Here is a 57,671-nt window from a genome sequence, read left to right as displayed (position 1 = left end):
AGGGGAGCAACAGCTTTGGATTGATAAGGCTTGGTTTAATCAACATTTTAGTGGCACCTTCGAAATACTATGGCAAGCCCCTAATTTACCTATGATGGATATCAGTCAAAAATCGAGCCCTGGACAATTACAATGGTTGGAAAATGCTTTAGCCCATGTTAGCAACCGTAATGCGCGTAGAGTCAATCAATTCGATGTGCCATTAGAAAATGATCTTAAAGCTTTCCAAAGCCAGCATGGATTAAAAGCCGATGGTATTGCTGGGAACCAAACATTAGTGAGATTAAATTTGTATTTAAGCCAGCAAGGCCCGCGTTTAACAGATAATGGGGCAAGTCGTTAATGTCTATATTACTTGATGCCGTTATCCGCAATAAACAACAGCAACAATCGCAGCTTCCCGATGCCGTAATGACGCCAAGGGCCAACTATTCACCGTCACGCAAAGCGATGTCACCCACAGGCAGAATTTCTCTATTGGTGCTTGCAGTTGCCGCAGGAGTTGGGGCAGCTTGGGGGCTAAACGCTTGGGATCAGGCCCAGCTGACTAAAGCTGAATTAACTCCGACAGAGCTTATACCCGCTGAGCTTACCCCAAGTCGTGCTGTGGTAGTGGCAAGTCCATTGTCATCGGCGGTTAACAATGAACCTTTGGCAGAGTCTAAAACTCAATTACAAACTGAATCAAACGCTGAGAGTGTTCGTTTTGCTGGGAAAGTAGCACTTCCTCGGGCGCAGACTTTACCTGAGCTAGCCGCCGTATCACCATTTCAACCTGGGGCAGTAGTATCAAATACACCTCAGATAGATTATACCCTCAATACCACTACTCCTGCTGTTGGTGTAAGTGATGCCAGTTACGCAGACTATATGTCGACTTCAGCTCAAGTTGATGCTGCAAATCGTGAAACGATGGCAGTGGACACTCAAACGTCATCTATTGGTGCATCACAAACCATGATGTTAGGCGCCAATGCCAATGGTGCAGGTTTAGCGAGCCTTGAGGCTCTACGGCAACAAGTGAGTGCGGCGGCAGAAGATGTGGGCTTAGAAACGAATAAAAGCCGTGATGAGGATAAGTTAGTCGCGACGTTTCAAACTGCATTAAAAAAGGTGGAATATACTCATGCTGCAAAAACACCTGTTACAGAGGCTAAATTAGACCCTATTCCTAAAACTGCCGTGGATGATATTCCAAAATATGGTCAGTTACCTGCGGGGTTACAGTTGCAAGTTCCTGAATTCAATATAGTTGCTCATGTTTATTCTACTGACTCAAGTCAGCGGTGGTTAAATGTCGATGGCGCTGAGTTACAAGAAGGAGATTTGATCGCGGGGAAATTAAAGATTATCGCCATCCGTCCACGGGATATCGTGTTAGATATTCAAGGAACTCAGTTTAAAGTTCCTGCGATTTAGACCTCTACAATTAAGTTAAATGATGCGACAAATAACACCGACAAACTTTTTTTATCAATTTTAACAATGTGTTAGAAGTGGCAAATAATAAAGACAAAAAAGGCGCCTTGGGCGCCTTTTTTGTTATATACCGTAATTAGTTTAATCAAACAGTCTATAGGCTAGAAACAGGGTTATTGCGTAACCGACGCTGTAGCAAAGGAAAAGTGCAGGAACGTATTTTAAATAACTTACAAAAGTCAGTTCTTTCACTTTACTCATAGCCACAATACCGGATGCGGAACCAATGATAAGTAGTGAACCGCCAACGCCAACACTATAAGTTAAACCAAGCCATTCAGGCGTATTCAATACGGGATTGGCTTTTAATAGTGCAGCGGTGAGTGGCACGTTATCAATTAAGGCTGAGCCGATACCGGTGAAGAAGTTAGAAATGTTTGGATTAAACATCGTATAAGCTTCAGTCAACATATCTAAGGTACCGATTTCTTTAAGCATACCGACGAGCAATAAAATACCTAGGAAGAATAATAGGGTGTCATATTCTACTTGGCGAATGTACTCAAGAATTTTGAGTTCTTCTTTATTACTGTGGGTTGTATGGCCAATCAAAAACATAATTGATAGACCCGTTAAGAAGGTTAATACGGGCGGAATACCAAACAATATGTTTAATAACATGGTCATTATAATGGTGCAGAAAAACACGATCGCAATCAGCACGTCAACTGTTTGGTAGGTGTGTTTGATTGGCGTAGTGCTGACCACACCTTCGGCTTTAAGAGAGAACAGGGTAGCGAGTAGAATCACGCTTACCGCCGATGGAATAAATAACATCAGCAGTTCAGACATATGCACATGACCACCGAGGAAGATCATCAGTGTGGTAATATCCCCAGTAATGAGTGCTACACCGCCTGAGTTCACCGCAAAGATGATCAATACCGCCATTCTTCGGCGCATCTGCTTATCAAGTTTAAAGGTAGTTAATAAGCCTAAAGACACTAAGGTTGCAGTGACGTTATCACAAAATGCTGACAGCACCAGTGCAAATAAGGCCACTTGGATCATTAGCATGCGTACCGACACTTTTTGCGGGAACAGCTTTTGAACCATAATTTGGATCATGCCCTTCGCGTTTAAGTACGCAACGAAGGTCATGGTCGACATTAGAAATAACCAAAGCGTGGCAATTTCGAGTAGGTTCTCATTGAGTTGGCGGGCAACTATTTTCTCATTAGTAGGATCTCCTGCAGCCATAAACAGCGCTACCCAAGAGATACAGCCAAAGAATAAGGTGGTTTTTGCTTTATTAAGATGGGTAACTTCTTCGAAAACAATACTGAGCAATGCCAGCACGGCAAGTATGATGAGAAAGGTATTTAACATAACTACAATTCCAACTGCTGTTTTAATGTCGTAGGACGACTTGAGTCAACCTAAAGATTGGGCTTATCAAGGCTAAATTAAGCTAGCCGTATTAGCGCGAGCGGATCAGAACATAATAGAATACATAACGCAACCGTTAGCTATAACCCAATTTGCGTTAACTTTGTGATATTGATCCCATGCGATTTGGCACTAATCTGGTTTTATGTCTCGTAAGTTGCGGTTTATATAGTTTTTTTAGCTTAATTGAGAAGTTTAATCGCTGTGTTAAAAGTGGGTTCTACGATTAAAGTCTAAGCAATCTGTTTGCAGAACCTTCAATTAATTTTTGTTCAGGTAGAGATTGTTGAATAGCGATATCGCTATAGGCTTGTTGTTAGGCTAAACACTTTTACTTAAACAAATTTTAAATAATCTGAGCTCGGCATAGTAGCTGTGGCCTCAATTAATCTTATGTTCTTATCCAAAAAATTAACACTACAAAGGGCGTTTTTGCTATTGATTAATAGCAGGTTTGCGTACTTCAATAGCGAGCCATTAGTCGCAAGGCTAATGTCGATAAAGAGAAGCATAACCTGTAGAAATGTAGAGCTTATTCTCAGTGCAGATTAAATAAACTCGTTCGGCGTATAAATATACAAACTAGTATTTAACCTGAGCTAGGGATAAGCAGAGCCGCTGAATAGGCATCTTTTCGGGCCTCTCTGCGTTGCTCTGCCTAACTATAGCTCGCTATGGTGTACGACAGAGCGCCTTGATATGCGTAAAAAACTGCGCATTCAGTCAGAAAATAGATTTTTCTTTTCAAACTAATCATTTATAACATTGATTTATTTTGTTAAATTTAGATTTTTTCGACACTCGTTATCCCGAGTTCAGGTTATTTAGATACGTTAGTGATGCAGCGATTTAGCATAAAAAAAAGGGGACGCGCTGGCGTCCCCTAATATGTCTAAATCTAAACCTAGCTTGCTTTCATGCTCGCTAATACGCGGTCAGCTGCTTCTAAGGTTAAGCGCATTTCTTTATCGCCGTGGGCCATTGATAGGAAACCAGCTTCATAGGCACTAGGGGCTAAGTAAACGCCTTCATCTAACATGCCGTGGTAGAAAATACGGAACTGCTCGATGTTGCATTGCGTCACTTGATCGAAACGGGTAATTTCAGCTTGGTCAGTAAAGAAGAAACCAAACATGCCACCAACATAGTTGATTGCCATTGGAATACCGTGCTTATCTGCCGCCGCTTTAAACCCCTCGGCGATACGTTTAGTTTTAGCGCTTAAGGCTTCGTACAGACCTTCTTCACACAGGGCATCCATTTGTGCTAGACCCGCTGACATTGCAATTGGGTTACCTGATAACGTGCCCGCTTGGTAAACTGGACCTGTCGGCGCGATAAATTGCATTACATCTTTACGGCCACCAAATGCACCCACTGGCATACCGCCACCAATGACTTTACCTAGCGTAGTTAAGTCAGGCGTTACGCCGTAATAACCCTGTGCACCACTTTTTGATACGCGAAAGCCGGTCATCACTTCATCGATAATCAGTAAAGCACCAAACTCATCACAAATATCCCGTAGACCTTGCAAGAAGCCAGGGATAGGTGGAATGCAGTTCATGTTGCCAGCAACAGGCTCGATGATGATGCAAGAAATATCCGTAGGATATTGTTCAAACAGCGTTCTAACGGAATCTAAATCGTTATACACCGCAGTTAAGGTGTGCTTAGCGAAATCTTCAGGGATACCTGGTGAGCTAGGTTGGCCTAAGGTTAGTGCGCCAGAACCCGCTTTAACTAACAGGCAATCTGCGTGGCCATGGTAACAGCCTTCAAATTTTAAAATTTTGTCACGGTTGGTAAAACCGCGTGCTAAACGGATAGCACTCATGGTCGCTTCTGTGCCTGAACTCACCATGCGCACTTGCTCGATAGACGGCACCATAGAGATGACTTTCTCGGCCATTTGCACTTCAAGCTCTGTTGGCGCGCCAAAAGACAAACCATTTTCAACCGCAGCTAATACCGCAGCACGGATTTTTGGGTGGTTATGGCCGAGGATCATCGGTCCCCAAGAACCGACGTAATCAATATAAGCTTTACCATCTGCATCATAAATATAAGCGCCATTGGCTTTTTCAATAAATAGGGGGGAACCACCTACACCATTAAAAGCACGAACCGGGGAGTTAACACCACCGGGGATGGTTTTTTTAGCTTGTTCAAATAGGGTTTCTGAACGGGTCATTCTATATCCTTAAAGTCAGTCGCCAGATTTAACATCGGCGTTTTATAAGTACTAATTAACTGAACATGGGTGTTGTTCAAGTTGTGAACCAACACCAGATGTGAGCGCAAGCTGCGCCATACAAATTAAAAGTCCGTTATTTACCAATCTAAAAGTGGCTAAATTAAGCAGACTATCTAACTCATTTATCTGTGTTCTATAGCCTTTATCGCGGATGTTAGACCACAGAGTTTGCAATGTTTTGTATCAATATTTAGGTTTAAGCGCTCTTATACCATGATATTTATTCGGCTTCCCCTTTATTGGGGCTCGCTCTTCTTGAATTTGTGCTGGGTAGAGTATATCAGGCTGATCTAAATTTTCGTTAAATCGTTCCGTTATTGTGATCTCATACTCAGCATTTGCAATGACCATTGATCACATAACCAAGCATTGGCAACGCTTAAAGGAGGTCAATGTCAATTGCCATCTTGGTATTTATAGCTTAACGGTATTTTGTATGAAGTACTTTGTACTGTATTGGGAGATTGCTTGCTTTAGGTATGAACGTCTAATGTGAAAATGGGGTGCTGATGTACAAATCCTACTTATGAGTATAGCGAGTGATAAGTTTGAGATGAATTAACCATATAAGTGGTTAATTCATCCGGTCTATCTAATGTTTAACCTCTGTTAAGGTTAAACACGTTCAGTGACGATTTCCCGCGAGAACACTTTTTCACAGTATCTGCACTTTAGGAATACATCTTCTTTTTTGGCAATAATAGTAAAACTACTGTCTACAGGCTCATTATGAGTAATGCAGTTGCTATTAGGGCACTTAAAAATCGAATTGATTTTCTCTGGAAGTGACAAGGTGAGTTTTTTAACCACTTCATAATTTTCTATTTGGTTTACTGTTGCATTAGGTGCATATAAAGCCAATTGGTTAGCCTGATCCGTATTGATAAATACGTTTTCAATCTTAATCAAATCCTTCGCGCCTAAAGCTGAAGAGGGCAGGTTGAGGCCTATCGTTACGCGTTGATTCGTTTTGTGCATTTTGAACAGTTTAAGCACCTTTATCCCCATATTTGCGGGAATATGGTCGATAACAGAACCATTTTTTATTGCTTCAACCAGTTGGGTTTCTTTAGGCATAGCGATTATCTCCTGCTTATAGTTGTTCGTTTAGTACAAGTGCCAGTAGCGCCTCACGCGCGTAAACTCCATTTTCAGCTTGCTGAAAGTAGTAAGCGTGTTTGGTTTTATCGACATCAACGGTAATTTCATCTATACGCGGTAATGGGTGTAATACCTTTAGGTTATCTGACGCGTCAGCTAGCATTGAGGCTGTTAGGACGTAAGCGGCTTTAATATGCACGTACTCTGATTCGTCCAAACGCTCTTTCTGAACGCGAGTCATATACAGTATATCTAGCTTAGGGATCACTTCTTCCATAGTGGCATGCAGACTATAATTGATACCGGCTTGGTTTAATTCTTCGCAAATGTAATCTGGCATAGCCAAAATTTCGGGTGCGATGAAGAAGAAGTTAATGTTGTTAAACTTCGATAATGCTTGGGCCAGAGAATGTACAGTACGGCCATACTTTAGATCGCCAACGAATGCGATATTCAGATTATCTAGGCGCCCTTGAGTTTCAAAGATTGAAAATAGGTCTAATAGGGTTTGTGTTGGATGTTGATTTGCCCCGTCGCCACCGTTAAGTACTGGTACGCCATGAGAGAATTCAGAAGCTAAACGTGCTGCACCCTCTTGCGGGTGGCGTATAACAAAAGCATCGACATAAGAAGATATCACCTGAACAGAGTCAGCCAAAGTTTCGCCTTTGTTAGCTAATGAGGTGTTACCGCCATTATCAAAACCAATCACAGTGCCGCCAAGGCGTTGTATTGCGGTTTCAAAAGAGAGACGGGTACGTGTTGATGGTTCAAAAAAACAACACGCCACAACCTTATTTTTTAATAATTCTGGATTTGGCTCTGCTTTCAGTTTTCCAGCAGTTTCAACGATAAGTTCAAGTTCACTTCGGGTTAATTCCGGAATGGATATGATGTGTTTTTGAAATAACGAATTTGCCATGGCTTATCTTCCCAATATATAGATAACGGATACAAATGGTTTTAAATTTTTGCGATTGCACTTACAGCGCAAGTTACATTGCGAATGTATTTTACAAATTAAGCTTTAAAACGCTTTTGTCTGACGTAAAAAACAGACAAAAAAAAGCCCCCTTAAACAAGGAGGCTGTTTTAAAATTGAAAAACAGAAAATAAAACCGATGCAGCTTCTCGGCGATAATGAATCAAGTTGTACTTAGCTGGCCAGTTCATTGCTAAACTCTGTTTCGAAAAATTCCGAAGGATTATACGCCCATTTCTTGTGTTCGCAAGCATTTGCATTACCCCGTCATTTTGTTGGTTAAACACTTGAAAAAGAGATACCTTCCTGAGCGATTTACCTCAGTAGCTGAGTCATCAGTTCATTTTCATTATTGGCATGATTAATAATGAAGGCTTCTGCTGATACGCATTTATGTATACCGTTATCGACTAGATGCTATCGGCTAAGTGCTACATAGCGATATTGCACAGGCAAGGTTTGGCACTTTTTTATCTTGCTGAGATGTTTTTATCATCTTCGTCGTAGAATTTAAGGCTTGTTAAATCAATGGCGACATCAGCTGTAGAGCCATGCTTCAGTGTGATATTCGGCTTTTGCGGTCTTAGCGTGTTCAGTTCACAAGGTAAGTGATTTTTTAATATTATCAGTTGTTTATTTTAATTTTACGGTTAAAGTCTTACTGGTTTATCTAAGCACACTAACGGTAAATGCTGCGAGAGATTTAGCAAAAAAACCTTTACTAATAGTATGACGTGACTCTCATCACACTTCATTTTGTTACTTGCAAGCGTTAGCAGTCAGCCTAAGGGTGAGGTTGATCACGTTAAAGAACCTTTAACGTAGCACGAGTTAGCTAACCGTTTTCAATTTGTTATTGCTTGGTTATTTTATTGTTTATTTTTATGTTTGTATCATTAAGTCTAATCTTGCCTATTTAGTTTTCTAATTTATTGACTCGCCTTAATTTTGTTAACCTTTGGGTGTTCGCTATTAACTCCAATTAAATAATTAAATCACAATAGGACTGCTATATGGACATAAGTGATGTTTGGCGTAAAGGTGATTGGGCGGCCTTCTTTGGCCTGTTTACCAATAATTTAACCAATTTACTGACGATGATGGGCTTGTTACTTTTTGTCGTAGGTTTACCAAAAGAATTTGTTATGGGGCAGGTCGTCCCGGCGTTTGGCTTAGCCGTGATGTGTGCCAGTATTTTTTATGCTTGGTTTGCCTATAAATTGAAAAAGGAAACCGGCCGCGATGATGTGACGGCCTTACCATCTGGTCCGAGTGCCCCGTCTATTTTTACCGTTACCTTCCTCGTGATTATGCCTGTTTATCACTCGACGCAAGATGCGGCGTTTGCAATTCAAATCGCATTAGTTTGGTGTTTTGTTGAGGCGATGATCCTATTAGTCGGCTCATTCTTCGGTGATACCATCCGTCGTATCGTACCTCGCACAGTGCTGTTGTCTTGTTTGGCGGGCTTAGGCCTTACACTGTTGGCGCTCAACCCGATGTTGCAAGCATTCTCAACGCCTGTTGTGTCGTTTGTAGTGCTGGGTATTATCTTTATCAACTGGTTCGGTAAAAAACCGCTGTTTCCTAAAATCCCCACCGGCTTGTTATTGATTATTGTTGGTACCGCGCTGGCTTGGTTATTTGGTTTGCAATCACCCGATGCGATTATTGCCTCACTATCGGATGCGGGTTTCAACCCTCCACAATTCCATATCGACAGCTTTATCCAAGGTGTGCCACACGCCTTACCTTATTTGGCATCCGCTGTGCCACTAGGTTTGGCCAATTATGTATTTGACCTTGAAAATATTGAAAGTGCCGATGCCGCGGGTGACTCTTACCCGACACGTAAAATCATGATGGTTAACGGCTGTGCATCAATGCTCGGTGCGTTTATGGGTAACCCTTTTCCTGTCACTGTGTATGTGGGTCATGCTGCTTATAAAGAGATGGGTGCGAGTATAGGTTACACCTTGTTTAATGGTGTGATTATGTTCTTCGTGTGTCTATTTGGTTTAGGTGCACTGTTACTGAGCCTTATCCCTGGTGCTGCTATTGCACCAATATTAGTCTACATCGGTATTGTGACGGCTAACCAAGTCGTACGTGAAACGCCTAAATTGGAAGTACCTGCAATCTTCGTTTGTTTATTCCCATGGATTGGCTACTGGGCACTATCTTTATTCAAAAATACTTTGGCAACTGCCGGTACGAATGCCCAAGAGGTAGGGATAGAAGCGTTAGCGGCAAAAGGAATTTATTACCAAGGCATGGTGGGCTTAGGTAATGGTGCGCCGCTTGCGAGTTTGCTGTGGGGCTGTATGGTGGTTTTTGCTATCAATAATACCCCCCTTCGCGCCGTGGTTGCTGCCTTAGTTGCTGCAGGTTTAGCACTGGTGGGGTTCATCCATGCCAATGGCGTTGGCTTTGCTCAACCGGAATCTATGATGTTTGTTTACTCCTATTTGATGATGGCGACTCTGTTTGGGGTGAAACATTTTTACAACCTTAAAGAGAGTGTAAGCGAGCCTGTTAGCCAACCACTGCCTATTATCCCAGCAACTAAAGCCACTGAAGCCGCTTGAGGAGTGAATATGAATGCTAATGCCCCTATGTCGTTGCATAAGTTGGTCATCAATAATCGGGTTGACGATGTTATGACTTATTTAGCGGAGCAGGTCGAAGTCGATAGCCGAGATCAAAATGGCTGTACTGCATTGATGATTGCTGTGCAGCAAAATAATCTGACGCTAGCCAAGGTGCTCATAGAGCATGGTGCTGATGTTAATGCTCGTGATGTGAACCAACTGACGCCTTACCTGTGCGCTGGTGCTAACGGATTTCACGCACTTTTATCACTGACTTTAGCCAATGGCGCCGACGTCACCAGTGTTAACCGTTTTGGGGGGACGCCATTGTTGCCCTCAAGCGAAAAAGGCTTTTTACGTACTGTACTGGTCAGTTTAGATGCTGGCATTCCAGTCAATCACGCGAATAAATTAGGGTGGTCGGCATTATTAGAAGCGGTGATCTTAGGTGATGGTGGGTATTTATATGCCGACGTTATAGAGGGGTTACTCGACGCTGGCGCTGACATTCACCTTCAAGATCGCGATGGATTAAGTGCGCTCGATCATGCCAACGCTTTGGGTCAACAAAGTATTGTCGCCTTGATGACGCAACGTGAGCAAGTTAAGCAAGGCTATAGTGCTGCATTACGCTTGGTTAAACAGCATATTCGTCAGTTTGACTATCAAGCGGCGTTGGCAGTGTTAACCACCAATAGGGATGGCTTTACCAATCCAGTAGATTACTTCTATTACTGTGGTTATGTGCTAACGGAGTTAGCGCGTTTTGATGAGGCAATAACCGCTTACCGTGAAGGTTTGGCACTGAGTGACAATAAAGCGCAGTTTTATCTTTATATCGCCAATAGTTATCGGCTTGCCAAACAAACGCAGCAGGCACTCGTTGAATTTGATTACGGCATTGCAGTTCAGCCTGAGTCACCGTTTGTGCGCTACCACAAGTCTAATTATTTACGAGAGCTTGGCATGCATGAGGATGCAGTCGATGCTATGACCCTATTATTGGCGCAGCAGCCGCATCGTTATGATTACTCATTTCATCAGGCTAATAGCTTGCGTTCATTAGGCCGACACGATGAGGCGATTGCCGCTATAGAAAATGCGATTAAGTATGATGCTCGCAATGGACTTTATTATCAGCATAAAGCCAAGTCATTAGAAATAATGGGGCTGCTTGAACAAGCAATAGCCGTCATTAATCAAGCCACTGAAGCCTGCGATGACGTTGATGAATTGGTTGATATTAAAAATACTCTGTCAAATAAATAAATTTTAACTGAGTATCCTTGTTAAATACTTTAATTAATTTGTGGGTTTAAGTCAGTACCTACTTGAAGGTTGATGCTCTTAGTTTTTATTTTATCTTATTTAAATGGAATACATATTTACACATAGGTGTAGTGGTTATTTTATTAACTATTACATGAGTAATTACACATATTTTTGTTGAAATATAGTAGAGGCTAATATGGTCGTAAAATTAACTTTAAAAAAGAATACCTATTTCGATTCGGTTTCATTAATGGCATTAACGACCAAAGTTAATGAAATTAATGATGTTGAACAGGCCTTTGTTGCAATGGCAACCGAGATGAATAAAGGGGTGTTAGCTAACATAGGTTTATTATTACCTGAAGTGCAAAATGCCAACAGTGGTGATCTGTTTATTGTGGTAAAAGCCGTTAGCGAGGAGGTGTGTGATGCTGCACTTGCCAAGGTAGAAGTGCTCTTAAAAGGCGATGACAAAGCGGCAACAGGTTTAGGCGCAAGTAAGAAAAAATATGTCACCTTAAAGAGTGCCTTAAACGACGCACCCGATGCCAATCTGGCGGTGATCTCTGTGCCTGGTGAGTTTGCTAAGCGTGAAGCGCTAACCGCGCTGACTAATGGTTTACACGTATTGATGTTTAGCGACAATGTTTCGGTGGCCGACGAGGTGGAGCTTAAAACCTTTGCTCACGAAAAAGGCTTGCTAATGATGGGGCCAGATTGCGGCACCGCCATTATTAATCATGTTGGTCTGTGTTTCGCCAACAAAGTCCGTCCAGGTAATATTGGTATTGTCGGCGCATCAGGCACGGGCAGCCAAGAAGTTGCTGCACGTATTCATGACTTTGGCGGTGGTATATCGCAACTATTAGGTACAGGCGGACGTGACTTAAGCGCAGAAGTCGGTGGTATCATGATGCTAGATGGACTGCGTGCATTAGAGGCCGACCCTGCCACTGAGGTGATCTTAATCGTCTCTAAACCTGCGGCGAAAAGCGTTGAAGCCAAGGTACTCGCACTGGTTCAGAGCTTTAGCAAGCCGGTGGTAGTCTGTCTGTTAGGTGGTGAAGAAGCACCGGTTATTGCAGCCGGGGCTCACTTTGCTAAAACCACTAAAGAAGCCGCGTTACAAGCGGTTATTTTAGCGGGTGTTGATGAAAGTAGTATTAATAAGCGTGCTTTGAACTTAGCGTTAATTGAAGAGATTAAAGTCAAGTTATCACCTGAACAAAAGTACATTCGTGGTTTGTTCTGCGGTGGCACCTTATGTGAAGAAACCATGATGCTGGTGCGTGATACACATAGCCAGGTGTATAGCAATATCGCCAAAAAACCAGAGCAGCGTTTAGCGGACATTAATGTTAGCCAGCAGCACACCTTTATCGATTTTGGTGACGATGATTTTACTAATGGGCGCCCACATCCGATGATCGACCCTTCATCGCGTATTGAACGTCTGCTTAAAGAAGCTGATGACCCTGAAGTTGGGGTGATCATTCTCGATTTTGTTATCGGTTATGGCTCACATGAAGATCCTGTTGGCGTGACTTTGCCAGCCATTATTAACGCGAAGCAAAAAGCGGCGGCGCGGGGTCAGCACTTAGAGATTCTAGGTTACGTACTGGGTACTGATCTGGACACGCCAAAGTTGAGCGAGCAAGTTGATAAATTGGCTTCGGCAGGGGTGACCATTTCCAGCAGCAGTCAAAATACCGGGCTATTGGCAAGCGGCTTTGTGAGCAAGGGAGAATAATCATGAGCAAGATGACAGCACTATTTTCAAACTTAAATGTAATTAATGTGGGCCTTGAGTTCTTTAAAGACGATATCAGCAAGCAGCAAGCGCCGGTGACCCATGTGAACTGGCAACCCATTGCTGGTGGTAATACAAAGGTGATTGCGGCGCTTGATAAACTGGCACAGCCAGAAATAGCGCAAAAAATTGAGGCAGCCAACGAAGAAGCGGTTAATCGCATTATTAAATCACACCCAGTGTTGGTGGGTTATGAAAGAGCGATTGATGTCGTTCCTGGTATGACTAAGACCACCATTTTACATGCTGGCCCACCAATATGCTGGGATGATATGAATGGCCCAATGCGCGGCGCGGTAACTGGCGCACTGATTTTTGAAGGTTTGGCGGCTAATCTTGATGAGGCATTTAAATTAGCAGCATCAGGTGAAATCACTTTTTCGCCATGTCATGAGCACGATTGCGTCGGCTCTATGGCGGGGGTCACATCGGCTTCTATGTATATGCACGTGGTCAAAAACATGACCTATGGTAACGTTGCGTATACCAACCTTAGTGAGCAGATGGCGAAAATTTTACGTATGGGCGCCAACGATGAAAGCGTGGTTGAGCGCTTAATCTGGATGCGCGACGTATTAGGGCCAATGCTAAAAGCCGCTATGGATAAAGCTGAGCCTATCGATTTACGCTTAATGCTAGCTCAAGCCCTGCATATGGGAGATGAATGTCATAACCGTAATAACGCGGGTACCGCTTTATTATCACAGGCATTAACACCTTTGATTTTAGAAACTGAATTCACCATCAAAGAAAAACGTGAGGTGTTTGATTTTATTGCATCAAGCGATTACTTTTCGGGTCCAACTTGGATGGCAATGTGTAAGTGTGCCCTCGATGCTGGTCATGGGGTCGAGCACAGTACGGTAGTGACCACAATGGCGCGTAACGGCGTTGAATTTGGTATTCGTGTCAGCGGTATGAAAGGCTTTACTTGGTTTACAGGTCCTGCTCAAAAGGTTATCGGCCCACTATTTGCTGGCTTTAAGCCTGAAGATTCGGGCTTAGACATAGGTGACAGTGCTATTACCGAAACCTATGGAATTGGTGGATTTGCGATGGCGACGGCGCCAGCAATCGTTGCACTGGTTGGCGGCACGGTAAATGAGGCGATTGATTACTCTATCCAGATGGATGAAATTACAACTGCCAAAAATCCGAATGTCACTATTCCGTTATTAAATTTTAAAGGTATTTCATCGGGTATTGATATTCGTAAAGTCATTGAAACAGGTATATTACCTATTATTAATACCGCTATTGCTCATAAAGAACCCGGCGTTGGTATGATAGGTTGTGGTATTACGAATCCACCAGTGGAATGCTTTGAAAAAGCCATTATTGCCTTTGCTAATAAATTTTAATCAATACGGTTAACTCTTGTGCGCATAAAAGTCGGCTCTATTTAAATCTGTTATTAATGATAAGAAATGAGTCGGCTTTTATTATTAGTTTTATCCGTTTTATTTATTACCTTTATTGCAACTGTGTGTTTATTTTTTTCTGCCACATGATTGTGGATTAAATATATATTGAGGTTTCCCATGAAAATAGTATTAGCCCTTGGTGGCAATGCGTTATTAGAGCGTGGTCAACCGCTCACTGCGACCAATCTTCGTAATAATATTAAAAAGGCTGCGGCATCAATTGCGGCTATCGCTAGAGAGCATGATGTGGTAATTGTTCATGGTAATGGTCCACAAGTGGGATTATTGATGGAGCAAAATTACGAGTACCAAAAAATTAATAGTGCGGTCACCGCCTACCCATTGGATGTATTGGGTGCCGAAACTTGCGGCATGATTGGTTATATGTTGCAGCAGGAATTATTTAACAGTGACAATAAGTTAAGTATTACCACTATTTTGACCCAAACCTGCGTAGATATTGACGATGTAGCATTTAACGACCCCACTAAGTTTGTGGGTCCCATTTATAGCGAAGAAGAGATAGATAAGATTAATATTGCTAATCCTTCGGCAATTTTTAAGAAAGATGGCGACTATTACCGCCGGGTTGTGTCTTCACCTATGCCACAAGATATTGTCGAATCTAAGCAAATCAGTAACCTACTTGAAAATGGTAATACTGTGATTGCCTGTGGTGGTGGAGGTATTCCGGTATTTAAAGCTAATAATGGTAATCTCGTTGGCGTTGAATGTGTGGTTGATAAAGACTTAACGGCGGAGTTACTTGCCGAGCAAATTAAGGCGGATTTGTTTATTATTCTAACCGACGGCGCGGTTTACCTTAATTACGGTAAAGAAAACCAGCAGGCAATTAAACATATTACGCCTGAAGAGTTAGATAAATACCATTTCCCAGCGGGTTCTATGGGCCCTAAAATTGATGCCGTGTGTAAATTTGTTTCTAAGGGGCTGGGTGATGCTGCCATTGGTGCTTTAGATGAATTATCTGCGGTTATTGCTGGACACTCTGGTACGCGCATCACACTGGGCGAAACTGTCGAGTATTATTGATTTTATCAACGGCCTAGCCAGTCACTTGCACGCTTTGTTATCTTAGTGCTGGTTTATGTTTTAAAAGCCTCAAATAGAGGCTTTTTTTATTTTGGCCTACAACCTGCAATCTACCACTTCAGTTCATCCCATTGTATTCGGATGGTTGCCACTCATTAGGGTCTTACGGTTTAGAACTGACCAGAATAGGCATGATTAAGCAAGTACATAAGCACGATAGAGCATCACTCTACATCAGCCCCCGTTGTGTGTTTTCAGCTTATTGGTGCATCCCCGAAGAAGATTAATCCCAAGTAGATGCCGCATAGGGTGTCGTGGCCAGAAGAGTGACCATAGGCAATTACCGAATCAAGGGCTACATCGAGCGCCAAGGGGTTAAAGGGCTGATTTAAAAAGGCATACAGCTCAGTAATCTCTTGGTTATAACGATGGTGCGTGGCGTGCAATAACATGGCTTGACTAACATCTGTAGTTTGCGCCGCACTAGCTTGTACCGCTTGTGCTAGCAGATAAAAATAAGGGTGCTGACTAAAGTCTAGCCAGGAGAGCAAGCCGACCAGTAGGTCGTCCATTGAGGGGGTTAGCCCAGCACCAAAGCCGATAATAGATTTAAGCTCAATTGCACGGTCTTGTTGGGCTACAGCAGCGATAAACTTTTGTAGGTGCGGCGTAATATATTTAATCATCATCTCTGGTTGATACATCAGATTAGTCGCGATATTGAGCCGCGGTTGCTGACACAGTAATGGATAAATCCCCAGCGACTTTTGATTGCACTGCAAAAAAGAAGCGATATGCAGCTGAAGGCTTGATTGTTGGCTGAGCGCGATGGGCAAAGCCGCAGACAAGCTAGGGTTAAAATGTGCTATCTGCTCACTCACAATGGTTGCGCCTGCGCCTAAGTTGATATGCAGTATCAGATTATCGATATGGGCGCTGGCCGCTGATGCCGGCGACAAGTTAGAGTCTTTGTTATTAATGACGCACAGCTCAACCTTTGCACCGACAATGAGCGGCTTAAGGCTTACCCCTTGCGGCAATAAAATTGCGCTTGGGTTCATCTTTTTTGGTTGGGTGAGTAGCGAAATCAAACCAAAGGGACTTTGTAGATTGCAGGCGGCGTTAAATACTGAATGCACGGTTGTGCTTATTGAGCCGTGGTGCATGAGTTGATCATAAATCGGTTGAGCTAGGGTTATCTTTGTCATCATCAGGCTTAATAGGTTTTATGGTGCTTTAAGTTAAAGGTGTTGATGATCTCATCGGCTATTTTAGTCACGATCATGTCATGCGTATTATTAACATATAAGGCTAAATAAAAGTCGTTGGGTGGAGCATAGGTTTGTAGCTCATTGATAATGCTATGCTCTGCCGTTTTACAGGTTTCCGGTAACAAGGTGATCCCAAAACCGATAGATGAAGCGGTAATAATGGCCGACAAGTTACTGCTGCAATAGTTAATTTTGCTGCAGTAACCTAATTGATCCATAGAGTTAAGAATATGCTCCCGATACAGAGCTCCAGTGGGGAACAGCACTAATGGGATCATCTTGTTATTAAAGGTGGGGTGCGCCGCGCTGTCGAGCCATAAGAGAGGCTCTCTGCGATAGGCGTAAGCATTACCGAGTATGGGCTGCTTAACCAAAATAAGGTCATACTGGCCAGCTTGATAGGCCTGATACAGGCTGTTGCTTAGGCCTGAGGTAAATTCAATTAAGATATTGTAGTTATGTTGAAACTGCACAATGGCTTTAGTGACATCGACCGACAGATCGTCAGGCACTCCTATCTTGATAATGCTTTGCTCTGACTTCTCATGAAAGTTATCGACCATAGAGGTGTTCAAGTCGATAATTTTATGGGCATAACGTAATACAAATTCCCCTTGCTCCGTTAATGTCACCTTTTGCGGTGTACGTATTAATAGCGTGCTGCCGAGCATAGATTCAAGGCGGTTAATTTGTTGGCTAATGGCCGATTGAGAGTTATGTATTCTTTCTGCTGCGCGGGTAAAACTGCCGGTTTCACACACGGCGATATAGGTTAAAAATAACTGCGGTGGAATAAACTTCATGATGGGTCACCTACGTTTAGCTTGTTATTATATTTTTCGTAAAATAAGTTGCGCCATTGTGAATGGGGTAGTGGGCTTTGCTGTTTCACGCCAGACAATTTCTAGTTTTAGCCCTGTGGCTGCCTAGTTTCGTGATTTAGTTTTTAATCTTAGTGATCACGACTTTGATATTATTTGCCTCTTCTTCATGGGGGATGCGTTTAAACATCATCCTAGCATTCAGTCTTTCTTCAATAGGGCAGACATTCAACTGACAAATAGTAAGACCTTTAACTTAGTAAGGGAAATAGTATTTGCGCCAACTCAATATCAACTGTATAGGGTCCATGTTATTGGTGATGTTCAATTAGCGTTTACTCAGTATTAGGTGTTACTGATTGTTTATGCTGGTGGGAAGAATAAGCGGCTATAGATTATATTTGCCCTGAACTGATTTCTTTTTGGAGTGCTGCCCAGCTGATCACGCCAACGATGTTATCGGGCGTGTCTTGGTAGATAAATACCTCACCACTACGTTTGGGTGACAAGATGATATAAGCCTCATTGAGTGTTGTTGTATCACTCAGGCCTTCTATAGGATGGCGTGTTAGCGCGGGGCTATGATTATCGGGTGGCATCTCAAGACTGACCATTTCTAATATTGTCTCAGTATTACGCACTAGTACGTTTCGACCTTCAGCCCGCTTAAGTACTTCGAGCAATAACTCATCGTTGTCATTAACGATAACAAAGCGTCTATCCATCAAGGTTCTGACGCCTTTTTTCTGCAGCGCTAAATTAACCGGCGCGACTTTATAATTAAGTCCCATGATCTCTAACTGTTCAAAGAAAATAGATTTTGTTTTAAATCCTTGATAGGCAATTAAAAAAGCCGGAATAGTGACAAACATTGAAGGTAAAATGATACTGGCGTCATTGGTCATTTCTAACAAGGCGACTAAGGCTGCCAGTGGCGCAGCAAGACATACTCCCATCATGGCAGTCATGCCGATAACCGTATAAAGCCCAACGTAGGGCGCAATAGATGGGAACAATAGGGCGCTGACTAAGGCAAGGATAGCCCCGAGTAAAGCACCTATACCGTAGAGAGGACCAATCAAGCCACCGGGAATACCCAAACCAATTGCCGCAATAGTGGCAATCATTTTGGCAAACAACAGCGCAACTAAAAGTAATAAGCTCGGGTGTTGACTAATCGCCTCACCAATGGCGAAATCGCCAGTTCCAAGGGCTTGTGGTAGCACTAAACCAATTAGGGTAGTGATGCTACCCGCTAATAATAATCGATAAATTAATGGCCAGTTTTGTCCGGTGGCAGTGACTTTTAATAATGAATAATTAAATAAGGCGGCAGCAAAGCCTAATACAACGCCGCCAATCGCCAGTATGGGATAGTGATCTAGGGGGATATGGAATACTTGAATGCGGTCCAGTTCGTGCACATTACCGAACACCAGTTGGCTTGATACTGCACCACAAATAGCCGAGAGCATAATCGGGAAAAAGTAATGGATTTTGTACTCACGTACGATCACTTCAAGTACAAAAATGACCGCAGCGAGTGGTGCATTAAAAGTCGCGGCTATGCCTGCAGCAATGCCACTGACGCACATAATCCGTACGCTATTATCCGGAAGATTAAATTTTTCAGCGAGAAAACTGGCACTCACAGCACCCAGATGAATAGCTGGACCTTCACGACCTACCGAGAAATTAGTGCCTAGGGCAAAGAGTGCTTGAAAAAATTGTCCTGCGGCAGATTGCAGTGGAATTTTACCATAATGCAATTTAACTCTATGTAAAACATAGGCTATTCCCATTCTTCTATAGCGTTTAGAGCCTAGTTTTGCCACAATCCAAATTAATACTGCCCCTAAAAGCGGTAACAGAGCTCGCCAGTCAGCGACGTTCCCCGTAAAATCCAGCGTCTGTATTTGGGTGTAATGATTAGCCCAAACCAGTAAAAGTCGAAACAGTAAAATGACACAAGATGAGAAAATGGCAAATAGCAGCGCCAGTATGCACAGTTGCGCACTGATACGGGCTTGGGATAAATGATCACGTAGCTCATTAGCAAAATACTTTTTAGCTACTATGATGGCACGTTGCATCGCGACTTTGTTTATAGGTAATTGCACTGCGTTGGCCTGAGTTGTATTGTATCGAACTCGTTCTTGAGTTGATTGTATTTTATATAAGGGGTTGTTACCTAATGCCAAATTATTCTCATTGGCGAAATCGGTTACAAGTGATGGACCGAAAGTATCGTTCATCTTCAATATATTTATCGTGTTTAGTCTTAGTGGCCCTTCTTTTAGGGGCTTGGATCAGTTTTTTGCTGTTAAGCAGCGATGATCCCGTTGTTAAACACAACGGTAAAGCCCAGCGCTTGAGCGTCGAATTAGAAGCTCAAACCCAGTTACTCGCCACCAGAAATCTAGAGCTATCCGTTGAGCGTGAAGCGAATGCGCAGATGCAAGATATGTTTGGTCAGCAACTGAAAAAGCAAAAAGAGTTAGAACACGAGCTGGCGTTCTATCGTAGCATTATGACGCCAGATGATAATGCTGAAGGTGTCGCAATTCACGGACTTGAAATTACGCCAGGCGCTTTGACCGATGAATATAACCTTAAGCTGGTGTTAACTCAGTTGCAAAAGCGTAAGCAGTCAATTCAAGGTCGAGCCGAATTGACATTAATTGGTGTGCAAAATGGCAAATCAGTTAACTTAAATGTGAACAAAATCACGGGTTCTAAACTCGAGTTTGATTTTCGTTATTTTCAGGTCATAGATACCAAGGTAACTGTTCCCGCAGGCTTTAATTTACAGCAAGTGAAGGTTAAGGTGTTGGTGCCTTCGAGCCGCTGGACTAAGAATTCACAGACTGAACAAATCTATAGTGCCCCTGAGTTATTACAGGGTGAAAAAGAACCGCGGGTAATACTTGAACAAAACAGTCAGGTAAAGGATAATTTGCCCCAGAAAACTGATGTAAGAGGTAGTAATGACTGATCAAGCTGATACAGCAATGCCAATCCAATTTACCGATGCGGCAGCCGCTAAGGTAAAAGGTTTGCTGGAAGAAGAGCAAAATCCTGAACTTAAGCTACGAGTCTATGTGACTGGCGGTGGTTGTTCTGGATTTCAGTACGGCTTTACCTTTGATGAAAAGGTCAATGAAGGCGATTTTACGATAGAAAAACAAGGCGTTCTTTTAGTTGTTGATCCTATGAGCCTACAATATTTAGTGGGTGGAGAAGTCGATTATACTTCTGGCCTTGAAGGTTCTCGCTTCTTCGTGAAAAACCCTAATGCATCTTCGACCTGTGGTTGTGGTGCCAGCTTTTCTGTTTAATACATTGCTAATGCAGTGCCTAAAGGCATAGTGTTAGATCAAAAAAGCCGTCGTAATGACGGCTTTTTGTTGGGCGCAATTTAGTCATCTATCACGACTTAACCCATGATATTCAAGTTAAGTTTAGGTTTAAACCACGCCTTTACCTTTTTATCAAAGGCTATCCAAACTTGCAGTAACGACAAAATGATCAAAGCGATAAAAATGACATAGTCAGGTAGCTTGCTCTGCCATTCACCTAAGTACACTGTTGTCGGGCCGACAATTAAGTTGTCAGGATCGTACATGATCACTGGCAGCATACTAATCAATCCCAGCTGTACTAAGGTGTAACCCCTCAGCATAATAAGCGCAGCCTTTTGCCGACCGATAATAGCAATCACCATAAAGAGTGTTAGTAGACAAAATAACACGCCCTGCTTAGCAACTAAGCCACTGATTGACGCAGCGGTATACACCAGCAACAGCGCAATGAGTCGTTTCGGTAAACGTTGACTCATCATTGTGCTTGCTTGAGGTATTGTCGTCGATTCTTGCTCGCTCATAGATATTCTCGCTTAGCGCTGCAGATTAATGGCTTTGCTTAGGCGCTAATTTTTGATCAAGTTCGTAAGGTGGGATCACTACGCCTAAATCATCTAATACTGGGAACACGGCAACAAATAAATCATCATCTTCCATGCCTGGCACCCATCTATCGTGGAATTCGTCATAGGGGATAGCCAAAGTTTGGCAATCGCTCCATTCGTCCACAGCCCAAGATTCTGCAGCTTCTTCAGTTGGCCACATTGGAATACAATCTTCTTCTTCCGTGGTCAGCATGACGCAACCGTCTTGGTCCTGTAACGTCCAAATGATCTGGTGTTCTTTAACTTGTTCAACAAGATAATCGTAACGTGCTTCAGGTGTCATTGCTGCTGTCTCAGCGAGGGTTTTAACAGTCTTACTCATGAAAAATATCTCTTTTGCTTGAATAGGGTGAGCCAGATGTGTTTTTAGTCGCACAGCAAAATTCACCAGTTGTGCAAATGGTAACATTAGCGCGGGATTAGAAAAAGAACAACAGCACTAAGTGTGTAGTTGTGTTGGAATTGCCCCTTTATTTTACTGCGTAGAAATCGCACTAAATCAAGCCTATCGATAAGGAACAATTTGTAGGCTCCTATGCATACAAATAAACCACTACCTTAATTTAATTCGCCTCGTTTTTTACTTAGCCTGAAGAGAGGTAATAGCTAACGTTTATTTCGTCTCAATTTATTATATCAACTTTTATAAAACGCCTAAAACCTGTCACTTCAAGCCTACCACTGCAAATCGATCGCAAGCATATGATTTTTAATAAATAGATAATTAATAGATATAAAAGAGGCAAATAAACGAGCCCTTAAGCATTGCTGCATTTGCTGGAGCCAAGTACAAGTTTGTGATTGTTTTTTGTTAATTAAATTAATCTTCAGTGTTAATGAATTTGGTTGTGTGAAAAATAACAGTATTGGTAAAAGTGAGTGGTTAAAAATGATACTGCCAGGTTGCCGAGTTACTCCCTAGTTCTCTAAAACTATAAACATAATAACTGCCATCAGTGCAGAACTAATAAAGGTAAAGTGATGAAAATAAAAATATTAACTTTAGCAATACAAGCGGCGATGCTTAGTGTTGTGCCTTCGATGGTGTTTGCTGCAGATCCGATAGAAGTGAGTACCGCGCAAAAGGACATGAATGCCAATAGAAATTTACCCGTCGCAGATGCTGATGAAGCTAGTATTGAGAAAGTAGCAGTGACAGGATCACGTATTAAGCGTGATAGTTTTTCGTTGAGCACGCCAATGGTAGGTCTTGATGCTAAAGATATTGCTGATAGTGGTATTGGCTCGCTAGCAGATATTCTTGTTGATCAAGTGCCTGCACTTTCAGAAGGCGTTAGTAGTACCAACAGTCAATCTAGCGTTCAGAATACGGGGCTTTCGACGATTGATTTACGTAGTCTTGGCACCGATAGAACCTTAACTTTAATCGATGGACGTCGTGTTGTATCAAACAGCTATAGTGGTAACTATGTCAGTTTAAGCACGATACCTACGGCAATGGTTGAAAAGGTTGAGATTATCACCGGTGGCGCATCAGCGGTGTATGGCTCTGATGCTATTGCAGGTGTTGTTAATATTATCACTCAAAGCGATAAAACTGGCTTTGAAATTAATGCTAGAGGTGGAGAAACGACCAATGGCGGCGGTCAAGAGCGTACCGTTGATGTAGGTTATGGCGCTGACTTTGCAAGCGATAAAGGCTATATCTACGCAAGTGCTACTTACGACAAGCAGTATGGATTATTTGCTAGTGATAGAAGTCGTTCTAAATACGAATCTAGCTTTGAATATGATACTAAAACGATGTGTAATGCGATGAACACGGTAGATGGTGATCAATGCATGCGAGATATAACACCAGATGAGTGGCGTGAACGCAGTAACGACATCAATGGTGGTCGTTTTGAAACTAATGCCTGGTGGTATGACGGCGCCAATTTAAAGCCAGATTTTAAAGAGGAACGTGATGGTTATAACACCTATGAAACGGCATTATTGAAAGTTCCTGAAGACAGTTTGTCTGCTGCAATAAAAATGAACTACGACATTTCTGATGATGTAAAAGCCAATGTTCAAGTTCAATTTAGCCGTAATACTGCATTTCGTCGCACCGATGCAGAAGGCCAAGATTATAATGATGCAGAGCTTTATATCGATCCTATCACTGGGCTGCCAGGTATGATTGATGCGGGAACGATATCGCCTAATAATCCCTATGTGCCATCTGAAATTGCCGCAATGGCAGGTAAAAGTGTTACGTGGGATCGCCGCTTCCAAGAAGTAGGTCCTGTTGAAAGTAATAACGAACGTACAACATTACGATCTTGGGCTGGATTACAAGGAAGTTTATTTGATACTTGGACTTGGGATGCCTCTGTTGGATACGGTAAATTTGAACAGCGCCAACGTCGTAGCAACGAGGTCAGCATTCGTCGTTTAAGGAATGCGCTTGATGCTGAATACGCTGATGATGGTGTCACTATTCAATGTGCGAGTGAAGATGCTAGAGCTGAAGGCTGCGTGCCGGTCAATATTTTTGGTGAAGGTTCTATCAGCAAAGAAGGCGCCGATTATATTCGTGCTAATCCCTACATCAATACAGATATCACTCAACTTAACGCTTTAGGATTTATTTCTGGCGAGTTATTCGAATTACCAGCAGGGGGCGTTCAGTCTGCATTTGGAGTTGAATATCGCCGTGATACGCAAGAAGTGCAAACAGATAAAGCAATGCGTGCTGATGCCATTACCTTTAACGATGTACCACCATTTGAAGGTGAGGTAACGGTATGGGAAGCGTTTGGTGAGGCGAGTTTACCGCTACTAAGAAATGCTGATTTTGCTCATAAACTTGATCTCGATGTCTCGTTGCGTATTGCGGATTATAGCCAGAAAAATATTGATTTAATGTCTAGCTATCGTACTGGTTTATTGTGGGAGCCTATCGAAAATTATGCGCTGCGTGCCAACTATTCACGTGCGCAACGTGCACCTAATATTACTGAGTTAATTTCGCCACCTCGTGGAGATTATGACAGTGTTCGTGATATTTGTGATGGTGTTACAGCGACTTCTACCAATGCGGGTCACGATAGTTGTCGTCTTGATGCTGGCATTGCTGCTGCAATTGCGACTGACGGTATTTTTGAAGATGCAGGTGGTTCTAAATATTCCCCTAATGCTGGTAATGAAGAGCTTACCGAAGAAACTGCTGATACCTATACATTAGGCTTCACTATGGCTCCTGATTTTCTTGAGGGCTTTAACTTAGCGGTGGATTATTATGATATTAAAGTCGCCGATGCTATTGGTTCGCTAAGCAATGAAGATATTCTTGCCGAGTGTTATAACTCAAGTAATGCTTATGGTGCAGACAACCAATACTGTGGTGTGGTTAGCCGTGATACCGAAGGTCAGTTAACGCAAATCATTCAGCAAGAGCTCAATTTGAATGATATAAGCACTCGTGGTGTGGATATTGCCCTTGCTTATCAGTGGGAGCTTGCTGAATACGGTGATCTCAGCTTTAAGACTAACTGGACTCATGTGCTTGAATATAGCTCAAGCTACATGGGCGCTGATGGGCTTGTAGAAGATGATTACGTTGGTGAACTTGCTAGTGGTATTTTTGAAGATAGGGGCACTGCTTCATTAACCTGGAGCAATGATGACTGGCGCATTCGCTGGAGTACCAAATACAAGAGCGATATGGTTGATAGCCATGATAGAGTCAATGAGTGGCAGGATCTGAACGCTGCGAATCAGGCAAAAATTGATGCGGGTGATGCAACCGCTATTCTAAATCCTGAGACACCGGCATTCTTATACTACGGCTCATATGTGACTCATGATTTATCAGTGTCTTATACTATGGATATTAATAATAGTGCGCAATTACGCTTATACGGTGGCGTGCGTAATATTTTCGATAATCAAGGTCCTTGGGTAGCTAATACGGGGGATCTTGTTGAGTCAGGAACAGGTAACTATAGTAGCGCTTATGGTGGCGGTGTTGGACGTTACGGTTACTTAGGCGCAGAGATGAAGTTCTAACCATTATTGTAGCTTTTATTTTTATATAAACCGCATGTTTTTAGCATGCGGTTTTTTATTTTATAGAGAGTATTAATGTGTTGCTAGCATGTGCACTTTTAAAAAATGGCTTTGTTCCCATAACATATGATTTAACGATTCTTTTGCACTGTAACTATGACTTTCAAAAGGCAGGATAACGAGTCTTGCAGTACCGCCTAAGCCCTTAATTGCGTCAAACATCCGTTCTGCTTGCATTGGAAAAGTGCCCGAGTTTTGATCCATCTCCCCGTGAATTAATAACAAGGGCGACTTGATTTGATTGGCATAATTAAAAGGTGACATTTGTTGGTATATATCATTGGCTTGCCAATAATTACGTTCTTCATTTTGAAAGCCAAATGGCGTTAGACTGCGATTATAAGCGCCACTTCTGGCTATTCCCGCGTAGAATAAATCCGTATGCGCAAGTAAATTTGCCACCATAAATGCACCATAAGAATGGCCACCAATAGCAATTCGCTTGGGGTCGGCAATCCCTAAATTGACCAATACATCTACAGCGGCTTGTGCATTGGCCGTCAATTGCTGTTTAAAGTTATCATTAGGTGCTTTATCATTCTGACTAATTATAGGCATAGAAACTTTATCGAATACGGCAAAGCCTTCAGCCACGAAAGGCACTGGACCTTTAGGACTGATTTTTAAATATTGATTGGGGCTGAAACTGACTTGCCCTGCGATTTCAGCATCATTAAATTCCCTTGGGTAGGCCCACATCAACACTGGTAGCGGGCCTTGCTCTTTGCGATAGCCAGCAGGTAAGTACAATGTCCCTGAGAGTGGTACACCATCGGCTCTTTGGTAGGTAATGAGTTGTTTTTGGATCCCTTTGTAGGCTTGTAACCCTTCCGGTTGCTGATATAGCACAGTCTCAGATGCATCGTGAACATTGATTAACACTAGGCTAGGTGCCTGATTTGGGCTTTCGCGATTGATGATCATTCTTAGTGGATTGACATCGAGTATATAACGTACCGACTCCAATTTATCATTGGCCGACTGCCATAGTAAGGTTGAGGTGCCGTTGACTAATAATGTGTGTTTTAAAAAAGGCCTATTCCCTGTATTTGAAGCACCTTGCCCATAATGCATTAGTTCTGGCGAGTTAGCATGTTGGCTGATGTGAATAAGTTTGCCTTTATTAGGAATATATACTTTAAAAAATTGCCCTAAATCTTGATATTTATCGCGCATGTTTCGCTCGCTAAATGTGTGTAACGAGGTTTTCTCTTGGTTGAGATCTATATGACCCATCCTCAGTCGTTGCAATTTAGTATTGCGCTCTGTGACCAATACTAGATCATGTTCAGCCCACTCAATATCGACAATTCTCCACTGTGTATTACCGATTAGCTTTGCTTTATCAGTAAATGGCGCCGAAAGAGTCCAGAGGCTGTCGCGCTTTGCAGCTGCTTGACGTGAATCGCTTAAATCTAATGCTTGGGTAAAAGCTAATGTTGCCGCTTGACCTTGTACCCACTGGATCATCCTAGGACCACTTAAAACAGTATCACTACCTGTGGGACGTTGCTCACCGCTTAGGCTTTGATGAATGGTTGTAATGTGCGCATCATTTAAGCGATAAACTGCGGTTAACTTAGGGAAATCATGGTACTTAACTTTGTAGGAAAATGGCGGGGTGAGATGAGTTGCGAGGATATATTTTTCATCTGGTGAAATAGAAAAATCGAGAAAAATTTGTGCCTTAGCGATTGTCGAAATAGTGCCATCAAGTTTAACTAGGGCGAGTTGACTCATTGTTAAGTCGGTAAATCGTTGTTCATCTGCAGAGTTTTTAAGCAAATCCTGATAGGTTCGTTGCTGAGTCTTACTTGAGAGGGTTTCCTTTACCATAGGAGAATACGAAGCTTGTGACTGTCGCCATTGGCCGTTCTGTTCATTGGCAAAACGTGCCACTACGCCACATTCTCCAAGCCATTGATAATTTAAGTTGATACTGCCATTTAGGCGTTGGTTCGTGAGTTGTCTATTTAAGTCTTTTTCAATGTCATAAGCATAAAGATAGCCACCGCTCTGGTTCAGACTGACAAAGCTTAAGTAACGGTTATTGGGTGAAAAGGTTACTTCAGTAATGTCATTAGCGTTAGGCAAGTTAATGGTGCGTTGTTCATTGTTCTTAATATTGATGAGCTTGAGCTGATTATAACGTGTGGGCAATCTACTGGGTATAAGTTGTTGTGGCGATATTCTTAGCCCTGCGAGTTTTTGCTCTGCAGTTGCAAAAGTGGAAATAGCAGGGGCTGAAATTGGGGTAAGTATAGCCATCCATTCATGATTATTTGAAAGTCGCGTCACGACAGTTGTGTTGTTTTCAACCGTTTGTTGTAGGGCTTTTGCGGGTGTTTTATATTCCTGCGCGAAGCTGTGGTAGCTAAAAGTGATTAATAGAATTATCCAGATATTATTAAATATTAAGCGCCGCATGTTTCATTCCTTGCAGGGTTTCTCTGTTGAGGTTAACTCTCAAAGGAGTACCGTTTTAAGCTGTAGAGCTTTTTACATTTATAGTGAGTTCCTTTGTAAGTAATATGGCCACCCTCTGCAATCTTTCATAGCTCGATTCTATATTGTTTAAATCTCTATTTTATAAATATTATGGCGTAATATTATGAATTTTAAATAATTAATAAAAAAGGTCAGTTGCTATTCGATCTGGTTATTCGGTAGTATTAAAGACTTACTTAGTACTCATAACCATAATAAGGCTAAGAATTGCGGTGTTAGGAAAATGATGAAGGACCAGCGTAAGTTAAGCTATCGTTTAGGTCTATGTAGAATAGATCCCTCAGATAACTCAGTCGTATTCCAATCCAAGACAGATATGAATGAGTCTGCTATCGAGCAGACGAAGCTATCTCTTCAACCTAAATTTATTGAAGTGCTCAATGTCCTTGCACGAAACTACCCTGAGGTCGTTACTCGGGATGAATTAATTACTCAGGTATGGGACGGGAATAGCTATGTGGGAGCTAAGGCTTTAACGAATGCCATTTGGCATTTGAGACAGCAGTTATCGCCCTTAGCTGAAGTGGGTGCAGTGATTGAAACCGTGCGTAAAACAGGCTATCGCTTACTCATTGAGCCAGAGTTCGATGTCGAGGCTAATTCAGAGGAGCAAGACTTACTCCAATTAACCTCGGGTAAATTACTTCATATGACGCAACGTATGCGCGTTATCATGACTTCGATGGCCTTATTGATTTTTTTGGGTATGCTTTTTACTGGGATACATCTTTACCAAGATAAACAGAAAATGCTGGAGACTCAGGTTACCGCCTTAACCCGCGATCCGGGTTCTGAGCGTTATCCTGTCGTTTCTCATGATAGACGTTGGCTTGTTTATGGTGCTTATAGACCAGGCTTTGTTCCAAGTCTATATCTTAAGGACCTAACCAATGACGATCTTCCTGTACGGCAGTTAACATCTTCATCTTCAACGGAGTTGCGTGCCGCTTGGAGTATCGATGATACGCGTTTGTATTTTACCTCTCGCACAGTAACGACTGCAGAGTGCCGTATCATGCAGTTAACGCTGTCAACAAATGAAATCATATCTTTAGCTCCTTGTAGTAGTGATATGTCCGCCATCGATGTTTCACCAGATGGTAAGTCATTAGCTTATATATCTTCACATGAAAAAAATAAAATGGGAGGTATTTATGTTCAATCCCTTGGACTTGATAATGCCCAACTGATTCGCCAATCATGCGAAATAAATTGTAGTTATGAAGACAGAGATTTGGCCTATAGTCCTGATGGATATTGGATGGCTATCGTTCGCCGTTATAGCAATATTTCAGAGGATATTTTTATTCGAGAGCTTTCTTCTGGCAATGAACAACGGCTCACCCATGGCATTGAAGATGTACGAGGTTTAGGTTGGACCAATGATAGCAAGCGTTTAGTGTTTGCCACAGAAGAGTCTGGAAGTCGTAATGGCTTTATTATTGATATAAAATCTAAAAATATTAGCTCTTTAGATGTTGAGGGCATGAGTTATCCAAGGCTTATTGGAGACAGCGGAGAACTTGTCTACCATCAATATCACCGCCAGTTTGAAATAGCTTACCTCTCCCTTAATAATAAAGTGCCAACGACCTTATTTCCTTTGTTATATTCAGGGGTTAATCATCGTAATCCAGATTACTCAACGCAAGCCTTACGTCTTGTTTTTGTATCTAATGAGAGTGGTTTTAATGAGATTTGGACCTCAGACTTTAATGGTCAGAAGCTGGAACAACACACTAAGCTTAAAACTCGAGTCGCTTATCCGCGCTGGTCTCCGGATGGTACTAAAATTGCTTTTATTGCTCCAGATGACAATCATGAAGGCAATCGTATTTACATTCTAGATTTAGCAAGTAAACATATTATCGCGTTAGCATCTACTTACCATAATCATGGCAGACCAGCTTGGAGTTGGCAGGGGAAATCTGTTTATGCCTCAACAAGCGCAGGCATTACGGAGTTTTATTTAAATAATCAAGCTCCAAGAGTCGTTAACTCACTGAACATGGGCGTTGGTTTTGCAAGCTCAGCGTCAGAGTTAGTATTTACTCGCTCTGATACTCAAGGGCTATGGTTAGTTAATTTAAATCAGCCTGATGTTGTTGAAACCTTGATTGCTAATACGGACTTTAAAACAACTAATAATTGGACATTAACGCAGGAGGGGGTTTATTTTAAATCGGATCATATTGGTGAACAGAGATTAAATTTTTGGGATGCTAAATCTAAAAATATCATGCCAGTATTGCAAGTGCCGCGCTCAAGTTTAAGCTCCTTTGGCTCTATGACTTATATTCCTGAGTCTAGTCGCTTATTGATGACGCTTGATGGTTACCCTCAGCGCGATATTATGTTACTAAAGCATAAATTAATCCGATAATCGGTGGTGTATGCTTAGTTAGTCTACTTCGCGCTAAAGTATCCACCGAGTACAGCTTCGCGGCTGGCGCCTGTCACTGCGGGTAGATTGGCGGGTAAGCCTAAGTGATTACGCATGGCAAGCCACGCAAAGGCAATGCCCTCTACCCATTTAGGATCAACACCAAGGGCTGAGGTTGTATCTAATTGATAACCCGGTAGTAAAACAGCTAAACGCTGCATCAGTTGACCGTTGAACGCGCCACCACCACAAACGAATAATTCCCCTTCTTTAGACAGTTTAAGGATGTCTTGGGCTATGCTGTGGCAAGTTAAATCTAATAATGTCGATTGAATATCTGCTTCATCTAAATGATTAAAGGGCGACAACTGTTGCTCTAACCATGCTTGGTTAAATAACTCTCGGCCTGTGCTTTTCGGGTGAGTTAGTGAGAAATAGGGGTGCGATAATAGATGGGCTAATAGGCTTTGATCTGTTTTACCCGATGCGGCCCATTCACCATTTTGATCGAAGGGCTCACTTTTAACCTGTTGGATCCACGCATCAATTAAGTTATTACCTGGACCGGTATCAAACCCGAGTACCTGCTCATTATTACCGGGTAAATAAGTGATATTGGCTATACCGCCAATATTCAAAATAATACGTTTTTTACCGATTTCAGCAAAAGTCTGCTGGTGAAATGCTGGTACTAAAGGCGCACCTTGGCCACCGAGCGCAATATCTTTTCGGCGAAAATCAGCAATAACATCAATACCGGTTTCGGTCGCAATAGTATTTGGATCGCCAATTTGTAGGGTAAAACCCACTTCGAGGTTTGGCATGTGGCGCACTGTTTGACCGTGACTACCAATCGCAATGATATCTTCTTTAGCAATAGCGCATTTTGCCATTAGGTTATTAACGGCTAGGGCAAATAATTGACCGACGCTGCGATCTATACGCCCGAGACGATTGATTTCATCTGTGCTCGGTAAACATAAACGTTGCAGGCCTTTGAGTAAATGGCTAGGAATGGCCTCCGTATGACTACAAATTAGCTGCGGTTTTATACCTGAAAAATCAACTAATACAGCATCAACACCGTCCATGCTGGTGCCTGACATTAGTCCAATATAATACGCATTTTTCATGTGGAGGAGTCGTCCTTCGTTATTGCATTGCCAATTGCGTTTGCTTGTTTTGCGAAAGTGTTGCCATCAACTGTTTGCTAAGTGTATCGAATTGAGGTTTTTCTTTTCTCGCTATCGATTCTGATTTTGGTAGCGTAATCGTTCTTGGGTTACGGTGTACGCCATTAACGATAAATTCGTAATGTAGATGTGCCCCTGTCACGCGGCCCGTTTTACCTAAAGTACCGATAATTTGCCCTTGCTTGACGCTAGCACCTTTACTCACATTACGTTTAGTCAGATGCAGGTATTTGGTCGTGTAAGTGTTGTTATGCTTAATAAAAACATAGTTACCATTAAATTGATTATAACCCGCCTCAATTACGTTACCACTACCTGCTGCCTTAATCGGCGTGCCAATGGCGGCTACGTAGTCTACGCCGCGATGAGCTTTAACTTGCCCTGTCACAGGATGCAAACGTCTTGGATTAAAGTTGGAGCTGACATATTTGAAATCAACGGGTGAGCGCAAGAAAGCCTTTCGCATGCTAGTACCATTCTCGGAGTAATAGTTTCCGTCGGTATAGCGAATAGCAGTATAGCGTTCATCTTGGTTAATAAATTCTGCGGCTAAGATATTGCCGTTACGTAAAAACTCTCCATCGGCATATTCTTGCTCATAGATTATGGCGAAACTGTCACCCTCACGTAAATCTAAGGCAAAATCGATATCCCAGCCAAATACTGTCGACAATTGCATGATTTGGTTGGCGGTCATACCTGCATCAACGGCAGCACTCCAAAAGTTGCTTTTAATATTCGCACTGGTGAAATGGCTGCGGATTTCGACATCTTTCTCTGAGATTTTTTCGAGGTATTGATCTTGATTTTTAGTGATAACAAGTGTCGAAATGGCATTAACTCGATAACGTACCTCAGTTAAATTACCATTGATATCCTTGGATATCACGATTTCTTCGCCCGGCATGATTTTCAGTAAATTTTGTTTTGCTAAAGGTAACTGGGTAATTTCATACACGTCTTTACTGGTTAAGCCCGCACGATTAAATACTGCCGCTAAGGTATCCCCATTTTTGACGTTAAAATGTTCTACGTCTCTATGATGAGCACTTTCGAGAGACTCTATGGCTTGGTTATTGGACTCACCTGCAGCGAGTGCAGCGGTTGAAGATAGAGGTGTTGCATCTTCTACAGCATTGTTTGTTTGATGTTCAAGTGATTCAGGCCGTTCAGGTGAGCGAAAAGCTAAAGGCACATCATAACGAGTATTGATTTGAGTGTGTTCACCTAGGCTAGCAGTTTGCTTTGAAGCTTGGGCCTCTTCAGCAGGTAGCAGCATAGTTATCATAGTGATAACAGAAAGAATGCTGAGAAGAATTTGATGCTTTTTAGGCAACAATTTAAATAACGTTATAACCTTTGCCATTGACGCCGATACCAATAACCAGAAACTTGAATAATCCCCTTAGTGTACACACTTTCAATTGTGGTGGCTAACAAGTAACATAAGTCTCTTTATTTTATGACCATGGCCTTAGGAGTCCTTGCCGAAATGGCTGATTTAGACCAAGTATTAGCAGAAATTAGACGTGGTACCGATGAGATTTTACTCGAAGCGGATTTGCTCGAAAAACTCAAAGAAGGGCGTCCACTGCGGATTAAATTAGGCGCCGATCCTACGGCTCCGGATATTCACCTTGGACACACAGTAATCTTAAATAAATTAAGGTTATTCCAAGAGTTAGGTCATGAGGTCATTTTCTTGATTGGTGACTTTACCGGTATGGTGGGTGATCCTAGTGGTAAAAATAGCACGCGGCCACCGCTGACACGTGAACAAGTATTAGCCAACGCAGAAACGTATAAAGAACAAGTTTATAAAATTCTCGACCCAGCCAAAACACGCATTGAATTTAATTCTAGTTGGTTAGAGCCATTGGGCGCTGCGGGCATGATCCGCCTTGCTTCTCAGCAAACGGTTGCCCGTATGATGGAGCGTGACGACTTTAAAAAACGTTATGCTTCGGGCCAATCTATTGCGATTCATGAGTTTATGTATCCTTTATTGCAAGGTTATGATTCAGTTGCATTAAAAGCCGATGTTGAGCTAGGTGGCACAGATCAAAAGTTCAACCTGTTGATGGGCCGTGAACTACAAAAAGCAGAAGGTCAAAAACCACAAGCGGTGATCATGATGCCACTGCTCGAAGGTTTAGATGGCGTTAAGAAAATGTCTAAATCGGCATTCAACTATATTGGTGTAAGTGAACCTGCCAACGAAATGTTTGGTAAGTTGATGTCAATTTCGGACGATTTGATGTGGCGCTACTTTGAACTGCTGTCATTCCGTCCATTGGCTGAAATTGAACAGTTTAAGCAAGATGTCGCCAATGGTTCAAACCCACGTGATACTAAAATCATCTTGGCGAAGGAAATCATTACACGTTTTCACGATGCCGCTTCTGCCGAGAGTGCGCATCAAGCTTTTGTTGATCGCGCCAAGGGGATTATCCCCGATGATATTGAAGAACTTGAGTTAGTTGCTGGCGAAGGTCTAGCAATTGCTAATTTACTGAAAGATGCCGACTTAGTCTCGTCGACTTCAGAAGCCATGCGGATGATAAAGCAAGGTGCGGTGAAGATGGATGGCGCCAAGTTGGATGATAGCCGTATGATGCTGTCTGCTGGCACTGTCGCGGTATTCCAAGTCGGTAAACGCAAGTTTGCCAAAGTGACGTTGGTTTAAAATGCTTTAAGTCAGAGTCAATTTAAACTAAACAAATAGCACCCTAGGGTGCTTTTTGTTTTTAAGTTGTTTGTATTCCACAAGATTAAGGCGTTGCATTCATGTCATGCTCGGCAATCTTGCATCTATCCGTGCCAAAATGCTGCCCATCATTGCATTTCCATGCTAATTGCGCCGAGCTTATTTGCCACAGTTTAGCGTCCTGCTTTAAAGAGATAATCAACAGCATCTGCGGATGTTGTTTAGACAACTCACTTATTTGATAAGTTAAGATACTGTCTTTATTGGCCTGAGTACTCACTAAAGTAAATTTGTCGCCTGCGTACTGGTTACTGATTTTACTGGGATCTTCCGTCCACGGTTGATGTTGTTCCTGAGCGACCCGTAATTGTTGGTTAAAATGACTCACTGGCTGAACGGCGTAAGAGACGATGATGGGTTGCAATGCCAATGCTTTAGGTGCCAGTACTAGGCTATTAAGAATGAGTAAAGTAAGTAACCCCAAAAACTTCATATGAACCTCATCGAAACGAACTGACTCAGTCAACCGACCTAAAACATCACACTTAGGTTTTGACTTACTGTTAGTTTCGACCTGTTTTTAGGGGGCAAGTTTCAAAGATGTACAAATTTTATTACTACTGCATAGCTAATTGATCAGACATGGTTTGGTAATCGAGCAGATCCATATGCTCAATCACCCTATGATTGAGCATATCGAGTTTAAGGCTAGTGACGCCTGGAATGGCAATATCAATGATTTTACCTGGTTTACCAAATTGCTCGCCAGGTCCTTTTAAATGGTAGTTACCTATCATTACTACCAAAGAGCCTGCGTTATACATGTGTTCTATATTGAAATTATACTCGAGCACCCCCTCATGGGCGCGTTCGAGAAAGTCGATAATGAAGCGGTCGCCGGTGTATTTTCGGTTAGCGGTTTTGTCAAAAAAAACACTGTCACGATTATAGAATTTTCGTAGCGTCTTGTAGTCGTGCTCAGTGAGTGCATTCATGTACTTTACTGCTAACAGCTGTTCTTGTGGCATTTCACCTGTGTTGGCATGCGCCAATGTAGGATTGAAGGCTAATCCAAAAATAAGACTCAAAATAAAACCCAATATTCGCAAACTATTCCCTCTTGGTTTTGAGATCAAACGCCGGTAATGATAGATGCCATTTAATCGCGCTTAAACGGATAATTAAGATGCTGGTCATTGCTAAAAATAGCGCCGTTTTTTCGCCCATACCGTAGGCTAAACTGACGGTATAGCCGATACCACCTACAATAGAAGCTGTGGCATAGATTTCTGTACGTAATACCATCGGGATTTGTTTACACAGTACGTCTCGAATAATGCCTCCTCCCACGCCTGTGATCAAGCCCATAACGACAGCAATCATGCCACTTAAGCCCATACTGAAGGCTTTTTCTGCACCTATTACCGTAAACAGAGCTAATCCAAAGGCATCGGCAACCGGTAAAATATACTCTGGTACCTTACGGGGACGACGTACTAATAATAAACAGGCGAGTACTGTTGCAAGGATCACTATGATGTAATTAGGATCGCGGATCCAAAAAACGGGCGTAGCGCCAATTAAGGCGTCACGGATACTGCCGCCGCCAACGGCGGTAACTGAGGCGAGTACAATAACGCCAAAAGGATCCATTTTATGACGCCCAGCAGCTAGCGCACCAGATAAAGCAAATACTGCAGTACCACATAAATCAAAAAAATAAATCCACTGATTCATTTACTCATCTCTTTGATATGGATATTGAGAGCATCAACGGAGATGCGAATTTCAATTACAGATAAAATCAGTGAATAGAGCAGTAACAACAAGCTAGCACCAAAAATCACTGAACCGGTTTTATTGAAGCCGATATAGATAAATATCATACACAATACGCACAGGGCGAAGCTTGATACTCCCGCCTCTTGCATGCGGCGAATAATAGTGATGCGTTGGCTCAGGTTTTTAAGTTGATCTTTATGCACCGGCTTATCACCATGACTTAAGTTTCGAATTAGTGCTGCTAAAGCAAAAAAACGGTTGGTATAAGCAAGCAATAGCAATGAGATCGCGGGAAATAACAACGCCGGCGTTGTTAGTGAAACATGCATACTTTCGAGCACAATAACCGCCTTTATCTAGTGCTAACAGAGGGCTAGATCATATCACAAGCTATGTAACCAACGTAAACTTGCCCATAACACGGGGAGTAGAATAATAAAGCTAAACCAGATGGCGCAGGCGCGCGTGGTTAGCTTAATAGCTGGCGCGATGGCATCACTATTTGGCTGCTGACCATAGCGGAATTTATCCACATTGATACGTATGCCAGCAAATTTTTGTGGTCCACCAAGTTCTATTCTTAAAATATTGGCAACGATATTCACACAGAGAATATCGCTTCGAATCGTGGGATGATTTTTCGGCGCAGTAAACAGCTTAGTTAACGCGCTAGGGCCGCCTTGAATGGCGAGTGATAAACCCCAGAGCCAAGCGGGGATTGCTAATAAGATAGTTGATAAGCTATTTATTGTACTGCAAAAGTGTTGATACTTTGGCTGAATAGGCGGCCAGCTCAATTCGAGCTGTTTCAGCATACGCACGGCCAGTACTAGCGGTGCCCCGGCGATAGCAAAAAAGAAAATCGTCGCAGCAATGCCATAAATGGGTGCAGTAGCTAGTTTTTCTATGGTGGCCTTGGCTAGGCCAACTTCCGATAAACTATCGGTATCGCGCACTACCCAAGGCTGTAAAAGCGTTTTGGCGCGGGTATTGTCTCCACGCTTTAAGGCTTTAGCGATTTCATCGGCTATTTGGCTAAATCCTGCATCAGCTAAGCACAGGTAAAGGACTAAGAACTCAAAGAACCATGGGAACTCGGCTAATTCGAGCAAAAAGGTAATGATGGCCCAAAATGGAAATACTAACAGCAACATCGCTAAAAAACCTGCTATAGCTTGTTGCCTTGGTGAACGCTCGGGACGATTTACTTTAACCGCGAGTTGTTCTGCTAAATGGCTAAACCAAATAAGCGGTTGTATTTCCCGTGGTAATGGTGCTAAACGTGCCAATAATAAAGCAAAAAAAAGTACCAAAAAACCTGTAAACAAAGTGCCATCGTTCACGACAAGTTGTTGATAAAATGAGGAATGCATTTGATACTTTTCCGCTTAAGTGATTATTTTACTGAGCTGGAGTTAATTGCTCAAGCAGTAACATCACCATCAGTGCTGAGTGATAACCAGCTTTGACAATATAAGAGTCAAAATCAACTGGTGAGTCATTATTGGCGTTATCTGATAATGAACGGATCACTACAAATGGCACTCCAAATTGATGACAAACTTGGGCAATTGCAGCGCCTTCCATTTCACAGGCGGCCATAGTCGGGAAGTTTTTTAGCATAGTTTGAGTGCGAACAGGATCGCAAATAAAGCTATCACCCGTACAAATCAATCCTTCAATCGCTTTAACTTCACCTAATTGAGCTATCGCCTTATTGGCAGCTTCAACTAAATGAGCCGCAGGAATAAACGCGGCAGGCTGCTGCGCCATTTGGCCAATTTCATAACCAAAAGCGGTGACATCTACATCGTGATGACGTACTTCGGAAGAAATGACGATATCGCCAATCGCTAAGGTATCGACAAAACCACCGGCAGAGCCTGTGTTGATCACCGCATCTGGCGCGTATTTTTCAATAAGCAGCGTTGTTGCGATACTGGCGGCAACTTTACCTATACCAGAGCGCGTCACGACAACGTCTTTACCCGCGAGAGTACCTGCAATAAATTCAATACCTGCAATAGTTTGCGATGTTGCATTTGTCATAGCGGCAATTAAATGAGCAACTTCTGGCTCCATTGCACCAATAATTCCAATTTTCATGGGAGACCTTTTTTATTCAACACGTAAGAGTGGGACACAATAATACTGGCTAATATACCACACAGTTTTGTGCAGTCGTTATGGCGTGATTTGGATTGCGTGATTTGGTTGATAATGGGGGGTAAAAAACGCGCATCCTAAGATGCGCGGGGTTAAAGCGCTAACGGTAAATGGATAGCGGCAAAATGGTTTTACAGCTAAAAAACATCTAAATTTTAAACAAACACCTTAGTGCTCAACGAAGCAAGTCAGTGCTTAGTCTAAGTAGTTCAAAATACCTTGGGCGGCATCGCGACCTTCGGCAATGGCGGTCACCACTAAGTCAGATCCGCGCACCATATCACCACCAGCAAACACTTTTAGATTAGTGGTTTGGAATGGATTGTCGGTTAACTTATCTGCTTTAACTCGGCCCCATTGATCAAGTTCGATACCATGGTCGGCAAACCAAGGCGCTGGGCTAGGTTGAAAACCAAAGGCGATAATAATCGCATCTGCCTCAAGTAACTGCTCGCTACCTGCAATAGCCTGTGCAGATTGGCGACCACTTGCATCGGCTTTGCCCATGGCTGTTTCGATACACTCAATGCCAACAACCTTGCCATCTTGGGTTTTAATTGCCACAGGTTGGCGGTTAAACAGGAAATTAACGCCTTCTTCGCGCGCATTTTGCACTTCGCGGCGTGAGCCCGGCATATTGACCTCATCACGGCGGTAAGCACACACTACGCTGCTAGCACCTTGGCGTATTGCGGTGCGCACGCAATCCATCGCAGTATCACCGCCGCCTAATACCACTACACGTTTACCTTCAAGGTTCAGGTAGGGCGTTTCAGCATTTTGTGTGCCCATTAAATGATGAGTATTACCCACTAAATAGGGCAGAGCTTGATATACGCCTTGGGCATCTTCGCCCTCAAGGTTGGCTTTCATGGCGGTGTAAGTACCCATGCCAAGGAAAACCGCATCGTATTCTTCAAGCAGCTGTGTAAATGGGATGTCTTTGCCCACAGTGACACCGAGTTTGAACTCAATACCCATACCTTCTAACACACTACGACGGGTTGCCATAACGGCCTTATCGAGTTTAAAAGAGGGAATGCCGTAGGTGAGTAGGCCACCAATTTGTGGATATTTATCAAAGACCACCGCTTTAACGCCATTACGGGACAGAATATCCGCGCAGCCTAAGCCTGCAGGGCCCGCACCCACAATCGCCACCCGTTCAGGGCGCGGCGTTACCTTACTCATGTCGGGGCGCCAGCCTTGGGCGATAGCGGTATCAGTAATGTATTTTTCGACATTACCGATAGTGACAGCGCCAAAGTCATCATTGAGAGTACAAGCGCCTTCACAGAGTCTATCTTGCGGACAAACGCGGCCACAAATTTCGGGCAGAGTATTCGTCTCATGCACTAAATCTGCCGCTTCCATGATGCGGCCTTGCTCGGCCAGCTTGAGCCAGTTGGGGATATAATTGTGTAGTGGGCATTTCCATTCACAATAGGGATTACCACAATCTAAACAACGGTCTGCTTGCTCAGCGACTTGAGCCTGAACAAACGGCTGATAAATCTCAATAAATTGAGTTGCACGTTTTGCCGCAGGGTGTTTGATGGGGTCTTTACGGCCCACTTCGATAAATTGAAAATCGTTACTCATACGCCATTACCCCGCCTTGACAACTAATTCTGGACTCGATTTTTCTAATTTCAGTAAATCGGCCACAGCAATGTTTTTAGGTTTTATTAATACAAAACAATCTAACCAGTTATCAAAATCACTTAAGATCATCTTGGCATGTTCACTACCCGTCTCAGCCACGTGGGCTTCAATCAGGCCTTTTAAATGTTGTTGATGAATAGTGGACTCAAGTTTTTGCGTATCGACTAATTCATTATTCACACGGCGATGAAAACGGCCGAATTGATCGAACACATAGGCAAAGCCGCCCGTCATACCCGCGCCAAAATTTACTCCGGTTTTACCAAGGACGACCACAATGCCGCTGGTCATGTATTCACAACCGTTATCACCTAAGCCTTCAACTACCGCTATCGCACCTGAGTTACGTACGGCAAAACGCTCGCCCGCTTGACCTGCAGCAAAGAACTTGCCGCCAGTCGCGCCGTAAAGACAAGTGTTACCGACAATGGCACTGCGCTCACTCTGGAACGGGCTGCCAATCGGAGGATAAATGACGATTTGACCGCCAGACATACCTTTACCGACATAGTCGTTGGCATCACCACAGAGTTTTAGCTCAAGACCCGGGCTATTCCATACACCAAAGCTTTGGCCAGCACTGCCGTTAAAGTTCAGTTTTACCGGTGCTTTAGTGCCTTTTACGCCGAGGGTGCGTGCGATATAGCCTGACAAGGTCGCGCCCACTGAGCGGTCAGTGTTGTTAATGCTGTAAGTTGCATCAAAACCCTCACCGTTATCGACAGCGCTTTTGCACTCATTTAGTAGGTGTTGGTTTAGTCGGCCTAAATCCGCTGGTGGATTGGTTTCTTGCCACGTGCGTGACGAAGTTGCAGGGACTTTGGGTTGATATAAAATTGGCGACAAATCTAAGCCTTGCTGCTTTGTGGTTTTACCTTCTAAGGCATATAACCATTCGCTGCGGCCGACTAAATCTTCAAATTTGCTCACTCCTAAGGTTGCCATCCATTGACGCACTTCTTCTGCGATAAACTCAAAGTAAGTCATCACTCGCTCTGGCAGGCCGTGGTAATGGTTGTCGCGCAGATTTTTATCTTGCGTTGCCACGCCAGTGGCGCAGTTGTTCAGGTGACAAATACGTAGGTATTTACAGCCAAGTGCGATCATAGGCACAGTACCAAAACCAAAACTCTCTGCCCCTAAGAGCGCCGCTTTAATCACATCGGTACCGGTTTTTAAACCGCCATCGACCTGCAAACGAATTTTATGGCGCAGGCCGTTCTCTACTAGTGATTGATGCACTTCCGCTAAACCCAGCTCCCAAGGACTGCCCGCATACTTGACTGAGGTGATTGGGCTGGCGCCTGTGCCGCCGTCGTAACCTGAAATCGTGATCATATCCGCATAGGCTTTAGCCACACCGGTCGCGATAGTGCCGACACCGGGTTCTGATACCAGTTTGACTGAAATCAGTGCCTTAGTATTGATTTGCTTCAAGTCGAAAATAAGCTGGGCTAAATCTTCGATAGAGTAAATATCGTGGTGCGGCGGCGGTGAAATTAAGGTGACACCCGGGCGCGCATGTCGCAGTCCGGCGATTTCCACACTTACTTTATGACCCGGTAACTGACCACCTTCACCAGGTTTTGCCCCCTGGGCGACTTTGATTTGCAACACATCGGCATTAACTAAGTAGTGCGCCGTAACGCCAAAGCGCGCCGAGGCAATCTGCTTAATGGCAGAGTTGCGCTCAGTATTAAAGCGGCGTGCATCTTCACCGCCTTCACCTGAGTTAGAGCGGCCGCCTAAACGGTTCATGGCAATTGCCAGAGCTTCATGGGCTTCGGGGCTGAGGGCACCGATACTCATGGCTGCACTGTCAAAACGTTGATACAAGCCTGCAGCGCCTTCGACGTTAGCGACATCAATCGATGCTTCTACACCCTTGATGCCGATTAAGTCACGTAGCGTAGCCACTGGGCGATTATCGACGAGCTCGGTAAATTTTTTGTAGGTGGCAAAGTTTTTGTCAATCAATGATGCCTGTAATGTGTTAACCACATCGGGGTTAAAGCAATGATACTCACCGCCCTCAACATATTTCAGCAGGCCACCTTGCGGCAATGGCACATGGGCGCGGTAGGCCGCTTTGTGCAAAATGGCTTGATCTTGGGCTATATCAGCAAATCCAGCACCTTCAATGCGGCTGATCACGCCTTTAAAGCACAATTCAATGACGTCGCTGGCGATACCGATAGCTTCAAACTGTTGACTACAACGGTAGGAACCGACCGTGCTGATGCCCATTTTTGACATGATTTTACGCAGGCCTTTTTCGATGCCATAACGAAAATTTAGCATCAGTGCTGTGGTGTCAGTTAACTGATGGCGTTTGGCCAACTCAGAAATTGATTCATACACAAGATATGGATAAATCGCCGTAGCACCAAAGCCCAGTAATACGGCAAAGTGGTGTGGATCTCGCGCCGATGCGGTTTCAACTATGATGTTGGTATCGCAGCGCAGGCTTTTATTCACCAGCATTTGTTGCACCGAACCGACCGCCATTGCTGCAGGTATCACTTGCGCTGTTTTAGCAATTGCTCTGTCCGATAGTATAAGCAAAGTGGTACCGCTACGGGCTAAGCGCTCAGCTTCAGCAGTAATGCGGTGAATGGCGCTTTCTAAGCCTTCTTGTTGTTCGTAATTTAAATCCACAATATTGGCACGATAGTAAGTGCTATCTAATCCTAATAACTGATTAAAATCACTGAATAATAAAATAGGCGAGTTGAACATCACGCGATAAGCGTGGCCCGTTGTTTCATTAAACAGGTTCTGCTCACGGCCAATACAAGTGGTCAACGACATCACGTGTTTTTCACGTAAGGGGTCGATCGGGGGGTTAGTCACTTGAGCAAATTTTTGCCTGAAATAGTCATATAGTGAACGTGATTTTTTCGACAACACCGCCATAGGCGTATCGTCGCCCATAGAGCCCGTGGCTTCTTCGCCTTGTTTGGCGATGACCCAAATAACGTGTTCTAACTCTTCGCGGGTATAGCCAAAGAGTTTTTGATATTGCAACAAGAGTTCAGGGGTAAACTCGCCTGCACCATGTTGCTCTGAGGCCAAGTCTTCGGCGGGCGTTAAAGTTTGGCTGTTTTTTGCCATCCATTCTTTATAGGGGTGGCGACGTTTAAGGTCGTTATCAATCTCAAAGGATTGGTATAAGCGGCCGTTTAAGGTATCTAATACCAGTAGTTCACCTGGGCCAACGCGGCCTTTTTCAATGACTTCATCGGCGGAGTAATCCCAAATACCGACTTCGGAGGCTAAGGTCAAAATACGATCTTTAGTGATCACATAACGTGATGGACGCAAACCATTACGGTCAACGGCGCAAGCGGCATGGCGACCATTGGTCATTACAATACCAGCTGGGCCATCCCAGGGCTCCATGTGCATAGAGTTAAAGTCGTAAAAGGCTTTTAATTCATCATCCATTTCTGGATTACTTTGCCAAGCAGGCGGGATCAATAAACGCATGGCACGGTATAAATCCATACCACCAGATAACAACATTTCTAGCATGTTATCTAAAGAGGAAGAGTCTGAGCCTGTTTCATTCACAAAGGGCGCTGCTTGCTGCAAATCAGGTAATAGGGGGGAATTAAATTTATAGGCACGGGCGCGGGCCCATTGACGGTTACCCGTAATCGTATTGATTTCACCGTTATGGGCTAAATATCTAAACGGCTGAGCTAATGGCCATTTAGGAGAAGTATTGGTTGAGAAGCGTTGATGGAATAGACAAATAGAGCTTTTTAAACGAATGTCAGCGAGATCAGGATAAAATGCGGGTAAGTCTACTGGCATCATCAAGCCTTTATAGACAATTACTTGGCCAGATAAACTCGCGACATAGAAGTCATTGTCATCGATGATTTGTTGTTCTAAGCGACGACGAGCCATATAAAGACGGCGTTCTAAGTCTTTTTCACGCCAGCCGATTGGCGCGTTGATCAGTACTTGATAAATCTGCGGCAAGCTAGCTTTACCTATTTCGCCTAACACATCGGCATTGATAGGCACTTTGCGCCAGCCGGCAATGCTTAATGTTTCACGCTCAAGCTCACGCTCAAGTAGATGCTTAGCTTGTTCAGCTAGTTCATCATTTTGACTTAAAAACAGCATGCCTACGGCAAATTTACGACTCAAATGCCAATCATTTTCTGCGGCAATCGCTTCAAAAAACTGTACGGGTAATTGCATTAATAAACCACAGCCGTCGCCAGTGCGACCGTCGGAGGCAATGCCGCCACGGTGCTTCATGCGATCGAGTCCATGAATAGCCGTGCGCACAATACGATGGCTGGCTTCGCCATCCATCTGCGCTATCAACCCAAAACCACAATTGTCCCGCTCAAAACTGGGATGATATAAGCTCATACAAAAAAACCCCCTAGACCTCAACTAATTACGACTCGGGCAAAAGTGTAATACTTTCTATGGATATGCACCCGATTACTCAAATTATCCTGAGATTCATCAAAGGTCAAACCAAAATTTTGCATAAAAAACGATGTTTCTTCACATTTTATACATAAAGCATAATTGCATTACGTTGACGTAAAGTGTGATTGGTGCTATGTAACGATATGAATAATAAGAGTTTTATAAGTAATTTAACTATTGGGGCATGAAAGAAACTCAGTGATGAATTATTTTTCATGTAGATAAAGTTATTTTTCATCAACAACTGATTGGGTAAAAATCTATGATTATTGAATTTTAATGCATGCTTGCGTGGGCGGAACTCGGTAGCTGATTACTCTATCTGAATGAACATCCATTTATGAAAATAAAATTATGCGTAATATGAGGGCATGACTTAGTGTAAATAAACCATTATCCATTTGTTTATTAGTAACTTTTTTATTCAGCGTATTAATGTTGTGCTTATCTATTAGTCATTTCATCTTGGTTGTTGTTAATGTTCTGATATGAAATTAGCTTGGTCTTTTGATGGGACTTAATGCATACATAAATGTCTTTAGCTGTTTGTAAGGCGTGATAGGACACTCAGCTTTAAAAGTACATTGATTGCTGTAATTGTCTCATAGGCGATGAGTGTGTTTATCGCTGGTTTGGATTAGTGGCGATTGTGCATAATTAGCTGCTTTATTGTGGGCAAGGCCGGTATTAATATCGCGAAAGAGGCTTTAGCATTTTTCTAAAACCTACTGTTATAGCTCTTATTTTATGGGCAGAATTTGTCAGTGACGAGTGACTATTCTGTTAAATACAGCGCTTATTGGAGCTAGAATATCGCTATAAGTTGCACAGTCAATTTTAGTGAGTATTATGTGGTAAATTCTTTTTAAGCATTGAACCACTTAAGGGAGGCCTCATGGCCACAGTTGAATTAGAAGCAATACTCGATCTCAATACTCTCGAACAATACTGCAGCGCGATTGGTGCCGGTACTTTGCTCAAGAGTGTGGTGCTATTTGAGCAGCTCATGCCTGAATATGTGGGAAATCTAGTGAAAGCTAACGAGGCTGCAGACAAAGAGACTTTATGTTCAGAAGCGCATAAATTTAAAGGTGCGGCGGGTTCGGTGGGCTTAAAACGTATTCAGCAAATTGCTCAGCTATTACAACATGGCGAAGAGCCACAATGGGATGCTGAACATGGCACTTGGGTTGCGCAAATTGTTGAGCATGCGAGCGCTGATTTACAACAGCTAAAACTTTTTTTGCAGGCTAAAGCATAAATTAGATTATGCGTAGGGCGCCGCAATTACATGAATGGTTGCGCCCTAATCCTGGATGTTAGTTATCCTATATTCTTTTCTTAATCTGCTTAATCTTACCTCGTTGTTATTTTCTCCTGTTTTGTCTGCAATTACGCCCGAATTGAATATCGATTTAGGTCACATTCTTGATATTTTATGTCACGTTATCATTAATCAGTTATGCTACAGTAAGATTGATTTATTAATTCATAACCTTAATGGCAATCGAGAAAATGAAAAGTTTACCTAGTTTAAAAAATTTATTTTATTTGGTGAATCTCTATCAAGAGCAAAATTTTAACCGCGCCGCCAAGGTGTGTTTTGTGAGTCAGTCAACGCTCTCAAGTGGGATCCAAAATTTAGAGGAGCAATTAGGCCATCAGTTGATTGAGCGAGACCATAAGTCTTTTATGTTTACTGCAATAGGTGAGGAAGTGGTGCAACGCGCCCGGAAGATTCTCACCGATGTCGATGATTTGGTTGAATTGGTTAAAAACCAAGGCGAGCCAATGACGGGCGATATACGCTTAGGTTGTATCCCAACGATTGCCCCTTTTCTATTGAGCCGCGTGATCCGTGAGTGTCAGCAGTCCTATCCTGCGATGAGTTTATTATTGAAGGAAGACACCACTGAACGTTTGTTAGAGGCTTTGGGAAAAGGCGAGCTGGATCTATTGATTCTGGCTTTACCGGTAGACACCAGCGGTTATCACAGCATGAAAGTCGGTATCGACCCTTTTAAAATGGTGATCCACAAAGATTTAGCCGGAAATATCCATCAACCAATTGATTATCATGCACTGCCCGATGAAAGTATTTTTTTACTGCAAAGTGAGCATTGCATTACGGGCCATGCGATTACAGCGTGTCAGTTAGGCGACAGTGCAAAAGTGAATCCGTTTGCCGCCACCAGTCTGTATACGTTAGTACAGATGGTGAACAGTAAACTAGGTACTACATTCTTACCGCAAATGGCGATTGATGCGGGTATTTTAAATGATACGGATTTGGTAGTGATGACGCCGCCAGGTGAAGCGCCTTATCGTGATATCGGCCTTGTTTGGCGCCAAACAACCAGTCGGATTTTAACCTTCCGTACTTTAGGTTTGATGATCCAAAAGTTGCTTACTAAAGACACTGAATAACGCTGATGACCAAATAATGTTATAGCGATTATTAGGCATTATTTAAAGCGGGGAAACGCCAAACACTTCGATTGAGTGTTGTTTCCCTTTTAATTTGACTGGGCCTAAGTTGGATAGATGATACGCAGTATTAGGGTTATCTAAACGTCCGGCCAATGCACCTGAAATCAACATGCGTTGCCCCAGTGGATTACACTGATCTTGCAGCCTAGCAAGGGTGTTAATCACATCACTAAAGAAACTAATTTCTTGTTTTTGCACCCCAACTACTGCTGCGACAACTTGTCCACAATGTGCCGCGGCTTTAAATTTAGGTACAAAACCGTAGTGTTTTTCAAAATAATGCCTTTGCCAATTGAGCTGCTGGCTGAATTCAAAATAGATGTTCATACAGCGGTCGTGCACAATCCCTTCTTCTAATGGCCAATGAATCAGTACCGCATCGCCCATATAGCGATAAATTTCAGCTTCGTTATTAGTGACGGTATCCGACAGTAAGCTAAAGCTGTCCTGGATTAAGCGGCTAAAACGATAATCGCCTAATGATTCAGCATGAGTGGTTGAGGCAACCATGTCTAAATATAGGAATAATCGCTGTTCATATCTGGGTTTGTGATATTTACCTAGGCCAATGTTGAGTAGGATACGTGGCCCAACTAGCAGCGCCATTTGTTCGACGAAGGCTAAACCAACGCGTACAACCACCAGATAAACAATTAATGCTTGAAATGAAGGACTGTAGAGTATGTGGGTTGTTAACATTTGCCTGAGCGTTGACATGTGGTTTTCGATAGCCCACATATTTAAAAACTGAGTCATGTAAGCTAATGTCGTTGCGCCAAGGAATAAAAATAGCCCTTTAAAAATGACAGAGAACATATAAGGGAGTCGATTTATGGCACTGAAATCAGCGATGACGTTTGACATCCAATGTAGGCTGCCAAAAATTATTCCCATATAAATAGCCAGTGTAGCAAGATCAGCAGAGCCTACCGCCCATTGGGGTAAGTCTGGTGATTGGGCATATCGAAAAAACACGAATGCAGCCATGGCTATCGCCCAAGCTAAAATCGCAAAAAGGAGTTTTTTCGCTTGTCTACGTGCTCTCACTGCTTGATGGGTATCCGAATACGGCTGTGATTTCAGGATGCCGTAGTTTATAGAAAAGTGTCACCTAAGTGCCAGTGATATTTGTGATCTGGATCAATCCAAGTCTATATCGTTGCTTAAAGTTAACCAAAAACGCGATTAAGTATGCTGGCAGTGAAGTTTTTCTTTAAATAAAAGCCTCTAGGATTAGTCATTTTTAGACTGCCATCTGCAGCGATACTCTGCGTTAGGGCCTTACTATTTGCTGCTTTGGGGCGTAATTGCAGCACTTCACCGTGGCGTGCAGTCACTTTATCGACTTTACCCAGAGCGATAAGCTCCATGATTTCCTCCCAATCTTGTTGTAATAATTGTAACTCATGGGGCGTGGGTTCCCACAATATTGGGGTACCAATACGGCGTTCGCCCACGGGAATACACCGCTCACCTTCTATTGGCACCCACAGTACGCGTTGTAGCTTGTGGCAGACTAAGCTGTTTTGCCAAGTTAAGCCTTGGATATTATGCAACGGCGCCACGCACACATAAGTGGTTTCTAGTGGATGCCCCCGCGAATCAATCGGGATAGTTTTAAGCTCGACGCCTAAGTGCAGAAAGTCTTGCTCGGGTTTAGAGCCTGCAATTGCCCCCAGTTCCATTTCAATTAACTGACCGACCCAACCTTTATCGCGTTTAAGATCTTTGGGAACAGACAAACCTCTTTGAGCGGCAATGTGCGCCAAATTTACGCCAGCCATTAAATAGGCGCGTTCAAGTAATTCAGGGAGATTTTCGGGAGGAATGATTTTATTCATGGTTGGATTTTACTTAAAAATAACCACTTAGCAATGGTGGTCGAAATGTGAGCAGTGATATTCAAGTGAACTTACTCTGTTTTTTTTTATTCTAAGTAACTGATTTTAAAATTCATATGTGAGTTAATTCCCATTTTGTGAAAAAGTGTTCAAAGTTACTCTCTGCTTTCCCTTGTGTTCCCCACATACTTATCCACAGATATTTGGGATAAGTTGATAAATTAGTTTGCTTAACCTAATGAAATCGCCACGTCAATGCTAAAAACAGTGTTTATTTGAGCTTTTATGAACCTTGTTGAGCACATATTGTGTATAAAATTGAGTTATATCGTCAGAATAATAAAAAGGTCTTTAACTGGTTAAATAGTGAGCTTTATCGGTGCTAGTTACTTTTCTAAAGGGGGTTTTATTTTTAACTCATTATATATGTTGATCTTTATTAGTTTGTTGTTTGTTTTTTAAATAGACCTAAACTGATGTTTTTTGAGCGTTATAACAAGTTCACTGAAGTTTCAAACAGAGATATCCACAGAAAATGTGGATATCCCTCCGTTTTACGCCTGCCGCTTGTTGATAAATATCTTGCAAGAGTCATTTTATCCAAGGCTTAGGGTGAAATAGAGGTTTGCTGAGAGACTAGCTTTATGAAACAATCAGTTTATTAGAATTTAATGTGATTTGGAGTCCATGTGATTGATAGCGACGGCTTTCGCGCAAATGTGGGCATTATAATTTGTAACAGATATGGCCAAGTCATGTGGGCCAGACGCTTTGGTCAACATTCATGGCAATTTCCTCAGGGTGGTGTTGACGAGGGCGAGACTGCCGAAGAGGCGATGTATCGTGAATTATATGAAGAAGTTGGCCTAAGACCCGAACACGTTGATATCTTAACTTCAACACGTTCTTGGTTACGTTATCGTTTGCCAAAACGTTTAGTAAGACAAGACAGTAAACCTGTGTGTATTGGGCAAAAACAAAAGTGGTTTTTGTTACAGCTTAAAAGCCAAGACAGTGCGATTAATTTAAGTTTATCTGGGCATCCTGAATTTGACGATTGGCGCTGGGTCAGTTATTGGTATCCTGTACGACAAGTTGTCTCCTTTAAACGTGATGTTTATCGTAAAGTGATGAAAGAGTTCGCAGTAACGGCATTGTCATTCCAGATTCAGGAAATACCGAGAAAACGGGGAAGGCAAAAAACAACGGGCTGATTTTCAAAATAGGATTGAAAACAGTGTTAAATACGCTCAGGGATATAACTCAGGCTGTGGCATCAGCCAATAGCCTAGATATTGCATTAGAGACTTTAGTTACCTCGACAAAAGCGGCTATGGCTACCCAATGTTGTTCCATCTACATATTAGAGGAGCAAGAATTAGTGCTATCTGCAACAGATGGCCTTAAAAAAAGTGCAGTTGGTCGTGTGCGCATGCCGTTGAGTGAAGGATTAGTTGGACTTACTGCCCAGCGCGAAGAAGCGGTTAACTTAGCTGACGCTAGGCTTCATCCTCGATTCAAACACTTTCCTGAAGTAGCAGAAGAAGAATATCGTGCTTTTTTAGCTGTGCCTATCATCTACCAAAAGGCGGTAGTTGGGGTCATCGTGGTGCAGCAGGCGAGTGCGCGTCAATTCAGCGAAGGTGAAGAGGCCTTCTTGATGACCCTCGCCGCTCAGTTAGCAATGGCAGTACGTGGTTTAAAACAAAAAGCACAAGTCAGTTCCCATCAACATCAAATACTGTTTCAAGGTACCTCCGCATCGAACGGTATCGCCATTGCTTACGCCTTTGTGCTGGGTGGCGAAATCTCCCTCGAACAGCCCGATGTACGTTGTGACAATATTATCCATGAGTCGAGCCGCTTAACGGTGGCAATGGCACGCTGTAAAGAAGCGATTGGCGCATTGTCACAGCGGTTTGACCGTGAACAAGATGACGAAGTCGTCTCTATTTTCAATGCATTACAATTACTGCTTGATGATGCAAGTTTAGGTGGCGAATACGCCCGTGAAGTGCAATTAGGATGGGCGGCTGAGTCGGCAGTGAGTCGAGTGTCTTTGCGTTATATCCAACAATTTTTAGCGATGGAAGACCCTTACCTTAAGGAGCGTGCGAGTGATATCCGCGACTTAGGGCAAAAAGTATTACGCCAGTTAATTGAGCCTGAACGGCTTGAACGTGAACCCGATAAACCGGTGATCCTGATTGCCCGTGAAGCTGATGCGACTATGTTGGCCGAGTTTCCAAGGCAAAAGCTTGCTGGTATTGTCACTGAGCTTGGCGGCGTGAACTCCCATGCCGCTATTTTAGCCCGCGCCTTAGGTGTACCGGCCATTACAGGCGTGGAGCAATTATTATCGGCCAATATTGACCAGAAACTCTTGGTGGTGAATGCGAGCCGTGGCCAGTTATTAGTGTCGCCATCCCCAGCTGTTGTTGGTGAGTATCGCAGTTTGATTTCAGCGCAAAAAGCGTTGCAACGTCAATACGCTCAAGAATTAGCTTTACCTTCAGTTACGCTTGATGGTTCGCGCATCCGTTTGTATTTAAATGCCGGATTACTCAGTGGTGTGGCTTCTGAGATCGCTAGCGGCGCTGATGGGATTGGGCTTTACCGTACTGAAATCCCTTTCATGCTGCAACAACGTTTTCCGAGTGAATCTGAGCAAGTAAAAGTATATCAGCAAGTGTTATTGGCGGCGTCGGGTCGACCTGTGGTGATGCGCACCTTAGATGTAGGCGGCGACAAACCTCTGCCTTATTTTCCGATTAAAGAAGATAATCCATTTTTAGGATGGCGCGGGATCCGCTTGTCACTGGATCATCCTGAGCTATTTTTAGTGCAGTTACGGGCCATGCTACAAGCCGGAGGCGATGGTAAGCAACTGAGTATTTTATTGCCTATGGTGAGTAACTTAGATGAAATCGATCAATCCTTAGCCTATTTACGACAAGCCTATATAGAATTAAAAAATGATGTGAATATTGATATTGTTATGCCCAGAGTTGGCATTATGCTCGAAGTACCTGCCATGTTATATCAGCTTAACGATGTGGCCAAAAGGGTTGATTTTGTCTCAGTTGGTAGTAATGATTTAACGCAGTATTTACTAGCGGTTGACCGAAATAATCCACGGGTGAGTTCGTTATTTGATAGTTATCATCCGGGTATTTTGCGGGCGTTACATCAAGCACTCCTCGATTGTCGACATCATAAGCTCGACATTAGTATCTGTGGCGAGTTAGCGGGTGAGCCTATGGGCTGCATTTTATTGGTTGCGATGGGATACGATCAATTAAGCATGAACCAGGGCAGTTTAGCGCGAATTAATTATTTACTACGTCGCGTAGCACGCGCCGATTTAGATCAATTGCTTGCTAAGGCACTGAGTCTATCCAACGGTTTCCAAGTACGAGAATTAGTTAAAGAGTATTTAAGTCAGCAAGATCTTGAGACCATTCTTAACTAATGCTGCCTTTTGCTTTAAGCTGATGCCCTCGATTTAGCATGGGCTAGGTATTCCTGTGGATTGTTTGTTGTCGGTATTTTTAATCTGCTTAGCTTTAGGTGCGGTTGTCGGTTTTATGGCCGGACTACTTGGTATTGGTGGTGGTTTGATTATGGTGCCGTCGCTACTTTATATTTTGCCATCAGCAGGTATTCATTCTGCTCAATTACCCCATATTGCGATAGCAACCTCACTGGCGGCAATTATTCTTACGTCGATTTCGTCAGCACGAGCACACCATTTACGCGGTAATGTTCCTTGGCCGTTACTTAAAACGATGCTGCCGGGGATCATGCTAGGGGCGTTAACCTCAGGTTTTATTGCGGAACAAATTTCTGCAACAACCCTACAGCAAGGTTTTGCGATATTTGTAGTGCTTATGTCGATTCAAATGGCCTATCCCTTTAAAACGGAATCTAATCGTCACTTACCCAGTGCGCCAGTGTTATTCGTGGTCGCTGCATTGGCCGCTATGATTGCCGGGCTGATGGGGATTGGCGGTGGCGTTTTACTAGTACCATTTTTAACCTTCTTTGGGGTGAAGATGCGTTACGCCATTGGTTTTTCGGCTGCGACAGGTTTGCTAATCTCATTATCAGGCAGTTTAGGGTATATCATCGCGGGCTTTAATGCGCCAGAGCTACCTTATGGCACCTTAGGTTTTATCTATTTGCCCGCGTTATTGGGTTTAGTCATGACGTCAGTGCTAATGGCGCCAGTGGGGGTAAAAGTAGCGAGTACTTGGCCAACACCAGTGCTTAAAAAAGTATTTGCGCTATTACTTTTATGTGTTGGTTTTAAGTTAATTATGACCTAATTTTTGCCTCACCTTGAGGTGGTTAATGGATATCGTATGGCGCTAAGTTTTCCCAATATTGATCCTGTGATCATATCCTTTGGACCGTTTAATCTTTTTGGACAAACCTTTGAGCCAGCGCTGCGCTGGTATGGTTTTACCTATTTAGTTGGCTTTGTGGCGGCGATGTGGTTACTTAACCGCCAAGCAGATCGCTCACAGGGATTATGGACACGAGAGCAAGTTTCTGATCTGCTATTTTATGGTTTTCTTGGGGTGATATTAGGTGGACGTATCGGTTACGTGCTTTTTTATCATTTCGATTATTTTCTGGCTAGCCCGATGTATTTGTTTAAAATATCTGAAGGAGGCATGTCGTTTCATGGTGGGTTGATAGGCGTAATTACCGCCATGATTTATATCGCGTGGCAACAAAAACGACCATTTTTTGCTGTTGCAGATATGGTGGCGCCTGTGGTGCCTATCGGTTTAGGGGCAGGGCGTATTGGTAACTTTATCAATGGCGAGCTCTGGGGGCGCACCACAGATATGCCTTGGGGCATGGTATTTCCAAGCGGTGGATTAGATGCTCGTCATCCTTCGCAGTTATATCAATTTGTCCTTGAAGGTGTGGCGCTATTTCTACTGCTTTATTGGTTTAGTAAACGCACAAATAAAGTGGGTGCAGTGTCGGGGATGTTTTTAGTCGGTTACGGTGTTTTCCGTATAGTGGTTGAAACGGTAAGACAACCTGATGCGCAGCTTGGACTCTATTGGGGATTTATAACCATGGGGCAGATACTCTCAGTACCTATGGTGTTAATCGGTATATATTTGATTTTTCGTAAGCAGGATAAGCAGTAATGAAACAGTATATAGACTTAATGAAGCACATTTTGGCAGAAGGCGTCGATAAATCAGATCGCACGGGCACAGGAACTCGCTCAGTATTTGGCTATCAAATGCGCTTTGATTTGAGCAAAGGCTTCCCTTTGGTGAGTACCAAAAAATGCCATATGCGATCTATTATTCATGAGTTGCTGTGGTTCCTAAAAGGCGAAACTAATATTGCCTATCTACGTGAGAATAAAGTCCGTATTTGGGATGAATGGGCCGATGAAAATGGTGATTTAGGCCCTGTCTATGGTGCCCAATGGCGCAGCTGGCCAACGCAAAGTGGCGATGCTATCGATCAGATTTCACAAGTGATTGCACAGATAAAAGCTCAACCTGATTCTCGTCGTCTTATAGTTTCTGCATGGAATGTGGGTGAGTTAGATAAAATGGCCTTGGCACCATGCCATGCATTTTTTCAGTTTTATGTGGCTGACGGTAAGTTATCTTGTCAACTTTACCAACGTAGCTGCGATGTATTTTTAGGTTTACCTTTTAACATTGCCAGTTACGCTTTACTTACTATGATGGTTGCCCAGCAATGCAATTTGGCTTTAGGTGATTTTGTGTGGACAGGTGGCGACACTCATCTTTATTCCAACCATATGGAACAAACTGCATTGCAACTTAGCCGAGAACCCAAGCCGCTGCCAACGATGACAATTCGACGTTTACCTGAATCAATTTTTGATTATCAATTCGATGATTTTGAACTGACAAACTACAATCCCCATCCCCATATCAAAGCGCCTGTCGCCGTATAACGTCTTATTTGTCAATAAACACCTCGGAATAACCGAGGTGTTTCGTCGAAAATCACGATTTTATTTGTTATTATTATTCGTCTACACTCAATTCATTATGATTTTTAGGAGTGTACGATGGAAAAAGCTATAAGAAATTTTTTGAGTCAAGAGTCCGCTGGCGGCATCTTGTTACTCGTTGCTGTTGCCTTAGCCATGTTGATGGCCAATTCTCCGCTAGCTTCGCTTTATCAAGGTTTTCTTAGCACTGACGTGCAAATCAAAATTGGCGTACTTGATATTCATAAGCCCCTCCTTTTGTGGATCAATGACGGTCTAATGGCCATATTTTTTCTATTGATCGGTCTTGAAGTTAAGCGTGAGTTACTCGAAGGCGCTTTATCGAGTGTCGCTCAAGCATCTCTACCTACTTTCGCGGCAATTGGCGGCATGATAGTCCCTGCCGGAGTCTATTTGCTGTTTAACTATGGCGATCCTGTCACGCAAGCGGGATGGGCGATTCCTGCTGCCACGGATATCGCGTTTGCTTTGGGGATCATGGCATTACTGGGTAGCCGCGTTCCTGTGTCTCTAAAAGTCTTCTTGTTAGCGCTGGCGATTATTGACGATTTGGGTGTCATCGTGATTATCGCTTTGTTCTATAGCAGCGATCTTTCGACCATCAGCTTAGTGATTGCCAGTTTAGCGATAGTTGGGTTAGTTGGATTAAACCGAAAAGGTGTCACCTCACTTTTACCCTATGGAATTTTAGGATTAATCCTTTGGGTTGCCGTACTAAAGTCAGGCGTTCACGCCACACTTGCTGGCGTTATTATTGCGTTTTGTATCCCAATGCGAGCCAAAGATGGTAGCTCACCTGCAGAAGGTTTAGAGCATAGTTTGCACCCATGGAGTACATTTTTAATCTTACCCGTGTTCGCCTTTGCTAATGCTGGTGTGTATCTAGGTAACATGAACTTAGAGACGTTAATCTCGCCTGTGCCCGTTGGCATTGCATTGGGCCTCATGCTGGGTAAGCCCATTGGTGTCATGTTGTTTAGTTTCGTTGCGGTGAAGCTTAAGTTAGCTCAATTACCCGATGGTGTAGGTTGGAAGCAAATAGCGCCAGTCGCAGCCATGTGCGGTATTGGTTTTACGATGTCGATGTTTATCGCATCACTCGCTTTTGAGCGTGCGGATCCTATGTATGGCGATTTAGCCCGTCTTGGTACCTTAGTTGGCTCTATGGTGGCGGCATTAGTTGGTTATTTCTGGTTATCAAAAGTATTACCCCAAAAAGGAGTATGATTATGATCAATATGAAATTTATGACAATGGCGACACTTTTATGTCTCTCTTCAACAGTGAGTGCCTCGCAGATATTAGCTTGTAACAAAGATGTCAGTTCTGCAACGTGTCAAAGTTATCTTGAAGGGATCGTCGATGGAGCTTTGATGTTTAAGTCTGATGCATTAGGGGCACGATTAGAGACCAATGGCTATGAATCAAGGGCACTTAAATATCGTGGTGGTAAACGTTTCCAAGAGGCTAATCGAGTCTATTGTGCCGACCGTATTCCCAACCGTGATGCTTTAGTATCGGGAGTGACCGAAGCGGTGAGCTTAGGGACTGCTGCAGATTTAGAGCAATTGCAAGGCATAGTGACAAATTTACTCGACTGCCAACGGTTACAATAACGCGGTAAACCCTTTAATGTCTTAGCTATTAGGGCAACGATAAGTAATGGATCAGCATGCATTTTAATTACAACCATTTGTATTATTTTTGGATGATCAAGAAAAAGGGTTCGGTCACTAAGGCGGCTGAAGCACTATGCTTAACGCCACAAACTGTCACCGGTCAAATTCGCGCTTTAGAGGATAGATTGGGCGGGAGTTTATTCAAACGGGTAGGTCGCTCATTAGAGGCCACTGAGCTGGGAGAGCTGGTGTTTCGTTATGCTGATAAAATGTTTAGTCTTAGTTACGAAATGCTCGATTTGCTTAATTATCAAAAAGCGGATGCGATGCTTTTTGAGGTGGGTATTGCTGATGCCTTGTCTAAGGCATTGGTTAGTCGAGTTTTGCTATCAGTGGTCCCTAATGATAGCTCTATACATTTGGCTTGCTATGAAGCGACCCATGAGAGCTTAATGGCGCGTTTACGTGAGCATAAATTAGATATGATTCTCTCTGATTGTGCGGGTGAGTCATTGAAATATCCTGAAATTTTGTCTAAAAAATTAGGGGAGTGCGGTGTGAGTTTTTTTTCTGCTGACACTTACAGTGCTGATTTTCCTGCTTGTTTAGAACAAGGTCAATTACTAATCCCCAGTCGCAGAACTTCACTCGGGCAGCAGTTATATCGCTGGTTTGATGAACAAAATCTTAAGGTGAGCATTTTAGGGGAGTTTGACGATGCGGCAATGATGAAAGCTTTTGGTTATCTTAAGCGCGGCATTTTTGTCACTCCATCGATTTACCGCCAAGAGGTTACTTCCCACGGTATGCATTTACTTGGTGAAACTGTCGATGTGAAAGAAGAATATCATGTGATGTTTGCCGAACGAATGATCCAACATCCGGCGGTAAAACGCTTGTTAGATACTGATTTTAGCGATCTCTTTGCTGGGCTCGATACGCAACTGCAACAATGTTGATTTAATCATTCAGTCACAAAGGGATGATCGACACTTTAGCCTGTGAACTGGTAGACTAATGCCAAATTTGTGTTGGGAGAAATACCTTGGAATTAATGAACATAGCAAGGGTTCGCTGGGCATGTCGACGCGGAATGTTGGAATTAGACGTTTTGTTTCAACCATTCGTTGAAAACTTTTATCAAGAAATGTCCGATGAAGATAAAACCGCGTTTATTCGTTTACTAGAATGTGAAGATCCTGAGTTATTTGCTTGGTTTATGGGCCATGAAGTGTGTCCTGATGCTGAATTGGCACGCATAGTCGTTAAAGTCCGTGGCAGACCAGCACCCTAGTTTTAGTGTAAAAGCCTCCCTCGACCAACGACTCTCGTTGGTCGTTTTT

The 57,671-nt window shown here is 43.0% G+C and carries 46 protein-coding genes (2 of these 46 running past the window's edge); 24 read left to right on the top strand and 22 right to left on the bottom strand.

Going from position 1 to position 57,671, the window contains the following annotated elements; all coding sequences use genetic code 11:
• A protein-coding gene (locus tag BW947_RS03775) for an ExeA family protein (RefSeq protein WP_076496986.1) crosses the window boundary here: on the top strand, positions 1 to 343 show its 3' portion. The gene continues 1,331 nt to the left of window position 1, outside the view; only the last 343 of its 1,674 coding nucleotides appear in the window; the start codon falls outside the window, past its left edge; it ends in the stop codon at positions 341 to 343.
• Positions 343 to 1,419, top strand: a complete 1,077-nt coding sequence (locus tag BW947_RS03770) for a general secretion pathway protein GspB (RefSeq protein WP_076496985.1) — start codon at positions 343 to 345, stop codon at positions 1,417 to 1,419. The genes BW947_RS03775 and BW947_RS03770 overlap by 1 nt, the downstream gene beginning before the upstream one ends.
• Positions 1,420 to 1,560: 141 nt before the next feature.
• On the opposite strand, the gene nhaD is transcribed toward BW947_RS03770, so the two are convergent.
• The 4 genes from nhaD to pyrB all read right to left on the bottom strand — a co-directional run bounded on the left by nhaD (position 1,561) and on the right by pyrB (position 7,148).
• Positions 1,561 to 2,808, bottom strand: coding sequence for a sodium:proton antiporter NhaD (gene nhaD, locus BW947_RS03765; RefSeq protein WP_076496984.1), 1,248 nt, complete (start codon positions 2,806 to 2,808; stop codon positions 1,561 to 1,563).
• A gap of 964 nt (positions 2,809 to 3,772) precedes the next feature.
• Positions 3,773 to 5,062, bottom strand: coding sequence for a glutamate-1-semialdehyde 2,1-aminomutase (gene hemL, locus BW947_RS03760; RefSeq protein WP_076496983.1), 1,290 nt, complete (start codon positions 5,060 to 5,062; stop codon positions 3,773 to 3,775).
• A 678-nt stretch (positions 5,063 to 5,740) separates the two neighbouring features.
• Positions 5,741 to 6,202 carry an aspartate carbamoyltransferase regulatory subunit gene (gene pyrI / locus BW947_RS03755; protein ID WP_076496982.1) on the bottom strand — a complete coding sequence of 154 codons (462 nt, stop codon included), beginning with the start codon at positions 6,200 to 6,202 and terminating at the stop codon, positions 5,741 to 5,743.
• 16 nt (positions 6,203 to 6,218) lie between these two features.
• Positions 6,219 to 7,148: an aspartate carbamoyltransferase gene (pyrB, locus tag BW947_RS03750; RefSeq protein WP_076496981.1), complete on the bottom strand. Its 930-nt coding sequence runs from the start codon at positions 7,146 to 7,148 to the stop codon at positions 6,219 to 6,221.
• A 1,073-nt stretch (positions 7,149 to 8,221) separates the two neighbouring features.
• On the opposite strand from pyrB, the gene BW947_RS03745 reads away from it, so the two are divergent.
• The 5 genes from BW947_RS03745 (at position 8,222) to BW947_RS03725 (ending at position 15,358) form a co-directional block, all read left to right on the top strand.
• Positions 8,222 to 9,796 carry a SulP family inorganic anion transporter gene (locus tag BW947_RS03745; protein ID WP_076496980.1) on the top strand — a complete coding sequence of 525 codons (1,575 nt, stop codon included), beginning with the start codon at positions 8,222 to 8,224 and terminating at the stop codon, positions 9,794 to 9,796.
• 9 nt (positions 9,797 to 9,805) lie between these two features.
• Complete coding sequence (locus tag BW947_RS03740; protein ID WP_076496979.1) at positions 9,806 to 11,068, top strand: ankyrin repeat domain-containing protein; 1,263 nt, start codon at positions 9,806 to 9,808, stop codon at positions 11,066 to 11,068.
• Positions 11,069 to 11,267: 199 nt separating this feature from the next.
• Positions 11,268 to 12,821, top strand: coding sequence for an acyl-CoA synthetase FdrA (fdrA, locus tag BW947_RS03735; RefSeq protein ID WP_076496978.1), 1,554 nt, complete (start codon positions 11,268 to 11,270; stop codon positions 12,819 to 12,821).
• A gap of 2 nt (positions 12,822 to 12,823) precedes the next feature.
• On the top strand, positions 12,824 to 14,242 hold the full coding sequence (locus BW947_RS03730) for a YlbE family protein (RefSeq protein WP_076496977.1): 1,419 nt from the start codon (positions 12,824 to 12,826) through the stop codon (positions 14,240 to 14,242).
• A gap of 180 nt (positions 14,243 to 14,422) precedes the next feature.
• The gene (locus BW947_RS03725; protein WP_076496976.1) at positions 14,423 to 15,358 is read left to right on the top strand and encodes a carbamate kinase; all 936 of its coding nucleotides are present in this window, start codon (positions 14,423 to 14,425) and stop codon (positions 15,356 to 15,358) included.
• Between the two features lie 254 nt (positions 15,359 to 15,612).
• Here BW947_RS03725 and BW947_RS03720 read toward each other — a convergent pair whose 3' ends face one another.
• The 3 genes from BW947_RS03720 to BW947_RS03710 form a co-directional block, all read right to left on the bottom strand.
• Complete coding sequence (locus BW947_RS03720; protein ID WP_159436978.1) at positions 15,613 to 16,566, bottom strand: oxamate carbamoyltransferase subunit AllH family protein; 954 nt, start codon at positions 16,564 to 16,566, stop codon at positions 15,613 to 15,615.
• Between the two features lie 8 nt (positions 16,567 to 16,574).
• On the bottom strand, positions 16,575 to 17,432 hold the full coding sequence (locus BW947_RS03715) for a LysR family transcriptional regulator (RefSeq protein ID WP_076496974.1): 858 nt from the start codon (positions 17,430 to 17,432) through the stop codon (positions 16,575 to 16,577).
• A gap of 413 nt (positions 17,433 to 17,845) precedes the next feature.
• Positions 17,846 to 19,570 carry a chloride channel protein gene (locus BW947_RS03710; protein WP_076497076.1) on the bottom strand — a complete coding sequence of 575 codons (1,725 nt, stop codon included), beginning with the start codon at positions 19,568 to 19,570 and terminating at the stop codon, positions 17,846 to 17,848.
• A 74-nt stretch (positions 19,571 to 19,644) separates the two neighbouring features.
• Between BW947_RS03710 and BW947_RS03705 the strand changes: the two genes are divergently transcribed.
• Positions 19,645 to 20,445 (top strand): DUF6776 family protein, encoded by an 801-nt coding sequence (locus tag BW947_RS03705; protein ID WP_076496973.1) that lies wholly within the window; start codon positions 19,645 to 19,647, stop codon positions 20,443 to 20,445.
• The gene (gene erpA / locus BW947_RS03700) at positions 20,438 to 20,788 is read left to right on the top strand and encodes an iron-sulfur cluster insertion protein ErpA (RefSeq protein ID WP_076496972.1); all 351 of its coding nucleotides are present in this window, start codon (positions 20,438 to 20,440) and stop codon (positions 20,786 to 20,788) included. The genes BW947_RS03705 and erpA overlap by 8 nt, the downstream gene beginning before the upstream one ends.
• A gap of 98 nt (positions 20,789 to 20,886) precedes the next feature.
• Here erpA and BW947_RS03695 read toward each other — a convergent pair whose 3' ends face one another.
• Entirely contained in the window at positions 20,887 to 21,333 is a 447-nt protein-coding gene (locus BW947_RS03695) for a hypothetical protein (RefSeq protein WP_076496971.1), read from the bottom strand.
• Between the two features lie 25 nt (positions 21,334 to 21,358).
• Complete coding sequence (locus BW947_RS03690; RefSeq protein ID WP_076497075.1) at positions 21,359 to 21,739, bottom strand: DUF2750 domain-containing protein; 381 nt, start codon at positions 21,737 to 21,739, stop codon at positions 21,359 to 21,361.
• A 659-nt stretch (positions 21,740 to 22,398) separates the two neighbouring features.
• Between BW947_RS03690 and BW947_RS03685 the strand changes: the two genes are divergently transcribed.
• Positions 22,399 to 25,431 carry a TonB-dependent receptor plug domain-containing protein gene (locus BW947_RS03685; RefSeq protein ID WP_076496970.1) on the top strand — a complete coding sequence of 1,011 codons (3,033 nt, stop codon included), beginning with the start codon at positions 22,399 to 22,401 and terminating at the stop codon, positions 25,429 to 25,431.
• A 72-nt stretch (positions 25,432 to 25,503) separates the two neighbouring features.
• On the opposite strand, the gene BW947_RS03680 is transcribed toward BW947_RS03685, so the two are convergent.
• Positions 25,504 to 27,918 (bottom strand): alpha/beta hydrolase family protein, encoded by a 2,415-nt coding sequence (locus BW947_RS03680; RefSeq protein ID WP_076496969.1) that lies wholly within the window; start codon positions 27,916 to 27,918, stop codon positions 25,504 to 25,506.
• Positions 27,919 to 28,222: 304 nt separating this feature from the next.
• Between BW947_RS03680 and BW947_RS03675 the strand changes: the two genes are divergently transcribed.
• On the top strand, positions 28,223 to 30,382 hold the full coding sequence (locus BW947_RS03675; protein WP_244153224.1) for a winged helix-turn-helix domain-containing protein: 2,160 nt from the start codon (positions 28,223 to 28,225) through the stop codon (positions 30,380 to 30,382).
• 23 nt (positions 30,383 to 30,405) lie between these two features.
• Here the strand turns inward: BW947_RS03675 and BW947_RS03670 are convergent, their stop codons facing one another.
• Both BW947_RS03670 and BW947_RS03665 read right to left on the bottom strand, forming a co-directional pair.
• The gene (locus tag BW947_RS03670) at positions 30,406 to 31,515 is read right to left on the bottom strand and encodes an anhydro-N-acetylmuramic acid kinase (RefSeq protein ID WP_076496967.1); all 1,110 of its coding nucleotides are present in this window, start codon (positions 31,513 to 31,515) and stop codon (positions 30,406 to 30,408) included.
• Between the two features lie 19 nt (positions 31,516 to 31,534).
• Positions 31,535 to 32,941, bottom strand: coding sequence for a peptidoglycan DD-metalloendopeptidase family protein (locus tag BW947_RS03665; RefSeq protein WP_076496966.1), 1,407 nt, complete (start codon positions 32,939 to 32,941; stop codon positions 31,535 to 31,537).
• A 126-nt stretch (positions 32,942 to 33,067) separates the two neighbouring features.
• Between BW947_RS03665 and tyrS the strand changes: the two genes are divergently transcribed.
• A complete protein-coding gene (gene tyrS / locus BW947_RS03660; RefSeq protein ID WP_076496965.1) occupies positions 33,068 to 34,261 on the top strand; it encodes a tyrosine--tRNA ligase in 1,194 nt (397 codons plus the stop codon).
• A gap of 85 nt (positions 34,262 to 34,346) precedes the next feature.
• Here tyrS and BW947_RS03655 read toward each other — a convergent pair whose 3' ends face one another.
• From BW947_RS03655 to gltB, 8 genes are all read right to left on the bottom strand, one after another.
• The gene (locus BW947_RS03655; RefSeq protein WP_076496964.1) at positions 34,347 to 34,775 is read right to left on the bottom strand and encodes a hypothetical protein; all 429 of its coding nucleotides are present in this window, start codon (positions 34,773 to 34,775) and stop codon (positions 34,347 to 34,349) included.
• Between the two features lie 124 nt (positions 34,776 to 34,899).
• On the bottom strand, positions 34,900 to 35,391 hold the full coding sequence (locus BW947_RS03650; RefSeq protein WP_076496963.1) for a nuclear transport factor 2 family protein: 492 nt from the start codon (positions 35,389 to 35,391) through the stop codon (positions 34,900 to 34,902).
• Position 35,392: 1 nt separating this feature from the next.
• Positions 35,393 to 36,019: a trimeric intracellular cation channel family protein gene (locus BW947_RS03645; RefSeq protein WP_076496962.1), complete on the bottom strand. Its 627-nt coding sequence runs from the start codon at positions 36,017 to 36,019 to the stop codon at positions 35,393 to 35,395.
• Positions 36,016 to 36,393, bottom strand: coding sequence for a DUF2721 domain-containing protein (locus tag BW947_RS03640; RefSeq protein ID WP_076497074.1), 378 nt, complete (start codon positions 36,391 to 36,393; stop codon positions 36,016 to 36,018). Before BW947_RS03640 ends, BW947_RS03645 begins: the two co-directional genes overlap by 4 nt.
• A gap of 54 nt (positions 36,394 to 36,447) precedes the next feature.
• Entirely contained in the window at positions 36,448 to 37,437 is a 990-nt protein-coding gene (locus BW947_RS03635; protein ID WP_076496961.1) for a cobalamin biosynthesis protein CobD/CbiB, read from the bottom strand.
• A 28-nt stretch (positions 37,438 to 37,465) separates the two neighbouring features.
• The gene (locus tag BW947_RS03630; protein ID WP_076496960.1) at positions 37,466 to 38,170 is read right to left on the bottom strand and encodes a 5'-methylthioadenosine/adenosylhomocysteine nucleosidase; all 705 of its coding nucleotides are present in this window, start codon (positions 38,168 to 38,170) and stop codon (positions 37,466 to 37,468) included.
• Positions 38,171 to 38,425: 255 nt separating this feature from the next.
• Positions 38,426 to 39,832 (bottom strand): FAD-dependent oxidoreductase, encoded by a 1,407-nt coding sequence (locus tag BW947_RS03625; protein ID WP_076496959.1) that lies wholly within the window; start codon positions 39,830 to 39,832, stop codon positions 38,426 to 38,428.
• 6 nt (positions 39,833 to 39,838) lie between these two features.
• Positions 39,839 to 44,287, bottom strand: a complete 4,449-nt coding sequence (gene gltB, locus BW947_RS03620; RefSeq protein ID WP_076496958.1) for a glutamate synthase large subunit — start codon at positions 44,285 to 44,287, stop codon at positions 39,839 to 39,841.
• Between the two features lie 961 nt (positions 44,288 to 45,248).
• On the opposite strand from gltB, the gene BW947_RS03615 reads away from it, so the two are divergent.
• Positions 45,249 to 45,614, top strand: a complete 366-nt coding sequence (locus tag BW947_RS03615; RefSeq protein WP_076496957.1) for an Hpt domain-containing protein — start codon at positions 45,249 to 45,251, stop codon at positions 45,612 to 45,614.
• A 254-nt stretch (positions 45,615 to 45,868) separates the two neighbouring features.
• Positions 45,869 to 46,780, top strand: a complete 912-nt coding sequence (gene oxyR, locus BW947_RS03610; protein WP_143562193.1) for a hydrogen peroxide-inducible genes transcriptional activator OxyR — start codon at positions 45,869 to 45,871, stop codon at positions 46,778 to 46,780.
• 42 nt (positions 46,781 to 46,822) lie between these two features.
• On the opposite strand, the gene BW947_RS03605 is transcribed toward oxyR, so the two are convergent.
• A complete protein-coding gene (locus BW947_RS03605) occupies positions 46,823 to 47,890 on the bottom strand; it encodes an adenylate/guanylate cyclase domain-containing protein (protein ID WP_076496955.1) in 1,068 nt (355 codons plus the stop codon).
• A 122-nt stretch (positions 47,891 to 48,012) separates the two neighbouring features.
• Complete coding sequence (gene mutH / locus BW947_RS03600) at positions 48,013 to 48,684, bottom strand: DNA mismatch repair endonuclease MutH (protein ID WP_076496954.1); 672 nt, start codon at positions 48,682 to 48,684, stop codon at positions 48,013 to 48,015.
• A 689-nt stretch (positions 48,685 to 49,373) separates the two neighbouring features.
• Between mutH and rppH the strand changes: the two genes are divergently transcribed.
• The 10 genes from rppH to BW947_RS03550 all read left to right on the top strand — a co-directional run.
• Entirely contained in the window at positions 49,374 to 49,898 is a 525-nt protein-coding gene (gene rppH, locus BW947_RS03595) for an RNA pyrophosphohydrolase (RefSeq protein ID WP_076496953.1), read from the top strand.
• A 23-nt stretch (positions 49,899 to 49,921) separates the two neighbouring features.
• A complete protein-coding gene (gene ptsP / locus BW947_RS03590) occupies positions 49,922 to 52,156 on the top strand; it encodes a phosphoenolpyruvate--protein phosphotransferase (protein WP_076496952.1) in 2,235 nt (744 codons plus the stop codon).
• A gap of 55 nt (positions 52,157 to 52,211) precedes the next feature.
• A complete protein-coding gene (locus BW947_RS03585; protein ID WP_076496951.1) occupies positions 52,212 to 53,012 on the top strand; it encodes a sulfite exporter TauE/SafE family protein in 801 nt (266 codons plus the stop codon).
• A gap of 36 nt (positions 53,013 to 53,048) precedes the next feature.
• Entirely contained in the window at positions 53,049 to 53,855 is an 807-nt protein-coding gene (gene lgt / locus BW947_RS03580; RefSeq protein WP_076496950.1) for a prolipoprotein diacylglyceryl transferase, read from the top strand.
• Entirely contained in the window at positions 53,855 to 54,649 is a 795-nt protein-coding gene (gene thyA, locus BW947_RS03575; RefSeq protein ID WP_076496949.1) for a thymidylate synthase, read from the top strand. Before lgt ends, thyA begins: the two co-directional genes overlap by 1 nt.
• 117 nt (positions 54,650 to 54,766) lie before the next feature.
• Entirely contained in the window at positions 54,767 to 55,936 is a 1,170-nt protein-coding gene (gene nhaA, locus BW947_RS03570) for a Na+/H+ antiporter NhaA (protein WP_076496948.1), read from the top strand.
• A 2-nt stretch (positions 55,937 to 55,938) separates the two neighbouring features.
• A complete protein-coding gene (locus BW947_RS03565) occupies positions 55,939 to 56,325 on the top strand; it encodes a hypothetical protein (RefSeq protein ID WP_076496947.1) in 387 nt (128 codons plus the stop codon).
• A 56-nt stretch (positions 56,326 to 56,381) separates the two neighbouring features.
• Positions 56,382 to 57,287: a transcriptional activator NhaR gene (gene nhaR / locus BW947_RS03560; protein ID WP_076496946.1), complete on the top strand. Its 906-nt coding sequence runs from the start codon at positions 56,382 to 56,384 to the stop codon at positions 57,285 to 57,287.
• Between the two features lie 86 nt (positions 57,288 to 57,373).
• Positions 57,374 to 57,622, top strand: coding sequence for an FAD assembly factor SdhE (locus BW947_RS03555; protein WP_107882010.1), 249 nt, complete (start codon positions 57,374 to 57,376; stop codon positions 57,620 to 57,622).
• Positions 57,603 to 57,671: the 5' end (the start) of a protein YgfX gene (locus BW947_RS03550; protein WP_076496944.1), read on the top strand. The gene runs 372 nt beyond the window's last position; 69 of the gene's 441 nt are visible here — the first part of the coding sequence; its start codon is at positions 57,603 to 57,605; the stop codon falls past the right edge of the window. The genes BW947_RS03555 and BW947_RS03550 overlap by 20 nt, the downstream gene beginning before the upstream one ends.

This window comes from Shewanella morhuae (genome assembly GCF_900156405.1).
GTDB lineage: Bacteria > Pseudomonadota > Gammaproteobacteria > Enterobacterales > Shewanellaceae > Shewanella > Shewanella morhuae.
The sequence above is the reverse complement of the archived record's forward strand: the minus strand, read 5'-3'. Positions and strand labels throughout refer to the sequence as shown.

What these genes read in the sequence shown, in the direction of transcription:
- BW947_RS03770 (WP_076496985.1), top strand. Translation starts at nt 343, where the DNA reads ATGTCTATATTACTTGATGCCGTTATCCGCAATAAACAACAGCAACAA.
- nhaD (WP_076496984.1), bottom strand. Translation starts at nt 2,808, where the DNA reads ATGTTAAATACCTTTCTCATCATACTTGCCGTGCTGGCATTGCTCAGT.
- hemL (WP_076496983.1), bottom strand. Translation starts at nt 5,062, where the DNA reads ATGACCCGTTCAGAAACCCTATTTGAACAAGCTAAAAAAACCATCCCC.
- pyrI (WP_076496982.1), bottom strand. Translation starts at nt 6,202, where the DNA reads ATGCCTAAAGAAACCCAACTGGTTGAAGCAATAAAAAATGGTTCTGTT.
- pyrB (WP_076496981.1), bottom strand. Translation starts at nt 7,148, where the DNA reads ATGGCAAATTCGTTATTTCAAAAACACATCATATCCATTCCGGAATTA.
- BW947_RS03745 (WP_076496980.1), top strand. Translation starts at nt 8,222, where the DNA reads ATGGACATAAGTGATGTTTGGCGTAAAGGTGATTGGGCGGCCTTCTTT.
- BW947_RS03740 (WP_076496979.1), top strand. Translation starts at nt 9,806, where the DNA reads ATGAATGCTAATGCCCCTATGTCGTTGCATAAGTTGGTCATCAATAAT.
- fdrA (WP_076496978.1), top strand. Translation starts at nt 11,268, where the DNA reads ATGGTCGTAAAATTAACTTTAAAAAAGAATACCTATTTCGATTCGGTT.
- BW947_RS03730 (WP_076496977.1), top strand. Translation starts at nt 12,824, where the DNA reads ATGAGCAAGATGACAGCACTATTTTCAAACTTAAATGTAATTAATGTG.
- BW947_RS03725 (WP_076496976.1), top strand. Translation starts at nt 14,423, where the DNA reads ATGAAAATAGTATTAGCCCTTGGTGGCAATGCGTTATTAGAGCGTGGT.
- BW947_RS03720 (WP_159436978.1), bottom strand. Translation starts at nt 16,566, where the DNA reads ATGACAAAGATAACCCTAGCTCAACCGATTTATGATCAACTCATGCAC.
- BW947_RS03715 (WP_076496974.1), bottom strand. Translation starts at nt 17,432, where the DNA reads ATGAAGTTTATTCCACCGCAGTTATTTTTAACCTATATCGCCGTGTGT.
- BW947_RS03705 (WP_076496973.1), top strand. Translation starts at nt 19,645, where the DNA reads ATGCCAAATTATTCTCATTGGCGAAATCGGTTACAAGTGATGGACCGA.
- erpA (WP_076496972.1), top strand. Translation starts at nt 20,438, where the DNA reads ATGACTGATCAAGCTGATACAGCAATGCCAATCCAATTTACCGATGCG.
- BW947_RS03695 (WP_076496971.1), bottom strand. Translation starts at nt 21,333, where the DNA reads ATGAGCGAGCAAGAATCGACGACAATACCTCAAGCAAGCACAATGATG.
- BW947_RS03690 (WP_076497075.1), bottom strand. Translation starts at nt 21,739, where the DNA reads ATGAGTAAGACTGTTAAAACCCTCGCTGAGACAGCAGCAATGACACCT.
- BW947_RS03685 (WP_076496970.1), top strand. Translation starts at nt 22,399, where the DNA reads ATGAAAATAAAAATATTAACTTTAGCAATACAAGCGGCGATGCTTAGT.
- BW947_RS03680 (WP_076496969.1), bottom strand. Translation starts at nt 27,918, where the DNA reads ATGCGGCGCTTAATATTTAATAATATCTGGATAATTCTATTAATCACT.
- BW947_RS03675 (WP_244153224.1), top strand. Translation starts at nt 28,223, where the DNA reads ATGATGAAGGACCAGCGTAAGTTAAGCTATCGTTTAGGTCTATGTAGA.
- BW947_RS03670 (WP_076496967.1), bottom strand. Translation starts at nt 31,515, where the DNA reads ATGAAAAATGCGTATTATATTGGACTAATGTCAGGCACCAGCATGGAC.
- BW947_RS03665 (WP_076496966.1), bottom strand. Translation starts at nt 32,941, where the DNA reads ATGGCAAAGGTTATAACGTTATTTAAATTGTTGCCTAAAAAGCATCAA.
- tyrS (WP_076496965.1), top strand. Translation starts at nt 33,068, where the DNA reads ATGGCTGATTTAGACCAAGTATTAGCAGAAATTAGACGTGGTACCGAT.
- BW947_RS03655 (WP_076496964.1), bottom strand. Translation starts at nt 34,775, where the DNA reads ATGAAGTTTTTGGGGTTACTTACTTTACTCATTCTTAATAGCCTAGTA.
- BW947_RS03645 (WP_076496962.1), bottom strand. Translation starts at nt 36,019, where the DNA reads ATGAATCAGTGGATTTATTTTTTTGATTTATGTGGTACTGCAGTATTT.
- BW947_RS03640 (WP_076497074.1), bottom strand. Translation starts at nt 36,393, where the DNA reads ATGCATGTTTCACTAACAACGCCGGCGTTGTTATTTCCCGCGATCTCA.
- BW947_RS03635 (WP_076496961.1), bottom strand. Translation starts at nt 37,437, where the DNA reads ATGCATTCCTCATTTTATCAACAACTTGTCGTGAACGATGGCACTTTG.
- BW947_RS03630 (WP_076496960.1), bottom strand. Translation starts at nt 38,170, where the DNA reads ATGAAAATTGGAATTATTGGTGCAATGGAGCCAGAAGTTGCTCATTTA.
- BW947_RS03625 (WP_076496959.1), bottom strand. Translation starts at nt 39,832, where the DNA reads ATGAGTAACGATTTTCAATTTATCGAAGTGGGCCGTAAAGACCCCATC.
- gltB (WP_076496958.1), bottom strand. Translation starts at nt 44,287, where the DNA reads ATGAGCTTATATCATCCCAGTTTTGAGCGGGACAATTGTGGTTTTGGG.
- BW947_RS03615 (WP_076496957.1), top strand. Translation starts at nt 45,249, where the DNA reads ATGGCCACAGTTGAATTAGAAGCAATACTCGATCTCAATACTCTCGAA.
- oxyR (WP_143562193.1), top strand. Translation starts at nt 45,869, where the DNA reads ATGAAAAGTTTACCTAGTTTAAAAAATTTATTTTATTTGGTGAATCTC.
- mutH (WP_076496954.1), bottom strand. Translation starts at nt 48,684, where the DNA reads ATGAATAAAATCATTCCTCCCGAAAATCTCCCTGAATTACTTGAACGC.
- lgt (WP_076496950.1), top strand. Translation starts at nt 53,049, where the DNA reads ATGGCGCTAAGTTTTCCCAATATTGATCCTGTGATCATATCCTTTGGA.
- thyA (WP_076496949.1), top strand. Translation starts at nt 53,855, where the DNA reads ATGAAACAGTATATAGACTTAATGAAGCACATTTTGGCAGAAGGCGTC.
- nhaA (WP_076496948.1), top strand. Translation starts at nt 54,767, where the DNA reads ATGGAAAAAGCTATAAGAAATTTTTTGAGTCAAGAGTCCGCTGGCGGC.
- BW947_RS03565 (WP_076496947.1), top strand. Translation starts at nt 55,939, where the DNA reads ATGATCAATATGAAATTTATGACAATGGCGACACTTTTATGTCTCTCT.
- nhaR (WP_076496946.1), top strand. Translation starts at nt 56,382, where the DNA reads ATGCATTTTAATTACAACCATTTGTATTATTTTTGGATGATCAAGAAA.